The organism is Pseudoalteromonas obscura (assembly GCF_030135505.1).
Classification (GTDB): Bacteria; Pseudomonadota; Gammaproteobacteria; order Enterobacterales; family Alteromonadaceae; genus Pseudoalteromonas; species Pseudoalteromonas obscura.
In genome coordinates this window covers 173,015-215,861 of sequence record NZ_JASJUT010000006.1, presented here as the reverse complement: position 1 = coordinate 215,861, position 42,847 = coordinate 173,015, and the positions used below count along the sequence as shown (strand labels likewise).

The 42,847-nt window shown below is 42.1% G+C and carries 37 protein-coding genes and 11 tRNA genes (1 of these 48 only partly in view); 30 read left to right on the top strand and 18 right to left on the bottom strand.

The annotated features are described in order from the left end of the window. Nucleotides 1-739 precede the first annotated feature (739 nt). Entirely contained in the window at nucleotides 740-994 is a 255-nt protein-coding gene (locus QNM18_RS15535) for a hypothetical protein (protein ID WP_284137728.1), read from the top strand. Between the two features lie 48 nt (nucleotides 995-1,042). After that, on the top strand, nucleotides 1,043-2,203 hold the full coding sequence (locus tag QNM18_RS15530) for an exo-beta-N-acetylmuramidase NamZ family protein (protein WP_417714818.1): 1,161 nt from the start codon (nucleotides 1,043-1,045) through the stop codon (nucleotides 2,201-2,203). Nucleotides 2,204-2,221: 18 nt separating this feature from the next. On the opposite strand, the gene QNM18_RS15525 is transcribed toward QNM18_RS15530, so the two are convergent. Next, nucleotides 2,222-3,070: a MurR/RpiR family transcriptional regulator gene (locus QNM18_RS15525; protein WP_023399599.1), complete on the bottom strand. Its 849-nt coding sequence runs from the start codon at nucleotides 3,068-3,070 to the stop codon at nucleotides 2,222-2,224. Nucleotides 3,071-3,366: 296 nt separating this feature from the next. Between QNM18_RS15525 and QNM18_RS15520 the strand changes: the two genes are divergently transcribed. Further along, complete coding sequence (locus QNM18_RS15520) at nucleotides 3,367-4,743, top strand: Na+/H+ antiporter NhaC family protein (RefSeq protein WP_284137727.1); 1,377 nt, start codon at nucleotides 3,367-3,369, stop codon at nucleotides 4,741-4,743. On the opposite strand, the gene QNM18_RS15515 is transcribed toward QNM18_RS15520, so the two are convergent. The 3 genes from QNM18_RS15515 to QNM18_RS15505 all read right to left on the bottom strand — a co-directional run bounded on the left by QNM18_RS15515 (nucleotide 4,740) and on the right by QNM18_RS15505 (nucleotide 6,652). Continuing rightward, entirely contained in the window at nucleotides 4,740-5,366 is a 627-nt protein-coding gene (locus QNM18_RS15515) for a hypothetical protein (RefSeq protein WP_211013535.1), read from the bottom strand. The two genes, QNM18_RS15520 and QNM18_RS15515, sit on opposite strands and share 4 nt — an antisense overlap. Beyond that, nucleotides 5,363-5,920, bottom strand: a complete 558-nt coding sequence (locus QNM18_RS15510) for a sigma-70 family RNA polymerase sigma factor (RefSeq protein ID WP_247687611.1) — start codon at nucleotides 5,918-5,920, stop codon at nucleotides 5,363-5,365. The genes QNM18_RS15515 and QNM18_RS15510 overlap by 4 nt, the downstream gene beginning before the upstream one ends. An 87-nt stretch (nucleotides 5,921-6,007) precedes the next feature. Beyond that, a complete protein-coding gene (locus QNM18_RS15505; protein ID WP_247687610.1) occupies nucleotides 6,008-6,652 on the bottom strand; it encodes an energy transducer TonB in 645 nt (214 codons plus the stop codon). Nucleotides 6,653-6,767: 115 nt separating this feature from the next. On the opposite strand from QNM18_RS15505, the gene QNM18_RS15500 reads away from it, so the two are divergent. Further along, entirely contained in the window at nucleotides 6,768-7,274 is a 507-nt protein-coding gene (locus QNM18_RS15500; RefSeq protein WP_284137726.1) for a DUF3087 domain-containing protein, read from the top strand. On the opposite strand, the gene QNM18_RS15495 is transcribed toward QNM18_RS15500, so the two are convergent. From QNM18_RS15495 to QNM18_RS15485, 3 genes are read right to left on the bottom strand one after another with little or no spacing between them, the layout of a single operon-like run. Next, nucleotides 7,271-8,797: a GGDEF domain-containing protein gene (locus tag QNM18_RS15495; protein ID WP_284137725.1), complete on the bottom strand. Its 1,527-nt coding sequence runs from the start codon at nucleotides 8,795-8,797 to the stop codon at nucleotides 7,271-7,273. The two genes, QNM18_RS15500 and QNM18_RS15495, sit on opposite strands and share 4 nt — an antisense overlap. Nucleotides 8,798-8,819: 22 nt before the next feature. Continuing rightward, complete coding sequence (locus tag QNM18_RS15490) at nucleotides 8,820-9,254, bottom strand: type 2 periplasmic-binding domain-containing protein (RefSeq protein ID WP_211013533.1); 435 nt, start codon at nucleotides 9,252-9,254, stop codon at nucleotides 8,820-8,822. Further along, complete coding sequence (locus QNM18_RS15485; RefSeq protein ID WP_211013532.1) at nucleotides 9,254-10,471, bottom strand: hypothetical protein; 1,218 nt, start codon at nucleotides 10,469-10,471, stop codon at nucleotides 9,254-9,256. Before QNM18_RS15485 ends, QNM18_RS15490 begins: the two co-directional genes overlap by 1 nt. Before the next feature lie 175 nt (nucleotides 10,472-10,646). Between QNM18_RS15485 and QNM18_RS15480 the strand changes: the two genes are divergently transcribed. The 6 genes from QNM18_RS15480 (at nucleotide 10,647) to csrA (ending at nucleotide 16,900) form a co-directional block, all read left to right on the top strand. Further along, nucleotides 10,647-11,273, top strand: a complete 627-nt coding sequence (locus tag QNM18_RS15480) for a GTP cyclohydrolase II (RefSeq protein WP_211013531.1) — start codon at nucleotides 10,647-10,649, stop codon at nucleotides 11,271-11,273. Between the two features lie 187 nt (nucleotides 11,274-11,460). Beyond that, nucleotides 11,461-12,273: a BPSS1780 family membrane protein gene (locus QNM18_RS15475; RefSeq protein WP_211013530.1), complete on the top strand. Its 813-nt coding sequence runs from the start codon at nucleotides 11,461-11,463 to the stop codon at nucleotides 12,271-12,273. Further along, the gene (locus tag QNM18_RS15470) at nucleotides 12,273-12,734 is read left to right on the top strand and encodes a regulatory protein RecX (protein WP_211013529.1); all 462 of its coding nucleotides are present in this window, start codon (nucleotides 12,273-12,275) and stop codon (nucleotides 12,732-12,734) included. The genes QNM18_RS15475 and QNM18_RS15470 overlap by 1 nt, the downstream gene beginning before the upstream one ends. 59 nt (nucleotides 12,735-12,793) lie before the next feature. Then, complete coding sequence (alaS, locus tag QNM18_RS15465) at nucleotides 12,794-15,397, top strand: alanine--tRNA ligase (protein ID WP_211013528.1); 2,604 nt, start codon at nucleotides 12,794-12,796, stop codon at nucleotides 15,395-15,397. 3 nt (nucleotides 15,398-15,400) lie between these two features. Further along, on the top strand, nucleotides 15,401-16,621 hold the full coding sequence (locus QNM18_RS15460) for an aspartate kinase (RefSeq protein WP_211013527.1): 1,221 nt from the start codon (nucleotides 15,401-15,403) through the stop codon (nucleotides 16,619-16,621). Nucleotides 16,622-16,711: 90 nt separating this feature from the next. Beyond that, a complete protein-coding gene (gene csrA, locus QNM18_RS15455; RefSeq protein ID WP_023399613.1) occupies nucleotides 16,712-16,900 on the top strand; it encodes a carbon storage regulator CsrA in 189 nt (62 codons plus the stop codon). Between the two features lie 49 nt (nucleotides 16,901-16,949). Here the strand turns inward: csrA and QNM18_RS15450 are convergent, their stop codons facing one another. Further along, nucleotides 16,950-17,420: a YcxB family protein gene (locus tag QNM18_RS15450; protein ID WP_417714820.1), complete on the bottom strand. Its 471-nt coding sequence runs from the start codon at nucleotides 17,418-17,420 to the stop codon at nucleotides 16,950-16,952. Between the two features lie 503 nt (nucleotides 17,421-17,923). Between QNM18_RS15450 and QNM18_RS15445 the strand changes: the two genes are divergently transcribed. The 4 genes from QNM18_RS15445 (at nucleotide 17,924) to QNM18_RS15430 (ending at nucleotide 21,474) form a co-directional block, all read left to right on the top strand. Beyond that, nucleotides 17,924-18,169, top strand: coding sequence for an OadG family protein (locus QNM18_RS15445; protein WP_211013525.1), 246 nt, complete (start codon nucleotides 17,924-17,926; stop codon nucleotides 18,167-18,169). Between the two features lie 10 nt (nucleotides 18,170-18,179). Further along, entirely contained in the window at nucleotides 18,180-19,967 is a 1,788-nt protein-coding gene (oadA, locus tag QNM18_RS15440) for a sodium-extruding oxaloacetate decarboxylase subunit alpha (RefSeq protein ID WP_211013524.1), read from the top strand. Between the two features lie 11 nt (nucleotides 19,968-19,978). Continuing rightward, a complete protein-coding gene (locus QNM18_RS15435; RefSeq protein WP_023399617.1) occupies nucleotides 19,979-21,109 on the top strand; it encodes a sodium ion-translocating decarboxylase subunit beta in 1,131 nt (376 codons plus the stop codon). A gap of 185 nt (nucleotides 21,110-21,294) precedes the next feature. Next, entirely contained in the window at nucleotides 21,295-21,474 is a 180-nt protein-coding gene (locus QNM18_RS15430) for a hypothetical protein (protein WP_211013523.1), read from the top strand. A gap of 53 nt (nucleotides 21,475-21,527) precedes the next feature. Here QNM18_RS15430 and QNM18_RS15425 read toward each other — a convergent pair whose 3' ends face one another. After that, complete coding sequence (locus QNM18_RS15425) at nucleotides 21,528-24,518, bottom strand: hybrid sensor histidine kinase/response regulator (RefSeq protein WP_284137724.1); 2,991 nt, start codon at nucleotides 24,516-24,518, stop codon at nucleotides 21,528-21,530. A gap of 253 nt (nucleotides 24,519-24,771) precedes the next feature. Here QNM18_RS15425 and QNM18_RS15420 point away from each other — a divergent pair. From QNM18_RS15420 to QNM18_RS15365, 12 genes are all read left to right on the top strand, one after another. After that, nucleotides 24,772-24,847 (top strand) — tRNA-Phe (locus QNM18_RS15420). A gap of 13 nt (nucleotides 24,848-24,860) precedes the next feature. Continuing rightward, a tRNA-Thr gene (locus tag QNM18_RS15415) sits at nucleotides 24,861-24,936 on the top strand. Between the two features lie 133 nt (nucleotides 24,937-25,069). Then, nucleotides 25,070-25,145: transfer RNA gene (locus QNM18_RS15410), tRNA-Phe, on the top strand. 108 nt (nucleotides 25,146-25,253) lie between these two features. Beyond that, nucleotides 25,254-25,329: transfer RNA gene (locus QNM18_RS15405), tRNA-Phe, on the top strand. A 12-nt stretch (nucleotides 25,330-25,341) separates the two neighbouring features. Next, nucleotides 25,342-25,417: transfer RNA gene (locus QNM18_RS15400), tRNA-Thr, on the top strand. A gap of 147 nt (nucleotides 25,418-25,564) precedes the next feature. Next, nucleotides 25,565-25,640, top strand: a tRNA-Phe gene (locus tag QNM18_RS15395). Nucleotides 25,641-25,652: 12 nt separating this feature from the next. Further along, nucleotides 25,653-25,728 (top strand) — tRNA-Thr (locus QNM18_RS15390). A gap of 262 nt (nucleotides 25,729-25,990) precedes the next feature. Next, nucleotides 25,991-26,066 (top strand) — tRNA-Phe (locus QNM18_RS15385). A gap of 13 nt (nucleotides 26,067-26,079) precedes the next feature. Then, a tRNA-Thr gene (locus QNM18_RS15380) sits at nucleotides 26,080-26,155 on the top strand. A 69-nt stretch (nucleotides 26,156-26,224) separates the two neighbouring features. Next, nucleotides 26,225-26,300 (top strand) — tRNA-Phe (locus QNM18_RS15375). A 12-nt stretch (nucleotides 26,301-26,312) separates the two neighbouring features. Then, nucleotides 26,313-26,388: transfer RNA gene (locus QNM18_RS15370), tRNA-Thr, on the top strand. 441 nt (nucleotides 26,389-26,829) lie between these two features. Next, nucleotides 26,830-27,270, top strand: coding sequence for a MarR family winged helix-turn-helix transcriptional regulator (locus tag QNM18_RS15365; protein ID WP_211012325.1), 441 nt, complete (start codon nucleotides 26,830-26,832; stop codon nucleotides 27,268-27,270). A gap of 141 nt (nucleotides 27,271-27,411) precedes the next feature. Here the strand turns inward: QNM18_RS15365 and QNM18_RS15360 are convergent, their stop codons facing one another. From QNM18_RS15360 to QNM18_RS15350, 3 genes are all read right to left on the bottom strand, one after another. Further along, nucleotides 27,412-27,780: a VOC family protein gene (locus QNM18_RS15360; RefSeq protein ID WP_284137723.1), complete on the bottom strand. Its 369-nt coding sequence runs from the start codon at nucleotides 27,778-27,780 to the stop codon at nucleotides 27,412-27,414. A gap of 39 nt (nucleotides 27,781-27,819) precedes the next feature. Beyond that, the gene (locus tag QNM18_RS15355) at nucleotides 27,820-28,137 is read right to left on the bottom strand and encodes a DUF1330 domain-containing protein (protein ID WP_284137722.1); all 318 of its coding nucleotides are present in this window, start codon (nucleotides 28,135-28,137) and stop codon (nucleotides 27,820-27,822) included. Between the two features lie 144 nt (nucleotides 28,138-28,281). Continuing rightward, the gene (locus QNM18_RS15350; protein ID WP_211012328.1) at nucleotides 28,282-29,148 is read right to left on the bottom strand and encodes an MBL fold metallo-hydrolase; all 867 of its coding nucleotides are present in this window, start codon (nucleotides 29,146-29,148) and stop codon (nucleotides 28,282-28,284) included. Between the two features lie 405 nt (nucleotides 29,149-29,553). Between QNM18_RS15350 and QNM18_RS15345 the strand changes: the two genes are divergently transcribed. Next, on the top strand, nucleotides 29,554-29,817 hold the full coding sequence (locus QNM18_RS15345) for a DUF1289 domain-containing protein (protein ID WP_211012502.1): 264 nt from the start codon (nucleotides 29,554-29,556) through the stop codon (nucleotides 29,815-29,817). Here QNM18_RS15345 and QNM18_RS15340 read toward each other — a convergent pair. Next, nucleotides 29,801-30,481, bottom strand: a complete 681-nt coding sequence (locus tag QNM18_RS15340) for a type 2 periplasmic-binding domain-containing protein (RefSeq protein ID WP_284137721.1) — start codon at nucleotides 30,479-30,481, stop codon at nucleotides 29,801-29,803. The genes QNM18_RS15345 and QNM18_RS15340 overlap by 17 nt on opposite strands. A 158-nt stretch (nucleotides 30,482-30,639) precedes the next feature. Here QNM18_RS15340 and QNM18_RS15335 point away from each other — a divergent pair, with 158 nt between their 5' ends. The 3 genes from QNM18_RS15335 to QNM18_RS15325 are packed head-to-tail and all read left to right on the top strand — an operon-like array spanning nucleotide 30,640 to nucleotide 35,722. Continuing rightward, entirely contained in the window at nucleotides 30,640-30,843 is a 204-nt protein-coding gene (locus QNM18_RS15335; protein WP_023398497.1) for a DUF3283 family protein, read from the top strand. Nucleotides 30,844-30,845: 2 nt separating this feature from the next. Beyond that, nucleotides 30,846-31,271: a GNAT family N-acetyltransferase gene (locus QNM18_RS15330; protein ID WP_284137720.1), complete on the top strand. Its 426-nt coding sequence runs from the start codon at nucleotides 30,846-30,848 to the stop codon at nucleotides 31,269-31,271. Continuing rightward, a complete protein-coding gene (locus tag QNM18_RS15325; RefSeq protein WP_284137719.1) occupies nucleotides 31,268-35,722 on the top strand; it encodes an EAL domain-containing protein in 4,455 nt (1,484 codons plus the stop codon). Before QNM18_RS15330 ends, QNM18_RS15325 begins: the two co-directional genes overlap by 4 nt. Here the strand turns inward: QNM18_RS15325 and QNM18_RS15320 are convergent. The 5 genes from QNM18_RS15320 to QNM18_RS15300 form a co-directional block, all read right to left on the bottom strand. Further along, nucleotides 35,719-36,666 carry an ion transporter gene (locus QNM18_RS15320; protein WP_211012332.1) on the bottom strand — a complete coding sequence of 316 codons (948 nt, stop codon included), beginning with the start codon at nucleotides 36,664-36,666 and terminating at the stop codon, nucleotides 35,719-35,721. The two genes, QNM18_RS15325 and QNM18_RS15320, sit on opposite strands and share 4 nt — an antisense overlap. A 12-nt stretch (nucleotides 36,667-36,678) precedes the next feature. Continuing rightward, nucleotides 36,679-39,357 carry a bifunctional acetate--CoA ligase family protein/GNAT family N-acetyltransferase gene (locus tag QNM18_RS15315; RefSeq protein WP_284137718.1) on the bottom strand — a complete coding sequence of 893 codons (2,679 nt, stop codon included), beginning with the start codon at nucleotides 39,355-39,357 and terminating at the stop codon, nucleotides 36,679-36,681. Between the two features lie 157 nt (nucleotides 39,358-39,514). Beyond that, nucleotides 39,515-41,356, bottom strand: coding sequence for a methyl-accepting chemotaxis protein (locus tag QNM18_RS15310; RefSeq protein ID WP_284137717.1), 1,842 nt, complete (start codon nucleotides 41,354-41,356; stop codon nucleotides 39,515-39,517). A 503-nt stretch (nucleotides 41,357-41,859) separates the two neighbouring features. Beyond that, the gene (locus QNM18_RS15305) at nucleotides 41,860-42,381 is read right to left on the bottom strand and encodes an NUDIX hydrolase (protein WP_211012335.1); all 522 of its coding nucleotides are present in this window, start codon (nucleotides 42,379-42,381) and stop codon (nucleotides 41,860-41,862) included. A gap of 70 nt (nucleotides 42,382-42,451) precedes the next feature. Next, nucleotides 42,452-42,847: the final stretch of an aldo/keto reductase gene (locus QNM18_RS15300; RefSeq protein ID WP_211012336.1), read on the bottom strand. It continues 657 nt past the right edge of the window; 396 of the gene's 1,053 nt are visible here — the last part of the coding sequence; its start codon lies off the right edge, out of view; it ends in the stop codon at nucleotides 42,452-42,454.

Here is a 42,847-nt window from a genome sequence, read left to right as displayed (position 1 = left end):
TAAAACCGCAAAGGTCACGGGCGAATACCAGGCGGTCGGAGGTTCACTCTCCACAAAGCACGTCCCGCGTCCGCCATCTCCTTTGAGATGATTACTTCACTCAAGTATCAAAACATGAGATGAACAACCGACGGAAGCCGGTTTTTTTATGCCAGAAATTTAGCTTTTTTAACGACAAGCATTAGATAAAACCGCAAAGGTCACGGGCGAATACCAGGCGGTCGGAGGTTCACTCTCCACAAAGCACGTCCCGCGTCCGCCATCTCCTTTGAGATGATTACTTCACTCAAGTATCAAAACATGAGATTAACAACCGACGGAAGCCGGTTTTTTTATGCCAGAAATTTAGCTTTTTTAACGACAAGCATTAGATAAAACCGCAAAGGTCACGGGCGAAAACCAGACGGTCGGAGGTTCACTCTCCACAAAGCACGTCCCGCGTCTGCCATCTCCTTTGAGATGATTACTTCACTCAAGTATCAAAACATGAGATGAACAACCGACGAAAGTCGGTTTTTTTATGCCAGAAATTTAGCTTTTTGCTTAAATAGAAAACACTCTGCAAATCGCACTCTGAATTTGGCTAAGGGAGCGTGGGATACACTTTTCCTTAGTATTTGCCTCCCCCTTCAGCGAGCACAGCCTGTAATTGATACGCAATGTCGTTTTTGTCCAATTTTATCTTTACTTGATGCCTTACTCTTTGGTCCAAGTTTGAATCTATACTAAGGAACATTTAATGAAAGTGGCATATTCGGGGGAGCAGTTAGCGCAGATATATCGAGATATCAGGCTTAAGCATGAAGAAAGCACGATGTTTGTAGATTGCGGCTTTAAACAAGCAACTTCACATCAAGATGAGATATTGGCTGCATTGAAACTTAAGACCTTATCTTTGCAGCAGCTACATAGTGTGAAGCCATTCTTTTTATTAGAAAATATTCAAATTGAAGATCACGTAAAGATTAAAAAAAGGTTCTTTTTTGGGTTTTGATCAGGCATATTTCCCCAAGCAGTTAATCAACCAAGAGGGGCTCTGTTTATGCATTCTTTCTACCTCAAATTGTGTGTTTTGATATTAATGGTGTTGCATACAAAAATAGCTATTGCCATAGAGGTAGGTGCACAACAGCCCGAAAAGTACTTACCTTATCTAGAAAATAAGCGTGTCGGGTTAGTAGTAAATCAGTCATCTCGTGTGGCTGATATGCATTTAGTGGACTTTCTACTTGCGAACAACGTTAAGGTCGTGCGGATTTTTTCGCCTGAGCATGGGTTTCGGGGGGATCAGGATGCAGGCGCGCATATTGACAACAGCATTGATGTAAAAACAGGTCTGCCAATTGTTTCACTATACGGCAAGCAGAAGCGTCCATCTAAGGAATCTTTACATGATCTGGATGTATTGATATTCGACATTCAGGACGTCGGTGTTCGTTTTTACACTTATATTAGTACTATGCATTATATGATGCAGGCGGCTAAAGACAATCGTAAAAAGTTCATTGTATTGGATAGGCCAAACCCAAATATTCGTTTTGTTGGAGGGCCTGTACTGAACAAAAAATTCAGTTCATTTGTGGGAATGCATCCAATTCCAATTTTACACGGTATGACAGTCGGTGAGCTGGCTCAAATGATAGCGGGAGAAGAATGGTTGTCTGGACTGAACAAGCTTGATTTGACAGTGGTGGCTGTGAAAAACTATCAGGCCTCGGATGAATATATTTTGCCAATTGCACCCAGTCCAAACCTTCCAAATCAACAGTCTATTTATCTATATCCATCTTTATGCTTGTTTGAAGCAACCGCAGTGTCAATTGGAAGAGGCACTGATTTTCCATTTCAAGTCTATGGTCATGATCAAGTGAAGCTTGGTGACTTTGGATTTTCTCCACGATCTATTGTTGGTGCAGCACGGTTTCCCAAGTTAGAGGGCAAAAATGTATGGGGGAAGGACTTGAGGCAAAGCAGCTTAATTGGTTTTGACTTAACATGGTTTATTGAAGCATCTAGTGCATTTAAACAACACAACAAACAATTTATCACATCACCTAAGTTTTTAGATAAATTGGCAGGTACTGATATCATTAGATTAGCGATAGAGCAGGGGTTGAAAGCTCATCAAATAGAAGCCATTTGGCTGCAAGAAGTCAGTGAGTTTAAAAAGCGCAGAGTGCCTTATCTACTTTACTCTCGATAAGGCATTCTGGCGGCAAGCTTAGATATTTAACATATCACTCATGTATTCATTGGAGCGATCAGCTCGGCGTTGCCAATGTAGATTTGACTGAGCAAGAGCAATGAAAAGCACATCAATTAAATAACCTAACGATGCACGTGTCAGTACCGCTGAATGTTTCACGGCTTCTGTTTCTTGTATACAGTACAGGCAGTTATCTGCGTAATTAGCCAACTCACTGTGGCCATAACGTGTTAGTGCAAGGATTTGACACTCGTTAACTTTGGCTTGCTGTGCAAGCTTTACCATACTTTTCACGACGCCTGAGTTACTCAAACAAATCAGTAGATCATCTTTACCCATTGTTGCTACATAGCTTGCTGCACTTAACTCATCGACATGAGTAACAGCACACACGCCTAGCTTTTGCAGCTTTAGAGTTAAGTCTTGTGCCATGGTATGTGTTGAACCAATTGCACATACCATCACTTTTTTTGCACCTTTTATCGCTTGAACTGCTTGCTCAAACAATTCTGGGTTATTTAGCTTACTGGTTGCAACTAAGGTTGCTTGCTGGTTTGCAATTAGCTTTTCTGAAATGTGTGCAATAGAGTCGTTTTGATCTATTTCATTAGAGAGCGGGGTATTTTCTTGTGTTTGTTCATTTAATGCGTCGACAACTGCCAGTTTAAAAGCGGGAAACCCTTTATACCCTAATTTTTGGGCAAATTTAACAACGCTTGACTGGCTAACGCCTGCTGATTTTGCAAGCTCTATTGAAGATAGACCTCTAATTTTTGAACCTGACTTTAAAGTAAAGTCCGCTAATTTAGCTTCACTTTGCGACAGTGAAGGCTTCAAGGCCTTTATTTTTACAAAAGTAGACATGAGGATCACCTGGTAACTAAAACTAACTTAAACTGTCCATATTATAGGTTCAATTGGAACGTTGCGATAGATTGTTTCGGAATATTATTGCGTTTTTTGATTTATGCGGTTCTAGATGAGGTATTTTTGTTGCAATTGTGAATTTAGATACCCGAAAAACCTAGTTTTTTTGCTTTAGCGTTTAAGTTACCATGGTTATAAATTGCGCGTATACAAAGATGCTTTTGAGTAAATTAATGCCCTTTAGCGACTGTAATCAGTGCTTTTCATCTAAATCAAAATAAAAAAGGAAAGCTATGTCTTGGTATTCAATCTTGCCCCCCCTTATCGCCATTGCGGTTGTTTTTTGGCGTAAAGAAGTCATTTTAGCCTTAATTTTAGCCATTGTCTCATCGGAATTTTTGCTTGTGGTAAGTGGTGACGGGCAGTCTATTTTTGTTACATTCACTAATAGTATTGAACGAATCGTTGGGGTTGCAACGTCACCAGGAAATAGCCGTATCTTAATTTTTAGCATTGTTATTGGCGCGTTACTTGCTTTTATTCGTGAATCTGGCGGGGTGTCAGCGACGGTACAAAAATTAATGCAGGTTGGCGTCGCGCGAAATAAGAAACAAGTCGGCCTACTGACAATGTTTACCGGTACAGCGGTATTTATTGAATCAAATATGAGTGTGCTGACTTCAGGAATAGTTTCTCGTGGGTTATTTGACAAGTTTAAAATGAGTCGAGCTCGCCTCGCATACATTATCGACAGTACCAGTGCACCAGTATGTATTTTAATATTGCTCAATGGTTGGGGCGCCTATGTATTGGGCTTGTTAAGCAACTATGAACTTGCTCAATCCCCAGTCAGTATTTTGTGGGGTAGTGTGGCATTTAACTTTTACGCCATAATTACATTGCTGATTGTTTTATACACCATTGTTTTTGATAAAGTTCATGGTCCAATGAAAGAAGCTGAAGAAGAGCTCAAGCGCGAGGAAGTAGAGCTTGATGCTGGACCTATTGCGACCAAGGCGCGGTTTATGCTTGTACCGCTTGTTACACTAATTGCCAGTATGATCGGGTTCATGTACTGGACTGGAGATGGTGTATTGGCGAACGGGAGTGGCTCTAAATCGGTATTGTATGCAACGATGTTGGCTTGTTCAGTTGCTTACCTGCTCATGCTCAAAGAAAAACAGTTCACACACCATCAACTCGTTGACATCGGTTTTAAGGGAATGGGCGAACTATTGCCTTTGGTCAGTATAGTATTGCTATCTTTGACACTTGGAGCCAGCCTGAAAGAGCTGGGTACAGGCGTATTTGTTGCGCAATTGGTTGGTGATTATTTGCCTATTTACTTTATTGTTCCTGTGCTGTTTTTGACTGGTGCTGTTATGTCATTTACAACAGGAACATCTTGGGGAACATTTGCGATTTTGATCCCTATTGGCGTGCCTTTGATCCAAACATTGGGCCTTCCTCCTTCACTGGTGGTAGGCGCCATCTTAAGTGGTGGGATATTTGGCGATCACTGCTCGCCCATTTCGGATACCAGTGCAGTATCCGCTCTGGCATCTGGGTGTGACTTATTGACCCATGTTAAAACTCAGCTCCCTTACGCTCTTGCAGGCGGCGCATTAGCACTAGTGAGCTTTTTTGTCGCCAGTGTTGTTTTACTTTAAGGGCACGCATACAAAGCTTGGCCAGACGGTGGGGTGGTAATACTAACTAGCTGCCCCGACTGGTTTTTACCCAAAGCCAATAATAGCCCTTGATCCGAAGCAACCGATAGGTCATCGGGTACGCCTAATTCATCGAGCAAACTTTTACGTACTTCGATCAGAGTTTGATTTTGGCAATCGGCAATAAACCATACATCTCGCTCAGAATGCACCAATTTGCCGTAAAACTGACTAACTTCGTTGAGTTTTGCTTGCGATCCTGCAAGGGAGTCATCCAGTTGTGCTTTTTGTTGTGCGATTGTGGTTTGATACTGGCCTTCAACAATATTATGTGTCTCAACAACATCATATTGTGATGAAAATGAATTGGGTTCTAATTGCGCTAGGAAAGTTTCAAAATCGCTTAATATGCTTTGCAGAGACAGGCTGCCTACCAGAGCTAAAACACAACAGGAGCTTGCCCATAGACTCGTTCTAAGCCAAAACTGTCGAGTATGTTTGCGGTTTTCTAAGCGACTTAACCGTTTTAATTTACGAATTTGTTTAGACGACATTTTGTTCTGTCGCTTGGCAATTGAATAGGCTTGTTGGAGCTCGTTGAGTTGGGGTTGTGAGTCTTTCATTTCGGCTCTCCTAAAGTATCTTTCAATTGCTGTTTTGCATATCTTAATCGAGTCTTTACAGTCTCAGGGTTCGCAGTGGTGATTTCTGCGATTTGATTTAGCGAAAAGCCTTCTAATTGCAAACAAATGGCTTCTTTTTGTGCGTTTGGTAAGTTTTTAATCGCACTGTAAAGTTGCTCACAACACGCTGCATTAAAATTACTATCTTCGACCTCACAGCTAAGTGCAGTCTCATTGTCGTCACACATAAATTTATTTTGCCGGCGAAATTCATCTACTAGTGCATTGCGTGCAACCCTAAATATATATGCCTTTGGCGTATTGTTGCTCTGATAGTACTGCCTTTTCTCAACGATTGAGAGCCATGTTTTTTGGCATACATCTTCGGCCGTTTCCGGGTCACTTTGTGTACATAGGTAGTGATAAAGATCTGGATTGAAATTATCAATCGCCTGCTCTATGTAACGGTTTTCTCCACTGCGTTTAAATTCATGCAAGGGATCATGTGCTTCGGTTTTATCTTGGATGAACCAGTTTTTTATCGCAAGTAGCATAGTCTCTCCGTGCTTAATTTAACTCTATATACACAGGTGTGCTGATCGCCGCCCAAAATGAAATCGAGCGGCTTGCGTTATTTTCGCTTACTTGTTTAAGTTAAACTCTAACACAACTGACTGACCGTATTGAATAGTTGGTTTGCCAGCGACCATTTTGGGGCGATATTTCCATCGTTTTAGCGCTTTTAATGCAGCACGGTTGAATACTCGTTTTGGCTCAGCATTAACCACTTTCGCATCAATAACTTGCCCTGTTGGCGAAATGTTAAATGCCAATTGTACCCAGCCTTCAACGCCGTCCCGAGCTGCCGGGGCAGGGTATGTTGGGTCAATGCGCACAATCGGGGCCGCCGCAGCGTCGCTGACCTGCAAAGTGCTCTGCATTTGTATAGGGGCAGACTTTACACCTGAGGTGATATTGATATCTAGTGTTACACCCTCGGTAACTGAAGGTGTAACGGTTGGTTTAGGTGGCGCCTTTGGGGTAGCTTTTGGCGGAGGCGGCAAAACATTGCGTATTTCTACAGGTGTGTCTTCAATGTCTTGTGAAATAAATACATCAATGACCGGAGCTGGCTCTGCAACGAACACGCGATCTTGGCTAATCAATTTTTGCATAAAAGCAAATAACGCAAATGTAATTAAGATGGCGCTAATAAATGATAAAACAAGTTTATTTAGTGTGCGGTATGGAGTGTGTGTTTTTACATCTGTCATTGTTAAAGTCATATTTTTCCCCTCTTTTGCTAAGTAAAACGCGCTAGGTCAAAAAAAGGGGTGATTTATTTTAGTTTTTTTATTTTTAGTCATTAAAATGTGGTTTAACTATAGGTGAGGAGACACGATGCAGTTACAAAAAATAGATAAAGCAAGATATAGAAAGCACCTAAATTGGGTGATTGGAGCCTGCATTTTGGTTTTAACCACAGGAAGTTTAGGAATAGCGCAACTTCTTATTCATGTATTCCCAGACTCTGATGGAAGTCATTTCCATTGGAATCTGACTGGAGTAATACTTACCTGCATTGCAATTTTTGCCATACTTAAACGTATAAGACACCATCCATTTATGGTGGAAGTAGTCTATGTATGGGAGCTCAAACAAGCACTCAATCAAGTCACCAGAAAAATGCCAAAACTGAAAAAGGCAGCACAGCAAGGGGATGTGAATGCCATGCTTGCTATGCAATTTAGCTACACAGGTTCTCGTCAATTATGGACATTAGATGATAACACGATAACCATGGAAGAGCTGTCGATATGGCAAGCTGAATTAGACAACCTTGCAAAAAAGCACAATGTCACTTTGGACATTCAGCAATACAGTGAACAAGTACTACGTCACTTTTAAGCTGAATAATAGGTGTAGTGATTCTTCGACGTTTTTTTAATTGAGTACATAGCGACATCAGCGCACTCAACTAAGCTTTTTAGATTGTCCGCATGGGTTGGATAGTGGGCAATACCAATACTCACACCAACCCGTAGCTCTATTTGGTGTCCATTTCTTTCGTAGTGAGTCGGTATATTTACAGCCTCTAGTAGCTGCTGAGCAATATTATTGATTTTATGTTTATTGAATTCTTTAATTGCGATGACAAACTCATCACCACCCCAGCGGCATACCAAATCATTACTAGAGATTATGTGAGATATATTTTTAGCAATGTTTTTAAGTACTTCGTCTCCGGCGTTATGCCCATAGATATCGTTTATTGGCTTAAACTCGTCAAGGTCTAACAGTAATAGGCTAAAGGGTATGTCTGAATCAATCCAGCCAAGTAAAGTAAGTTCGGCTCCATATCGGTTATATAAGCTAGTTAAACTGTCTCTTTGAGCGCGATGGCTAAGTTGATTGAGCATGGTTTTCCGTGAAGTGATGTCGGCAAGGAACACTTGAAAGTACCACTGACCGTCACTTTCGGTGTTAAGTATGATCATACTTAACCATACGGAAGATAATGTTAGAGGGCTGGTGAACTCAAACTCGGACTGCATCACCTGTTTTTGCTTTATGCTATTTTCAGTGAAAGTGTAGAGAATATCAGGAGTTTTGCAGTACTGCCCCAAGTTGTCAGGAAAGCGCTCTTGGCAGTCTACCCCCATTCCTGCCAATAAGTCTTTGGCAGCATCATTGACTAGAGACACTTCTCCGTGTTCACGTACCAATAATGTGGGGGAGGAGCTGCGCTCAAACATGAGGCGGAAGCGTTTTTCAAGATGCTCTATTTCTAGGCGTAAACTTCGCTCTTGCTCAAACAGCATTTCCGTATTGCTCAACATTGCGTTGATCCCTTTACCTATTTTTCCGATTTCCGTATGTTCATGTGCTGTATCTATTTCAATACGATGTGCACTGCCAGGTATGATATTCGTAAGTTGTTGGCTTAAATGTCCCAAAGGTCTTGAAATGAGTATATAGGACAGCCCTGCAAAAATGATCAACATTGGCACGATCACGACGAGTAACGTTTGCACGGAAGAGAATGCAATATCGCGAGCGTTTTGCCGTATATACTGGGTGTTGGGTACTACGTGAATGAAGCCGATGTTTTCTTGTAGGATAAATGGGTTAGGTAGATTAAAAGTGCGAGCCTCTCGCTCAGAAAATAAGATGCTTTTTGCTAAAATCGTGTGTTGATTTGTCAAAGCAGCTGATTGAATAATATCATTGCTCACTAACCCATTTACGACTTCATTGGCTAAGTCTTTATCCTCTAAGTACGCTGCAATGGATGCTGTTGATGAGATGGTCTGGCTGATTTGCATGATAGTTTCATCTGAGTGCTCTAGCTCAGTGTCAAATATATAGTTGTAATAGATGTGAGCATATACAGCAGAGAATAAGCAGGTTGAAAAGCTCAATATCAACATCAACCGAATTATCAAACTTTGTTTACTTAGCAAAACGGTACACTACTTTTAATTCATCAGTGACAGCACTTGCTGGAATATAAGCAATTGCACTCGGGGTTGTTACCACCTTATCAATTATAGCGGCAATTGAAGGATATGCTTGTGGTGGTGACGCTTTACCGCTGAATTTAACCCGAGACCAATAGGCGTTAATTTGTGCAATGTTGCGACCGGTCAAGGCAAGGAAAAAAGCGCTTCTCAATGCATGTTCTTTTTTATAGTCCAAGGTCACAGCAATATGGCCGTTTGGAAATGCCAAATACTTACCCATATACATATCAATAAGCTGGCGCTTTTCGATGTACTCAATTGGGTTGTGTTTGTTGACCACAATGACAATGTCCTCTTGTACATTGCCCCGCGCATCAAAGGTGAGCATCATGAGTACAAGTAAAGTCAGTAGCGGGCGGAGCATTAAAACACCCAATTTAGGCTAATGCCTAATGTATTGAACGAATTGTCGAAATTACCGCTTTCTATATCTCTATGTAAATAAAAGGCAGATGGTAAACTGTCCACTGCGGTATGCTCTAGTTGAACTTTTACCGCGAGAGAGTCATTTAATTCGGTTCTTAATGTCACGGATAAGGTGTTTTGGTCAACCAAATAAAAGTTAGTGTGGCGAATAATCGTGTTATAAAGTAAATCGAGTGGTCCAGAGGAAATTAACGGGCGTTGTGGTGTTGTATTGTTAGATTTTACTTGTGCGAAAGTCGTCATTAGTGTGTGGTTATTGTAATAAAAGCCGACACTAGCATATCCGGCCGTCAAGGCTTTTAAGACTTGCGAGTTGGAATCGATATAAGAAAGTTCACTTTGTGCAAACCACTGACTATTGTCATACCGGATCCCAAGGGCGGAATAATTAAATCGCTTGCCTATAATATTGAGTGACTCAAGTAAAGCGGGTCTTTGTGGCCAAATCTCATTGGGAATTTGTGCGAGCGCAGCTCTGAGCTGTTTTTGTTGTTCATTTTCATTACCAGATTGCGTCGCTGTGTAGTTAGCTCTAAGCGTCCAATCATATGATTGCCATTCCAATACCAGCCCAAATAATGATTTTAATTCTACGTCCCAGAAAAAATTATCGTCGCTCACAATAGGCGCTGTTGATCTACCAACAAAGAACTTACTGCTAAACAAGCCCTCAGAGAATGAGTAAGTATATTTAATATCTGCACCATCTAAATTCTGATGCGGGACAATCGCATAAAATTCAGTGGGGGGATGATCATACGTGTACGTGTAACCTATGTCCCTATGTTCCGTCATCATAAACAAATCAAGACCGGTTCTGCCAAATCGAATCTGCCAATTGGCATTGGGTGTATAACGCAAAAATGCCATTTGAATAATATTGTCGAGGTTTTGTTCTTGATTGTCTTTAAAGAGCACTTGACCAACAAGCTGGGTGCTACTATTTGCTTGCCATTCTATTTGCCCACCCGCGGAAGAGTTCGTAAATCCGAATTCATTTTCATAAGTGGCGCTAGGTTGTGAGATATGCTGTCTGATCCCAGCTGTTTTTGAATCAGTGATTGTTAAACCGACCGTTGCAAAACCGTCTAACTTAAGTTGCTCGGCCGCAGCTTGGAAAGGTATAAATATAAAAAGCAGGAAAAACAGCCTCATCGGCGACTCAATATTTTGACAAGCAATTTATCTTGGTGATTAAAGACTAGCGCTAATGTACACATTTACCAGTTTTGTGTATTTTTACTTGTAAAATGGCAAGATTGTCACCATATAAACAGATATATCATTAATTGTGATATTATCACATTTTTAAATTAGGTATTTTCAAGTCGTGGCTGAAGTTAGAGCGAGAGTTGAGCTGAATGTAGGGCAGCGTAGTCATATTCCTGCAGAGATTGTATCTTTTGAAGGATTGAAAGATGGTGAAGAGCATGTAGCTTTAGTTTTCAACAATGCCGACACCCAACAAGAGATCCCGTTGATTAGAATGCACTCTGAGTGTTTGACTGGTGATGTTTTTCATTCATCTAGGTGTGATTGCGGTGAACAGCTCAACGAATGTATCGAAGAGATGCATCAAAGTGGTGGTGTGTTACTTTACCTTCGTCAGGAAGGCAGAGGTATAGGCTTATACAACAAAATTGATGCTTATGTATTGCAATCACAAGGCATGAATACATACGAAGCAAATAATCACTTGGGTTTTGATGACGACTTGCGAGATTTTTCAGATGCGGTATTAATGCTTAAGGCACTGGGGCTGGATCATGTGAAGCTTATGACCAACAATCCTCGTAAATTAAATGCTTTGCGCAATGCCGGTATTGAAGTTGAAAGTGTAGTAGGAACTCAAGCACACGTTAAAGCAGGTGACTCGGGGAATCGAAACTACCTAGAAACGAAAGTTAAACACGGCTCTCATATGCTCGATATGGATGAAATCAAAAAGCCGAAATAGCTGGGCTGGTGTTGATTTGCTTTATTACAAAACCTATTGTGGTAAGGCAAATCACGTGTCAATTACCAATTTATTTCCGTATTTAGCTATTTTGTTGCATTTAGTGCCGTTAAGCGTCATAAACCTCCTTTCAAGTACTCTTTTGAAGCAGTATAATTAAACCGTTTTATAACTAAGTTAGTCATTTATGTCTGCAGAAATTCGAACATTTAAAGCGAGTTTTGGGGTGAGTTGGTTAAAAGCCGGATGGACGGTGTTTAAAGCTCAACCTTTAACTTTTATGATGATGTACATCTTTATCGTGATAGTAGGGCTATTTCCTTTCATCCTGCCAAATACGATAATTCAGATGGCATGCGCGCTTGCGGGACCATTTTTAACCGTTGGCTTCTATAACGCGGCGCTCAATTCGCAAGCGGGTAAATCAATTATGCTTGCTGACATTCTAAAACCATTTTCCGCGAAAGGGCGTCGACTCAATTTATTCCGCCTTGGTTTGTATCAGCTTGGGGTTGCTTTGATACTGGGGGTGATAATGAGTTTGCTATTTGAGCCAGTTACCAGTGCCATACAAAATCATTCTCCAGAGCAAGATATGGAATCAGTTATCGCGCAAATCGCCGCAGCTATTAGCTTCTCTGATATTGCAATATTTGTGGTGCTACAGTCATTGGCAATGATGGCCTTTGCCTATGCACTACCTCTGGTATATTTCAAAGAGCAAGCAAACATCTTGAATGCGATGAAGCAATCTTTAAAGGTGTTTTATTATAATATGGCGCCATTGTCCGTGTTTGGTGGTATTGTAGCGCTGCTAATGATTGCTTCTGCTCCTCTATCTCTTGTACCACTCATGTTCATCATGCCAATTGTATATATTGGTTTTTTCGTGTCGTTTCAGGCGATTTTTGCGGCGCAAAGCTCACTAGAGGACAATACACCTGACCAAGGTGACAAACATCAAGATAACATTGGGCAATCGGGTCGGTTTGACGCTTAATGGATGAGAAAGAACAGAAAAAACTTAAAAACTACGCAGTTTGGTTGTTATCTAGGCAAGAGTATTCGCGTAAGCTACTGGGTCAAAAATTAAGGCAAAAAGGCGCAAGTGACGAGTATGCCGAGTCGCTGATCGAGTGGTTATGTGACATTGGTTATTTGGATGACGCTAGACACTGTGAAAGTTATTTAAACCGTCAACTAGCCAAGGGGTTGGGAGAGAAACGGGTAATGATGGACGCCACCAATAAAGGCGTTGCGCGTGCGCAGTTAATGCAACTCATCGAAGAAAGAGAAATAGATTGGTTTGCCGTTGCTCAGAAAACATATGAGAAAAAATACGGTTATTCAACGAAACAATTAGATTATCAAGAAAGGTCAAAGCGCGTTAGATATATGATGTATCGAGGCTTTAGCTATGACCAAATAGATTTTGCTATACAATCGCAAAGTGAAAGTTGAAATCGAACACTTCCTTTGTGGTTATCAGCATACAGCAGCAATAAAGGGTAAATAATCACATGCAGCACATGACTACCGCACAGATTAGGCAGAGCTTTTTAGATTTCTTTGCCAAACAACACCACCAAGTGGTGCCATCAAGTTCTTTAGTACCAGGTAATGATGCAACACTTCTGTTTACAAATGCAGGTATGGTGCAGTTTAAGGATGTATTCTTAGGTGCTGAAAAGCGTCCGTATAACCGCGCTACAAGTTCACAGCGCTGTGTACGTGCTGGTGGTAAACACAATGACCTAGAAAATGTTGGTTATACAGCAAGGCACCATACATTCTTTGAAATGCTTGGTAACTTCAGCTTTGGCGACTATTTTAAGCAAGATGCAATTAAGTTCGCTTGGGCGTTTTTGACTGATGTGATTCAGTTACCAAAAGAAAAGCTGCTGGTGACCGTTTATCATACCGACGAAGAAGCTTATGACATTTGGGCCAATCAAGTTGGCGTACCAGCTGATCGCATCATTCGTATCGATACATCAGATAACTTTTGGTCAATGGGTGACACGGGTCCATGTGGACCATGTTCGGAAATCTTTTTTGACCATGGCGAGCACATTTGGGGTGGTCCTCCTGGCAGCCCAGAAGAAGATGGTGACCGCTTCATCGAAATTTGGAACCTAGTATTTATGCAATACAACCGTCATGCTGACGGTACTATGGAGCCATTACCAAACCAGTCAGTTGACACAGGTATGGGTCTTGAGCGTATTTCTGCGATTATGCAAGGTGTGCACTCAAACTATGAAATCGATTTATTCCAAGCGCTAATCAAAGCGACTGCAGAAGTAACAGGCGCTCAAGATTTAGAAGATAAATCTTTACGCGTTGTTGCGGATCATATTCGTTCATGTGCATTTTTAATTGCCGATGGTGTTATGCCTTCAAATGAAGGCCGAGGTTATGTGCTACGCCGTATTATTCGTCGTGCCGTTAGACATGGTAACAAACTCGGAGCGCAAGGGGCATTCTTCCATAAATTGGTTGGTGCACTGGCGGCGCAAATGGGTGAGGCATACCCAGAGCTAATCAAGCAACAGGCAATCATCGAAAAAGTATTGCGTATTGAAGAAGAGCAGTTTGGGAAAACACTAGATCGTGGCTTAGCTATTTTGGAAGAAAACTTAGCGGGTCTTGAAGGTGATGTTATTCCTGGTGATCTTGTGTTCAAGCTATACGATACGTACGGCTTCCCAGCCGATTTAACAGCAGATGTTGCACGTGAACGTTTTATGACCATTGATGAGCGTGGGTTTAAAGCGGCGATGGAAGCACAGCGTAAGCAGGCACAACAGGCAGGTAAGTTTGGTGCTGATTATAATGAACAGCTGAAATCTGAAAAAGTCACAGACTTTAAAGGGTATGACTCTGTTCAATATAGCGGCACAGTCGTTGAGCTATTTGCTGAAGGTGAAAGTGTTTCGGAGCTAGCTGATCAACAAAAAGGTATTGTCGTACTTGACCGCACACCATTTTATGCAGAGTCAGGTGGTCAGGTTGGTGATACAGGTGTTTTGAAAGTGTCTGGTGGTGAATTTGTTGTAACAGATACACAAAAACTGGGTAATGCGTTTGCGCACCACGGTTATGTAACAGGCCGCCTTGGTATTAACGACAAAGTTGATGCTCAAATAGATGCAGAGCGTCGCGAACGCATCAAGAAAAACCACACCGCAACGCATATCTTGCACGAAGCACTGCGTCAAATTTTAGGTGATCACGTAGCGCAAAAAGGCTCGCTTGTCATGGCTGATAAATTGCGTTTTGACTTCTCACATTTTGAAGGTGTCACCAAAGAGCAGCTTCGTGAAATTGAAACTGCGGTAAACGATGAAATTCGCGCGAACTTCTCGTTGAATACTCAGTTAATGGATATCGAAGATGCAAAAGCCAAAGGTGCAATGGCCCTATTTGGCGAAAAATATGACGATGAAGTGCGTGTTGTATCTATCGGCGACTATTCAATTGAATTGTGTGGTGGTACACACGTAGAGCGCGCTGGTGATATTGGCTTCCTAAAAATCGTGTCAGAAGGTGGTATCGCAGCTGGTGTGCGTCGAATCGAGGCCGTCACGGGCGAAGATGCTGTGAATTATGTTGCAGAGCAAGAGAAAGCGCTTGCAGATATTGCTGCGTTAGTGAAAGGCGATAGCGCAAGTGCACTTGAAAAAGTAGCGGCGTTAATCGAAAAAGCTAAAGGTCTTGAAAAACAAGTAAGCCAGTTAAATGATAAGCTTGCAAGTGCAGCGGGGGCGTCGCTAATCGAGTCTGCAGTAGATGTCAATGGCATAAAACTGCTTGTTGCCAACGTAGCCGGAACCGAGTCAAAAGCACTGCGTGGCATGGTTGATGATCTTAAGAATAAGATGGGCTCAGGGGTTATTGCCTTGGGTGTTGCTAATGGCGACAAAGTCAGCTTAATTGCAGGTGTGACGAAAGATTTAACCGGTCAGGTCAAAGCCGGAGAGCTGGTTAATCATATGGCTGCTCAAGTTGGTGGCAAGGGCGGTGGCCGCCCTGATATGGCACAAGCTGGTGGCTCTCAACCTGAAAACTTGGAAGCGGCACTGGCTAGCGTTCCTGTATGGTTGAATGAGAAAACTCAATAACTTGTGGCATTAATTGTAAAAAAGTTTGGTGGCACCTCAGTTGGCTCTATAGAGCGAATTGAGGCCGTTGCCGAACTGATTATCAGAGCTAAACAACAGGGACATCAAGTCGTTGTTGTGGTATCGGCTATGTCAGGTGAGACCAATCGATTATTGTCTCTTGCAAAGCAGATTGATGAGCGACCGAGTGCGCGAGAGTTAGACGTATTGTTAACGACAGGAGAGCAGGTATCGATTGCCTTGCTCGCAATGGCAATCGTCAAGCGAGGGCATTCTGCAGTGAGCTTATTAGCAGATCAAATCGGCATTAAAACAGACAATGTTTTTGGAAAAGCGCGAATACAAGGCATTGATGTCAGTCGCCTACAGCAAGAGCTGGAGCACAACCGCATTGCAATTGTCGCAGGGTTTCAAGGACGTGATACTGAAGGCAATATCACGACTTTAGGTCGTGGTGGTACCGATACTTCCGCAGTTGAAATTGCCGCTGCAATTTCAGCAGATGAATGCCAAATCTATACAGATGTTGATGGTGTTTATACCACAGATCCAAGGGTTGAGCCTCGAGCACGGCGCATGGAACAAATTACCTTTGAGGAAATGCTGGAGTTAGCTAGCTTGGGCGCAAAGGTATTGCAAATAAGATCTGTCGAAGCCGCAGGTAGGTATAACTTGCCATTGCGAGTTTTATCAACTTTTAAGCCTGATTCTGGCACATTAATTAGCTACGAGGAACCAAAAGTGACAAGTAGAACTGTATCTGGCATCGCATATCAAAAAGATGAAGCTTTGTTGATTGTTCGTCAAGTTCCTGAAAACCCAAGCTCTTTAGCTAGAGTTCTGTGTCTATTGGCTGAGTTTGATATTGAAGTGGACATGATAAGTCAAATTAATCATCAAGTTGGCAAAATAGACTATGCTTTAACTGTACACAGCAATGAGTATGCACAAGCGTTAGATGTGTTAAATAGCAATTTAGTCGCATTGGGTGCTTCGTGTGTAGAGGGCAATGCAGAAGTTGCAAAAATCTCTGCTGTGGGTGTAGGGATGAAGTCTCACTCTGGCATCGCAGGCATATTCTTTGATGCGTTGGCTAACGAAAATATTCATACGCTTTTAGTATCGACCTCAGAGATAAAAATCTCAGTTTTGGTAGAAGAGCGCTATTTAGAGCTGGCAGTAAGGGCACTTCATAGTGCATTTAGCTTAGAAAGTCGTGATTAAGCAATAATTTTGCTTACTTTTACATGAACTTTTAATTAAAATGAACTTGACGCGGAATCTTTTAAATTTTGGAATAACAGGAGCAAGAGAATGCTAATTCTAACTCGCCGTGTAGGCGAAACCCTGATGATTGGTGATGAAGTGACAGTAACGGTACTTGGTGTAAAAGGAAATCAGGTTCGTATCGGCGTAAACGCACCAAAAGACGTTTCGGTACACCGTGAAGAAATCTACATGAGAATTCAAGCGGAAAAATCTAATCCGACAGGTAATATGTAACTATATACAACATGTTACTATTGTTCGAGAAATGGCCACTTATACGTGGCTATTTTTTTGTCTGCTGCAAAATAAATGCATAAGTTTCATTATTCAGTGCCTGCCTAGATATGTATTGGCGATATTTGCCATGCTCCAATAAAATGCCTTTTTTCGTCTCTATGACGTTATCTATTTCCTGCCATTGGAGTTGAAAAGCTCGATAAGGGTTATGTGCGTTGATCCCCTGTTCATCAATTTTCAATACTACTTTTGAGCCGCTGGCTCGACTCAACATTTGTCTAGCGACCCACCAAGGGCGTCGATAATAAAACGAAACCCCTTCTATTACTGCAAGTACAAACAAAAAGTTTCCTAAATAGGCTTGCTCAAGCAGATAGTGAGATAAAGAGCCCAATACCAGTAAAAAGCCAATCAGGCCGTATTTGGGCTTGTGATGTTGGCTAAATGACACAGATTCATCAAAGCATTCCTGAAAGTATTGCTTATCTAGCGTGAATTCACTTTGAAACACGAGTATTCCTCAAGTTGGCTAATCCTCAATTATACGATGTTCAGTCCTGCGTTTGAATCTCAAAATTCAACGCATGTGCCGCTGTAATAAAACATAATTAAATTGCCCCTATATCCGTACCTAAGTCACTGTTTATGGTAACTCATACCGAATTTAAGAGTATTTACTCCTGTTGCGAAATTTGAATTTTACATATAGGTAAGACCAATTATTTCACGGTTAATAATAGCGCAGCGATGTCGTGGTTAAGTAATAGCTTATCGTTATTTAGTCTATATATCTTGAGTATTTTTCATATTTATTTGGCAAAGTTGGGGATGTTTTACCATCATTGTTCAATAAGTGTGTGAAATAAATACAAAAAACGTTATTGGTAATACCAATTTACAATGCGCTTTACATGAAGAGCTTGTTTGATATGATGGTTGAATAAATATTTACAAAAGTTGCCTATCTATTTCCTTAAATGGGTAGGTGTAAACAAATAAATAACAACTAAGGGGGCGGAGATGGAAATCAGCGAATTGCTAGCGCAGGCTGCCAATCTTATGTTAACAGGCATGGTTGGTGTGTTTTTATTTTTATCTATTCTGATCTTTGCAGTAAAGGCTTTATCAAAGTTTGCTGCAACAGGGCAAGAGTTGGAGCAACCTAACGTCAAAAAACCTTCAGCAAAGCCTACGTCAACAGGTGTGCCAGCAGCACATATCGCCGCGATCAGCGCTGCGGTTTCTCAATTTAGACAAAACAACTAAGGGGTATCTCATGTCAAAACTAAAACTCACAGAATTAGTCCTTAGAGATGCTCATCAATCTTTATTAGCAACGCGTATGCGTCTTGAAGACATGTTACCTATCGCAGAAGAGCTTGATAAGGTTGGCTATTGGTCAGTGGAGTCGTGGGGTGGTGCGACTTTTGATGCGTGTATTCGTTATCTTGGAGAAGATCCCTGGTATCGGATCCGCGCACTTAAAGAGGCAATGCCAAACACGCAACAGCAGATGTTGTTACGTGGTCAGAATCTGCTGGGATACCGCCACTATGCAGACGACGTAGTTGAAAAGTTTGTCACGCGAGCACATCAAAATGGTGTTGATGTGTTTAGAATTTTTGACGCAATGAATGATGTTCGTAACCTTGAAACAGCCATCCGAGCTGCCATTAAAGTTGGGGCGCATGCACAAGGCACTATTTCTTATACGGTTAGCCCAGTGCATAACCTTGAGAGCTGGCTGAAACAGGCAAAGCAATTAGAAGAAATGGGCTGTCACTCAATTTGTATTAAAGATATGGCTGGGTTACTCAACCCATACGATGCTGAAACTTTAATTTCCGAGTTGAAACGCACCGTATCGGTACCAATTGCTATGCAGTGTCATGCGACAACGGGGTTAAGTACAGCAACGTATCAAAAAGCCATTGATGCAGGTATTGATATGTTAGATACCGCTATTTCATCAATGAGCATGACATACGGTCATAGTGCGACGGAGACACTTGTTTCAATTGTGGAAGGCACGAAACGAGATACAGGGTTAGATTTAGGTCAACTTGAGTCGATAGCCTCTTATTTTCGAGACGTACGTAAAAAGTATGCTGCCTTTGAAGGCAGTTTAAAAGGCGTAGATGGCCGCATCCTGTCAGCACAAGTACCAGGTGGTATGTTGACCAATATGGAAAACCAGCTCAAAGAGCAGGGTGCCGCAGATAAATTGGATGAGGTATTGAGTGAAATACCTCATGTACGTAAAGATCTTGGATTCATTCCTTTGGTTACACCAACGTCTCAAATAGTTGGAACGCAAGCTGTGCTTAATGTGTTAACCGGAGAGCGTTATAAAACCATTACCAAAGAAACATCGGGTGTCTTAAAAGGAGAGTATGGTGAGACGCCAGCTCCCGTTGACGAAGAATTACGCGCACGTGTGCTTGATGGCCAAGAGCCAATTACGTGTAGGCCAGCAGATCTTATCGAGCCAGAAATGGACAGCTTAGAGTCTGACTTGTTATCGAAGGCTAAAGAAGATGGGATCGAACTTGCAGAGTCTGTGGTTGATGACGTATTGACTTATGCCTTGTTTCCTCAAATCGGCTTAAAATTCTTAAAAAATAGATATAACCCTGAGGCATTTGAGCCGAATCCAAGCTTAGTGGTCAATACCAGCACCGAAAATGTGGCAAAACAGGCTGCACCTGTTCGCTCAAAACAAGAGAATGAGCGCTATAGCGTCAGAGTAGATGGCAAAGTGTATGATGTGGAAGTATCCGCTGGTGGACAGCTTCAGGAAGTTGCTGTTAAAGACAGTGAGTTAATGCCCCAGTCTGCTTCAGTAAGTTCAGGTGAAACCTTAAACGCCCCTTTGGCAGGTAATATTTTTAAGGTGCACGCAAAGCCTGGTGATGACGTGGTGCAAGGTGATGTGGTTCTGATTATGGAAGCGATGAAAATGGAAACAGAAGTTCGTGCCACATCTAATGGCAAGATTGCTGACATTTTGGTTTCAGAAGGTGACTCGGTCTCAGCTGGTGACGCCATTATCGAGATGGCATAGGAGTTTTTGAGATGGAAGGGTTATTGAATTTGTGGCAAGCAACGGGTGTTGCTAACTTGTCTTTTCCCGCGCTGTCTATGATAGCGGTGGGCTGTGGTTTGCTGTATTTGGCTATTGCCAAGAAGTTTGAACCACTACTACTTGTGCCGATTGGATTTGGCGCTATTTTAACTAATATCCCGGTTGCGGCCTTATCTGAACCCGGCGGATTACTTTACTATGTGTACTATATCGGTATAGACAGTGGGATTTTTCCTCTACTCATTTTTATGGGGGTTGGAGCGTTAACGGATTTTAGTGCACTGATCGCTAATCCTCGCATGTTGTTGCTTGGCGCAGCTGCGCAGTTTGGTATTTTTGCCACCTTATTTGGCGCAATTTTACTGAACTTTATTCCAGGGTTTGAGTTCACTTTACAAGATGCTTCAGCCATCGCGATAATTGGTGGAGCCGATGGTCCAACGGCTATATTTTTGGCCTCCAAGCTGTCGCCTGAATTGCTTGGAGCGATAGCTGTAGCTGCATACTCCTATATGGCTTTGGTGCCAATTATTCAGCCTCCGATTATGAGATGGCTTACCTCTGATGAAGAACGTAGTATTGCTATGCCACAATTAAGGGCCGTTTCGAAAAGAGAGAAAATTCTTTTCCCTTTGATGGTATTGGCATTAACACTACTGTTTTTACCTGCTGCAGCGCCATTAGTGGGGATGTTCTGTTTAGGAAACTTAATGCGTGAATCAGGTGTAGTGGATAGGCTTAGTAACACGGCACAGAATGAGCTTATCAATATAACCACGATTTTCCTTGGTTTGGCTGTAGGCTCAAAATTGGCAGCAGATCAATTCTTAACAGTTGAGACGCTGGGGATCTTAGTGTTGGGTGCGCTGGCATTTAGTATCGGCACTGCATCTGGTGTATACATGGCCAAAATCATGAATCGTGTTTCTTCAAACCCTATCAATCCGTTAGTGGGTGCAGCAGGAGTGTCGGCGGTCCCTATGGCGGCGCGAGTAGTGAACAAAGTTGGCCTCGAGTCAAACCCACATAACTTTCTTCTGATGCATGCTATGGGACCTAATGTAGCAGGAGTGCTTGGCAGTGCAGTTGCTGCAGGGATATTACTTGCGCTGGTGAATTAACAACACTCTCCAACCTTTAGTGGGGCATCCGCCCCACATTTTTCTTTGTTGTTACATCCAGGGCCAATTCTGAAAACTCAATCTTACCTCCACCGTAATCCCACGAAACGGTTTGACTTAACTCTGGTTCAATTTGCAGTGTCCGTGGTATAACTTAGTGAGTTGACAGAAAATTAGGGATTATCGTGTATATAATTGTGATATTGGTATGTTTAGTGGTTGCTTTGGCTGTTTTGATCCCGTTACTTGAAAAGTATCAGGGAAAAATGGGACTGGATAAAGCACAGAAGTATGGTAAGTATATAATTCCTTTAGCGATGTTGGGTGTAGTTGTAAATATTATCCACTCGATGTCACAAGGCTAAATGACACAAAGATAGGCAAAGCCACAATGTGACTTTGCCCGCACTTTTTGTCGTTAGTTTGCAGCTTGTAAGTACTTTTGAATAAACTCAGTTGCCTTCATATAAGACTCTTCTAACTCATCTCGCAATTGGATCAGTTGATCGCTGCTCATTTCCTCTTCTTTACATTTGGCTTCAAATTTCTCTGCAAGTATTGCTACTTGTTCGGCACCAATAGTGCGAGAAATAGACTTAAGCTGGTGACATGCTTCAATGATTTCACTTTGGCTAGATGAAATGACGGCGCCGTTAATATCACGAGCTAATTCACTGCTTTGCTCTAAATACATCCTAAAGAAGCGCAGTCGTTTTGCGCTGTCGTCATTGACGTATTTGTTTAGCTGCTCCATATTAATTGGTGACTCATCCACAGCTTCGTTGTCTGTCTCGACCTCTGAAATAGCCGGAGGTTGATCTTCGACTGTCATTTTCGGATCGCCATTTTCTTGAGTAAAGCTGTGCATATCCACGTTCATGACAGGCTCTTGAGGCGTCACAATACCATCATCTTGGAAATCTGGGGTTGCAGTAATTTCCACTGTATCTTCATCGTCAGACGCGATAGCAGGCTGATTTGCTTGTGTGGCTTTATCAGCAGGTTGCACTGGCGCAGGCTGAGGTGATTGCTCAGAGCGATTTCCAGAAGCGTTTTGCCACTTTTCTAAAGTTGCTTCAAGGACGTTTAACTCAACAGGCTTGGTGATATAGTCGTTCATTCCTGATGCCAAGCAGCGATCACGCTCACCTTTAAGTGCATTGGCTGTAATTGCTATTATATAAGGCTGTGCATTTATATCAGGAGATTGCTCAGCAATATCTCTGATTTTGGTAACCATATCGTAGCCCGACATTTTCGGCATATGCAAGTCAGTTAATACCACAGCGTAATGGCCTTGTTGCCACATCTTCAAGCCTTCTTCGCCGTTTTCTGCTACTTCAACACCATACCCTAATAAGTGCAACTGATCGGTTAGAACTTGCTGGTTTAAGACATTGTCTTCAACTAATAGTACCAACTTGTTTTCAGCTTTAGCGTCTTCCGTATTCAAGTAGCTGTTCATGGTGCGTGATGGTTTTAGTTGTTTAGGTTGATGTAAGCCTACGGCAACTAGAACTGCGGTCATGAAACTTGTTTTACACAGTGGTGCGGCATTGAGATAAAATATGTGGCCGTGATTCAAAGCAGATTCATCCATGGTGCTCAATACAATCACTTGCTGGTTATTGTGTTCGATTGAATACAATAGGTCTCTCAATTGCTGATTGACTTTTTCCATGCCATCGAGCCCATCGAGTACCCACACCACATCCTGTTCATATTGGTGTTCATCAATTTCACTTGGGTCGACAACGATCGCAGAATTTGCGCCCATAAACGACAAGTATCGCGCTAATATTGCGCGGCGATTAGGATTGTGTGTAAAGGTCACCACTTTTCTGCCTGCCAATACACCCTTATTAGCATATTCGACTTTGCCGCTGATGCTAAATGGTAGTTCTACGATAAACTCACTACCCATACCAATGTCGGAATTCACGTTGATTGACCCCAACATCAGTTCCACCAAGCTCTTACAGATAGATAAGCCAAGGCCGGTGCCGCCGTACTCTCTGGTAATTGAGCCTTCAGCTTGAATGAAGGGGTTAAATATTTCCCTCAATTGTGCTTGTGTCATACCTTTACCGTTATCGGTAACTTTAAAGCGCAGTGTGTAGTGCTCAGAGGTATTTTGTGCTACTTCAACAGAGATTTTGACAAAGCCCTGTCTACTTTCATCTGTTGTCGTGAATTTGATTGCGTTGCTACATAAGTTGTACAACACCTGGCGTACGCGCACCGCATCACCCACTAAGTTACTTGGTATATCTGGCGCAATGGCAAGCTGGAGGTCTAATTTACGCTTTTTGGCTACCGAAGAGAGTACACGAGCAACTTCTTCTATTGTCTCTGATACTGAAAACGCACTACTATCTATTTGCAATTTACCAGCTTCAATTTTTGAAAAGTCCAAAATATCATCCAGTATCCCAAGCAAAGAGAAGGCTGAATCACGTATAATAGTGGTAAGGCGATGCTGGGCGCCATCTAGCTCTGTCTGGCGCAACAAGTCAATCGTACCAATTACGCCATTCATCGGAGTACGTATTTCATGGCTCATGGTAGCTAAAAAAGTTGTTTTTGCTTCAGAGGCACGCTCTGCATTCAGGGTTGCTTTTTCAAGTGCTAAGGTACGAGCTTGCACTTCTGTTTCTAAACTGGTTTGCAGCTGCCTCAACTCGTTTTGAGAAGCTTTGTTGCCTTTAATAATATCGCGGATCTGATTGATTAATGCGTTTATTCCTATGGCTGTGCCAGATAAGCCAAAACTGAGTTGCTCTGTAACATGTACATCGTAATCTTTTTTACTTATGAGGTGTTCGAGTTCAGAATTTAGCAATTTCAATTCTTTAGCAAGTTTGCCGACGATTTGTTTCTTCAAAAACAGTGCAAAGCCAATCGTTAGTATCAATGCTACGACAATTAAGACGTAACTAAGCGGATTAGATGTTGGGACCTCAACTTTTGGTTCGCTATACACCAATACTAGCTCACCGACTGGAATGTCGTCTAAAGTAAGAGGTTGATGTACGATAACCTGCCCATCAATGGTGAGTTTAGTGCGTTGCTTAATTGGTGCAACAGGGGTGTCGTTAGATTGGAAAACTAAACTTGGTTTTCCCATTCCGCTGTCAGCATATAGATAAGCATCAATATTAGGATTACCTGCTTTGACCGATGTAAGCATTTGTTTGGCGTAGTTGTAGCCAAGCTTCATCATAGTGTTGCTTAGTGGTGCAGCTAGGTCTTGTGCTTGTAGAGCAAGATCTGGTTGGCTGTGTACTACTGTATTTGTTTGCTTCGGCCAAAGATAGGCCCCGAATGAAGCAATACTAGTAATTATTAAGGTGATAAAAACAAACAGGGGCACGAAACCTTTGATCTGTGCTTGTGAAGATTTTTCCATTGAAATAGTCCGAACAAGTAACTTTCAAATCGAGCGTTATAATAACTTCACATCCTAACACCTATAATGGATGATTTCTCTACGTTTTTACTTCTTTATTATTGCGATGTGATTATTCTAACATTGGATTTAAGTATAAAAATCAGCCTTTAGTAGCCCATTTTTGTTGATTTTGCATGAATTGTGCGCAAACAAATTATATTGCAAAAAAATAGTTGACTTGAAAGGGTAAAACCCGTTTAATACGCCGCACGCCCAGATAGCTCAGTCGGTAGAGCAGAGGATTGAAAATCCTCGTGTCGGTGGTTCGATTCCGCCTCTGGGCACCATTTTTAAAGGTGCGCCGACTTAGCTCAGTTGGTAGAGCAACTGACTTGTAATCAGTAGGTCATCCGTTCGACTCGGATAGTCGGCACCATTTAGTAAAAGTGGAAGTTTATTGAATCAAAGAGTTCAATAGACAAACTTGTGTCAAGATAGCTCATACGTTAGAGCTGTTAGGCGTTGTATTGAAGATCCTTAGTGAGTTTTAATACACACGAAACTTATTTGCCCAGATAGCTCAGTCGGTAGAGCAGAGGATTGAAAATCCTCGTGTCGGTGGTTCGATTCCGCCTCTGGGCACCATCTTTTGAAGATGTAAAACAAAGAATTTAAAAAAATCAGCTAGTTAAAAAGCTTTTTTGAATTGTATTGAAAATACTAAATGATTTTTAATACAAAAATAGTTTATTTGCCCAGATAGCTCAGTCGGTAGAGCAGAGGATTGAAAATCCTCGTGTCGGTGGTTCGATTCCGCCTCTGGGCACCATTGTTTTAGTGTGCCGACTTAGCTCAGTTGGTAGAGCAACTGACTTGTAATCAGTAGGTCATCCGTTCGACTCGGATAGTCGGCACCATTCATACAATATGAAGAGAAAAAACGCTTCTAAATAGTACTTATTATAGTGCTTTACGTTTTTTGTAAGCGTTTTAGCCAGGTAGCTCCTTCAACAGAGCCGTTTGGAACTGTGTTGAAAATTTTCAATACACAAGAAGATTTATTTGCCCAGATAGCTCAGTCGGTAGAGCAGAGGATTGAAAATCCTCGTGTCGGTGGTTCGATTCCGCCTCTGGGCACCATTATTTTAGTGTGCCGACTTAGCTCAGTTGGTAGAGCAACTGACTTGTAATCAGTAGGTCATCCGTTCGACTCGGATAGTCGGCACCATTTCTTCATATTGACATTGCAGATAGTTTACATTAGTAAGCCATCTGGAACTGTATTGAAAATCCTTATTGAGTTTCAATACACAAGAAGATTTAATTTTCCAGATAGCTCATTCGGTAGAGCAATTTGGAATTGTATTGAAAGCCCTTAGCGAGCTTAAATACACAAGAATATTTAATTTTCCAGATAGTTCATTCGGTAGAGCCATTTGGAATTGTATTGAAAATCCTTAGTGAGTTTCAATAAACAAGAAGATTTATTTGCCCAGATAGCTCAGTCGGTAGAGCAGAGGATTGAAAATCCTCGTGTCGGTGGTTCGATTCCGCCTCTGGGCACCATTTTTAAAGGTGCGCCGACTTAGCTCAGTTGGTAGAGCAACTGACTTGTAATCAGTAGGTCATCCGTTCGACTCGGATAGTCGGCACCATTTCTTCATAGTAGTATTGCAGATGGTTTGCATTAGTAAGCCGTTTGGAATCGTATTGAAAATCTATTTGCCCAGATAGCTCAGTCGGTAGAGCAGAGGATTGAAAATCCTCGTGTCGGTGGTTCGATTCCGCCTCTGGGCACCATTCTTTTTGAGTGCCGACTTAGCTCAGTTGGTAGAGCAACTGACTTGTAATCAGTAGGTCATCCGTTCGACTCGGATAGTCGGCACCATCTTCTTTACCACATCAATTTAACTCATTTTAAAGATAATTCTGCCGTAATATATCTTGCTGCAAGATGGTTTTTAACCCTCAGATAAGTAAGCTCTTTAGGCTGTAAATGGTCGTTTTCCTAAATGGATACAGCTCTGCTATTCGGTTAAAAATCAAGGTGTCGTTGATTAAAGTTAGATTATCCTTTTTTATGGTAACGATCGAAAAATATAATCAAATTAAATAAATAGTACATCTCTATGCCATTTGTTAGGATGAACTGCAGCGGACAGAACTCACCTTCTAGGGGCGTCTGTTAGTAAAACATTCACTCATTTGTTGTACAAAACTGCTATGTATATTCACCATGTGAAAGGTGCTTAATGGACAATCTTAGAGCGGACCTAATATCATGAAATTTCAGTTTAGAATTGAAAGCCAATAGTTAAAAGTAAAGTCTATGTCGATAAAGCCAGAAGAATATGTAGTTGATGCATGGATAGCATTACTGCGAGCGAAAGAACATTCCCTCAATTTTGTAGAAAAGTCTTTTAAGGAAAACGGTTTACCACCATTTTTTTGGTACGATGTCTTGTGGGAGTTGGATAAAGCAGGTGAAAAAGGGCTCAGACCCTTTGAGATTGAGCAAGGGATGTTGTTGCCTCAATATGGCCTATCTCGGCTTTTGGCTAGAATGGAAAAAGCTGATTATGTTGAAAGAGTGCCATCACCAAATGATGGTCGTGGTCATCAGGTTATTATCACAAAGCTAGGTAAAGAGGTTCGTCAAGATATGTGGAAAGTGTATGCCAAAGGCATTCAGTCTACAATCGGTGAAAACTTTAATGAAGATGAGTGCAGAACAATCCAAACGCTCTTAACTCGGCTTTATCGCCGATAAGGTCCATTGTGTGTCACTGTTGTTTGAGTTAGCTAATTTGACGTATTATAAAGAAAATTCGCATGCTCAATTACAAGTAATCAATGACACAACAGAGGGTATATTGTTGCGCCATTTAAGCTAGTTTAGCGTCACTCTATGCTATACCACACAGGAAAAGTTAAGTTTGTTGCCATCTAGGTCACGGAAGTACGCGCCATAGAAGTGCTCTCCTCTGGGCCCTGGGGATCCTTCATCGGTTGCCCCTAACTCTAACGCTTTTGTATGCAACATATCTACTTGCTGAGGGGTTTCAACCGCGAGTGCGATCATGACGCCGTTTCCAATAGTTGCGCTTTTACCGTCAAAGGGTTTGGTTATGGACAGCTTTGGTTGTTGTGGATCTATTGACCAAGAAATAAAGGTCTCAAACTCCATAAACCTTGTCGCGCCAATCTTCTCCAGTAATTCATCATAAAACTTGGCGCCTTTTTGCAAGTCGTTTGTGCCGAGTGTTACATATCCAATCATGTCTTTAACCTCAATTTAGAATTTATCATTTGTAACCAATTAGTTGTTTGAAAAACCAATAGTAAAATTTGGTTTGAGAATTGCGGTGCGCATTTCAATGATCTCTTGATATTCAGTGCAATGCCAAAAGTCTTCGAGATGTTGGCGGGTGGGAAATTGGATCATGCTCAGTCCAGTTTCTGTGGGCCAGTTACCCTCGAAAGTAGAGATGCTAGAAGCGTTTACTCCCGCAATGATCAGCTCGCCTCCAAACTTTTTTAAAATCACATCTGCTACTCGAGCATATGTGCCAAACCCTTTCATGTTTTCTGACTGACTAAAACTGAACAGTAGGTAAGCTGATTTATTATTTAACATCGGAGTGTCCTCATTTTTAGAAAATGTGCCGTTCTCAGAGGTCAACCTGAAAAACGAGTACCACTGAAGGTGATGCCATTCAGAGCTAAGTGAACAAGCATCATTGACAAATAGAGCAAGGCCAATTTCGTGCTGATATATGCTCTATCCACCATGGAAAATTGAATACACCATTCGCTCGACATGTTGTGGAAGGTCACTGTAGTTTCCCAGATCTCTGTATTTTGGAAGCTTCACTTGCTTTGGCAGGGATTTAGCTAAGCTCATAGTTGCGTCAGCACTTTTTTTCATCGCCTCTTGTAAGGCTGGCTCAACTGCATTAAATAGGTCGTTGTAAAAATCAGCAGCTATTTGCAGGTGTTTGGGATCCAAGTTTTTTGAATGTGCTGTAATTGCGTATTTAGGACCAAAGGAAACCAATGCGTTAAGCAGCTTTCGGCTGCCCAAATAATTAGTATCTGCGATGAATGCTCCTTGGGTAATTGCACCAACTTCATACAAGTCAGCCGAATAAACAACCTGCTCATTTGGTAAGTGTACTGCGATCATGCCTACGCCATCAGCGGCCCCAAAGTGTAATAGGTTGATGGTTGTTTTCCCTACCACCAGCTTGGTGTTATCGCCAACATAATGGTGCACTGTTTTGGGGGCTTGCCCTGTTACATCTAAGCGAAAAATTGAGTTCGCAGCCTGATGTGCGTAAATTTCAGCATTGGGAAAGACTTCAGTACCGCCAACGTGATCATAATGCTCGTGTGACAGTACTATTTTTGTTACTGGCAATGAAGTTAACTTTGAGATAGTCGACTTGAGCAAGGTCGCACGCTGCGTATTTGCAGGATCTGTAATTAGTACTCCCTTATCGCCTATTACAATTAGCGACTGGTAATGGAGCAGAAAAGCTGAATAAACGTTTTCTGATAACTTTTGAACGTTCGCTTGCTGTGCAGATATCTGCGAACCATAAGACAAAGTAAACAGAACAAACGCAATTTGAGCTATGTATTTCATGATAAACCCTCGGAAAATTGCATCTAAACCAGCTATATTGCGCAAGTAGATGCAAGTGCATGTAAGTCTGGAATGTACATGCAAGTGCATCTACTTGCAAGTGGAAATGAAAATAGATAAGCATCAGGTGTCGCTTAAACTCAAGTTAAGTGTCGGTAAATATATGTTTTAGAGCAAAAAAATCGGAGACGGCATGGAGCTAAATTCTTTTTTTAAAATGGTGCTGAGGCTTACTCTGAGTCCGGTATGGCTTGTTTTACATAGCAAGAAATCTTTTAAAGTGCTTCTGAACGCAGCCTTAGGTGGTTTACGAAAATTCAACTAGTATTTTATTAAGTGTTCGAGTTAGGTAGTATCAGATCATTGTGGGCGTTAAATGCACAGGATTGATCTTTGACCCTTAGTATGGAACAAATTGAGATATTCACGATCCCTAGTCCGTGTAAGGGGATCTGTGAAGTTAATAATCGCGGTTACTGTAAAGGGTGCTTTCGCAGCCGGGAAGAGCGTTTTTGCTGGAACCAGATGACAGAGCATCAAAAAAGAATGGTTGTGGATTTATGCCAGCGGCGCAAAAAGCGTATTATGGCAAAGAAGCAAGCTCAGCAGCCTGATAATGCGACTGAGTCACAGGATAAGCAAGACGATTTATTTAAATTCGATATTTAGCCTTGAGCACTGCAATAACCCCCTTTTTCTCTAGTTTTTCTAATGTACTTTTTAATTTGGGGATCAGCGCTTTGTGTTTTTGATGAAGGTAGTGGAAGCTATCTATGGTCATAAGGTCATCAATTTTAAGCGTATCAATATCCATATATGGCAAGTGTTCTCTTAGATGAAAGTCAACAATGAGTGCGCCTTGTACTTTTTTTTGCATCAGTAAGTTGAGCTGAGCCGCACTGCTTTTTACTTCAATGAGTTCGCCTTTATAGCTTTGTTCCATCATATATTGATAAACAACTAAGTAGCCACTTTGTACCACCATAGATTCGATCTGATTAAATGAGCAAGTTGTGCAATGGCTTATTAGCTGTAGGTTGAAGGAGTAAAGGGGAAAGTCGACGTAAAGTAAGTTGGCATAGCTATCAGTTACACCAGCGATCCGGCCAAGTTGTCCATCCAGCTCACCTTCGTTGGCAGCAATCAACGCACTTTGTCTGTCAAAATCAATTAATTCAAGTTTATGGCCTATGTCTTTATATGCCAAACTCAATAGCTCTATAACGTAGCGAGCTTGCGGGGTATCTGCAGGACGATTGAAGTAAAGTGTTTGTGCGTGAGACAAAGAGCATTGCGATAATAAAAGTATCCATAATATTTTGATATTTCCCACATATTTCCCCTAAAATGCAGTTTTCATTGAGCGTCTTGCTTCGGTCTAAAAGGTTGAATTGATTACCCTGCAATAATTAACTTTGTAATTCAAGACTGCCGCTGTCTAGTACATATATGATACACTGTTTTTATAGTTTTCAATAATTGTACAGTACGATGTCATATAACCTGTGTAACCTCTCCCGAGCCGAAAAGTATCAAGTTCAACTGGAATATGAAGCGTCTTTTTGGGCGTATCAGATTAAACGCGGCAAAAATACGCGAGAAGCAATTTATGATGCTATCAATAGTCGCCCTTTATCGGAACGTGACACACTAAAGGCGAAATTTGAGCAATACTTGGGACTTATGTTAGTTTAGTTATGCAGTTGAGTTGTTATCGTTTGCCTGAAATCCAAACACCATTGGTTAATAAGTTTTATCAGGCTAACAGAGTACGAGGAAGGGCAACCAAACAAGATACGGTATGGGTTACTAAATCATCAGAGTTGATTGCAGCTTGTAGAGTTCAAAATGTTGAACAATATGCTTTTTTGTCAACCGTTTTTGTTGCTACAGCATATCGAGGACAAGGGGTTGCGAAGCGGTTGCTGCTCTGTGCCATTGAGTCGCAAGAATGTGTTTACACATTTGCTTATCGCACTATTGCACCTTTGTACTCACAACTCAATTTTGTTGAAATTGATCAACTGACTTTACCTACAGTCTTGCGGGAAAAGTTTGTGAATTACACGAATCAAGGCAGAGAAATTATCGCAATGTGTTTTCAAAGGACTGTTCACACATGAAGTATATCGTCACTTTTTTGATATTCATTTTTAGCGCGGTATGCAACGCGCAAGTATCTCGTATCTCCCCGGCTGAAGGTTTGTCACAAAGCTATGTTAATACGCTGCTCTTTGATAAAAAAGGCTATTTATGGCTATCTACTGAAGGGGGCTTGAATCGCTATGATGGTTATCAGGTGCTTGAGGTCATGGGCCCAAATAAAGCCCTTGATAAAATGCAAATTGACCGGATTTATCAAGACCCAACAGGAAAAATATGGATAGCCTCGGGCCGAGCTGGATTGTTTAGCTATCACCCGGAAAAAGACCATTATAGACAGTATATAAAAGCGCCTGCGTCCGAACTTGACTACATCCAAAATAGTGTTTTTCAAATGCTTGAGAAAGGCCCCAATGAATTATGGCTGGGGCGCACTAAGAATGTATCAGTATTGAACAAAGAAACGGGAGAGATCACCGAAGTTATTCCTATTCCAGGTATGACAGAGCGTAGTCTTGTGCGCGGGTTGTTGCAGTTTGAAGATATTTTGTATATTGCAACGACCGAACGATTATTTGCCTACCATATTCCAAGTGCTAGGCTTAAGCCGTTAACACATATCGATGACCCAGAGCACCCATTTCAGCTCAACACCAAATCACTGTTATTGCTTGATGACTCAACCTTGCTTGTCGGCGCTGTTCTTGGTTTATACGAACTGGATATCGGTGAACTACAAAGAGACTTTGAGGCAACCCCAGCATATAAAACTGTGCTAGAAGAATTTAATATTTGGCACATGTTAAAGCAGCAAGCATACCTATTGCTTGGTACAGACAAAGGGTTAATGCGCTTTGACCCACAAACAGGCCTTATTGAACCGGATAAACGCCTGACACAAAGTCGATTTTCGATTTCAGATAGCAGCATTATTCATTTAAATGAAGATCAAAACGGTGGAATTTGGGCCGCTACGCGCACTGACGGCGCATTTTATATACCACCAGATAATCATATTTTTGATAACGTACAAAATGATTCGATTTATGGCGAGCTTTCTCATGGTGCTGTGTGGGGAATAGTTGAGTTTCAAGGATATATTTGGGCTGCGACAAGAGATGGTTTAACGCGATATGACCCACAAACACGTGAAGCAACGCCACTCCTTCAAGGTTATATGGGCGAGAGCTTTTTACCCGAATTCTCTATATTTGAACTATTCCCATACCAAGATAAATTGTGGCTTATCAGTAATCGTGGCCTGTTTGTTTTTGATCCCAAAACAGAGATTGTTGCTCGTCCTAGTGCACAAAACCCAGAGTCAACGGAAGTCTTGGCAGGGTTTGTTAAAGGTGCTGTGTTAGTTGAGCCCGGGTTACTTTATTTTGTAGACGGAAACTCAGGCTTTTACTTGTTCAATATGAACAACGGTATTTTGGAGCCTTTGGGGTCAAGCTTTGCTCAGTTTGATCCTTTCTTAAGCTATGGTTTTTTCGAACCCCTTTCAAGCCATCCATCTGAGCCCGTCTTTTATAGTGAGGGCCGCTTATTTAGGTACAATCATACACGGCAAAAGCTGACTCAGATTTATCAAGTACCAAAAGCGCATAAACAGTCGGCTGTAGACTTGCTCAGTTATACCATCGATAAAAATAATGTGCTTTGGCTATCGTTTGCTACGCATGGGTTGGTTCGATTGACTGCTGATGGGTATAAACCACTGCCACTGCCTGCTGATTCACTTTCGGTAACCAATTTCATCCTATATGAAATGCAGCAGGATAAAGCCGGTATGATCTGGATGTCTTCTCATCAAGGGATATGGCGTTTAGACCCCGATAATTTTCACCTTCAAGGGTTTACCATAAATGATGGTTTGATGAGCAATGAATTTAATAGTGGCTCATCGGCAAAATTGGCGAATGGTCATATTGCATATGGCTCCTTGCAAGGGATCACGATATTCGACCCTGAAGTTAATCGTCCTAATCGGCCTCTTTTGACACGTGTAAATATTACCAATGTCGATTTAATGTCCCGAGATCTCAAGCCCGCAGGATTAAAATCGTTTTCTTCTATTGATTTGAACCACGATGATATTGGGTTGGAGGTGTCATTTTCAGCAATGGCTTTTACAGCGCAAGAACGCATTGTTTATGAATACCAACTTTCAGGCGAACAAAGAATCTTAAGTCGCAATAGTAATCGTGTTGTATTCCCAAAGCTAAACCCCGGCTCATACCGTCTCAAAGTATGGGCTAAAGATCCCCTAACAGGTGATTATACTCAGCCAGCGGAGCTTAATATTCGCGTTAAATATCCAATTTGGCGCTCACCAGTGGCGCTTGCCTGTTATCTAATATTAGCCAGTGGCCTATTTGCTCTTTGGGTGCATAGGAAAAATAGAGTCGCGCAACTATTAATGGAAGCCCATAAAGAGACCAGAAATAGTGAAACACGTCTTAAAATGGCGTTGGAAGGCAGTAACTCAGGTGTGTGGGATTGGCAATCTGGGTCAAATTTGGTCTACCAGCCAAGGTTAGTAAATGAACTTGGATACAAAAATGACTACATTAATCTAGATGACTATTTGGAGCTTATTCACCCACAAGATCGCGCGCTTTTTCGAATCGAGTGGCTAGAATTTGTCTCGACCGCAAAGGGGTATATTGATTGCACATACCGCCTAAGAAATCGCGTAGGACAATGGCGCTGGTACAAAGACTACGGCAAAGTTATGGCGTGGCGAGAGGCGGTACCTATGCGTGTAGCTGGTACATACACAAACTTAACTCGTGAACGTGTATTTGAAGAGCGAGCAGCACTCTTTGGCGAGGCTTTTGAGCAAACCCGTGACTGGGTTATGATTTTCGATAAGCGTTTTCGTATATTGGCATGTAACAAAGCGCTTCAGGATGCGTTCTCCGTTGAAGCCAACCCATTATCCAGTACCAGTGTGAGTCTAGGTTTAGAGCGTCATGTTAGGATGCATTATCTGCGCACCATGAGTAAGTTGTCTGAAGAGGAATATCATAGCGCTGAAGAGGTTTTGCGTTTGCCGAGCGGTGAGGTTAGGCATGTGCTGGTAAAGATCACCTCAACATTGGGGCAAAACTATATTATTGTCCTCACCGACATCAGCAAGCAAAAACGCACAGAGAAAGAGCTTTACCAATTAGCCAATTACGATGCACTGACTAAACTGCCCAACAAAGTGTTGTTTATGGACAGAGTGCAACATGGGATAGAGCAAATTGGAGGAACGGAACACTCATTAGCAATATTGGCAATAAAATTTGGTAAGTTGCAACGTTTGGCTGATACATTTGGTGAGGATTTTGTATTAGCTATTATTCAACAGGCCGCGACAACACTGCAATGTTGCTTTAGAGAAGTTGACAGTTTAGCAATTGGCCAAGAAAAAGACTTTTATATCTTGATGGAACACTTGGACTCAGTTGATGCTGTGACTCAGTACGTACATTGCTTGATGGCTCGGTTTGAAGAGGGAATACGAGTGCATGAACAGCAAGTAGAGATAGATGTATTTGTCGGAATTGCATTATTTCCCAATGACGCATCAGATGCTTTTGAGCTCAATCAGGCAGCAGAAATTGCGTTAAGCCATGCTAAAAAGAGTCCGAATAGCCACTTTCAATATTATCACCAAGATATCAATCAACAAGCAAAGCGGCATATTGAAATCGAACGATGTTTAAACGCAATCCATAAAGATGAATTGCTGTGCAATTATTATCAGCCGATACTCAATGCGACTCGAGGTCATATCGAAGGTTTTGAAGTGTTGTTGCACTGGCCTGACGATAACAGAGTGAGTGCACAAGAATTCTCGGCAGCTGCTGAGAAAACAGGATTGGGTATAGATTTGATATTGCAGACGATAGAACGCGCTTTGATAGAACTAAAAGTGTGGCATTTAACTTGGCCAGATCTTTACATATCAGTCAACTTATCGGCGCAGGCTTTGCATTATGAAGGTTTGGTTCACCATGTGCAGCATGCGCTTGAGAAAACCAATTTGCCTGCGAGTTGTTTGGTGTTCGAAATCTCCGAATCGGTAATGATGGAAAATGTCGCCGACTCCATAGAGCGTATGCACTTGCTCAAAACACTTGGTTGCCGTTTATACATGGACGATTTTGGTACAGGGTACTCATCTTTGATGTATCTTACCCAATTTCCGGTAAGTACCTTGAAGATTGATGGTGGATTTATCGTCGATATTGGTAAAAACAAGGACCACGAAAGCATTATTCACTCCACTTTGTCTCTTGCGCACAGCTTGGGTAAATACTGTGTTGCGCAAGATGTAGAAAACATAGAGCAATTAAAGTTTCTGCGCATGCTAGGCTGCGAACGTTTTCAAGGGTTTTTATTTAGCCCACCTTTACCTGGCGATATGATCGCGCATTTGATGGAGAATACTTGGCAAGAAATGTTTGATAGCTAGAGCTTTTCTCCACAATGTCTGCAATAAAGGCTGTGGGAGCGTTCAGAGGTCATCAATTTAATCGCTTGGTGAGCCTCTGTTGCGCTGAGGCCCAATTCCACTCTTAGGGCTTCGAGGTGCTCAGCTTCTGTATCATCGAGCTTTCCGTCGACCAAGGCGTGTAATACGGCTTCATGAAATGCGTCCCGGCGCTTGCGTAGCTGGTCTGCAAAACTAGATGCGAGCAGCCCGGTTGGGATCGCAACCATGCCCATACTGAGCAAGGTTATCACTCCGCCAAAAAATCGTCCAAGTGGCGTAATGGGCACGACATCCCCATAACCAACGGTGGTCAACGTTGCCATAGCCCACCACATGGCAGCAGGAATTGATCCAAATTTGTCAGGTTGGACATCATGCTCGATTAAGTAAATACCGCACGACGCGACGATTAACACCAAAGACATAATAAAAAATGCTGCCATGAGTGAGCTGGCTTCTTCCTTAAATGCAGCTAAAAGTAATTGCATGGCACGTGAGTAGCGGGTGAGTTTAAAAATGCGCATTAATCGTACAACACGTAAGAATCGCAAATCGAAAGTGAAAAATACCATGAGCAAAGTTGGTAAGATGGCGACTAAGTCAATGACGGCCAAAGGAGAGCGAATATAGCGCAAGCGAATTATAAAGTGGCTTTTTGTGTCATCTTTGAAGTTGAGTTTATCAACACAGCACCACAGTCGAAGCAAATACTCAACACAAAAAATACCCACGGAAATGACCTCAATATAAAAAAACGTGAGGTAATACTGCGCGGCGAGTTCAGGCACTGATTCAAGAACGATAGCGACCACATTAAAAATAATGAGTGCGATTAAAAATATATCTAAGCTGTGGGCTATTTTCCGATATTTTCCACTGCCTTCTAGTATTGCCGCCGTTTTTTGTCTCAGTGTTAAACTCATGTCTTGCAATCACTAACTGTTATTTTGAAGTGGTAAAGTCATAATAGCTGCACCTTCTTCAAAGTCTCTTTTTACATTGAAGCCAAGGTGTTTGGCCAAATTGATCATGCCGGTATTTTCAAATAGCGTGATCCCTTCAATATTTTCTACGCCCTTTTCTCTACAGTAATCTATCGCCGCATTCATCAACAATTTACCTAAACCAAGGCCTTGTGAATCAGAGCGTACTATTACAGAAAACTCAGCTTGAATATTATCTGGATCCATTAAAACCCGAGAAACCCCTAAAGTACGAAAGGCGCTTTTGTAGCGTTCACTAATGATAAAGGCCATTTCACGGTCGTAGTCTATTTGCGTCATTTTCGCGAGTTGGTCGTGGGTAAATTGTGGCAATTGGCCAAAAAAACGATTATACCTGTCCTCTTTAGTGAGCGATTGGTCAAACTCTTGGTGATTGCGCTCATCCTCTGGTTTAATTGGTCTAAGAATCACTTCTTGGCCATTTTTTAGGGTTAATACTCGTTCTAGTTCTTTGGGGTATGGCTTAATTGCTAAACGCTTACGGTGTGCTTTGGGCTGGTATGGCGAGAGCCCTATCTGGGCATCCAGCACTAGAAATTGACCTGAGCTTGCTAAAATAGGGTTGAGCTCTAGGCTTTGAATATCAGGTTGTTCAACAATCATTTGTGACACCCTAGTGAGAAGGGCACATAAGCGATACTTGTCGACTTTGTCAGGCAGTGTGCGCTCTTTTAACACACCTTTGTCATGGGCAGCTGCGATTAAATATTTTGCTAGATTCATGTTTAAGGGCGGGAGCGCTACGGCAGCTTGAGAGAAGTTTAACCCTGTTCCCGCTTCGCCTAGTAAGATAACTGGCCCTACATCAGGTTCGGTTTTTATTGCAATACGCAGTTCTTGAGTGCCAGCTCTGGATGCCATTTTTTGTAGAGAAAACCCTTCAATCTCAGCGTCTGGGTAGGTTTTTTTGATCCGCAGTAGCATTGAAAATGCGGTTTGCTCGACTTCATTGCCATCATTCAAATTGAGCACGACGCCGCCCACTTCAGATTTAGAAGGGATCGCAGCGCTGATCAGTTTTAATGCGACAGGGAACCCTATCTCTTCAGCTTGCTCTTTTGCTTCGCTGGGCGTAAGTGCAACTTCGGTATGAATACAATCAATGCCATAGCAAGAGAGGATCTGGCTAGCCGAGTGGGTGGATAGATATTGATGGTTGGCGCGCAAATAACCATTGATTTGCTGTTTGGCCCCTTTGCTATTGATAAGTTCATCTTGAATGATAGATTCAGGTGTTTGGGTCAAATGCTTTTGGTTTCTGCGATACGTAATTAGATGCATAAATGCACTGACTGCGCCTTCAGGAGTGCGATAGGTTGGTATGTTACTCAGTACACAGATATCTCTCGCTGAACGGGCGGCTTCTTCGCCCATAAAATTCGTCATAACAAAGGGCCTTGCCATTTTGGGAATTTTTTCAAGTGTTTGAGCAATGATTTTGGCATAGGCCGAGCTTGGCGCAAGTGCAGACGGTGTATGAATAATCAACAAGTTTTTGACCTCATCAGCCTTTAAAAGTACTTCTAATGCACGTTGATACCGTTTAGGTGACGAGTCGCCAAAAATGTCGACAGGATTATCCGTTTGCGAGGATTGAGGCACGATCTCATTGAGAGCACTGACTGTTTTTTCACTGAGTTTAGTAAGCTTTCCTGAGCGCATTAACAGGGTATCAACGGCCATGATCCCCGGTCCACCGCCATTTGTTAATATAGTCAGTTGTTCCACTTTAAGCAGTTTTGGGTGCAATGCGAGCGTCTGAGTGGCCGCAAATAGCTCTCTTAAATCATTTACTCTTAGCATGCCCGCACGTTGAAACATTGCATCGTACACCGCATCGTCGGAAGTTTTCCCGCCAGTATGGTGGTAGGCGGCGCGTGCGCCGGCGATTGTGCGGCCAGTTTTGATGGCGATGACGGGTTTGTTAAAAGCGGCTGCTCGCGCGGCGGATATAAACCTGCGCACGTCTTTGATATTGTCTATGTACAGTAAGACCGCAGATGTTTTGCTGTCTCTTGCCAAGTAATCGAGCAGCTCATCGAAATCGATATCTAGACAGTCGCCTACAGAAATAAAGTGAGAAAAGCCAATGTGTTTAGTTTGCGCCCAATCTAAAATCGTTGAGCACACAGCAGCTGATTGAGATACAAAAGCGAGCTTTCCAGGTGTGGCGACCGTATGCGAAAAGCTTGCATTGAGTCCGATGTGCGGCAGGATCAACCCTAGGCTGTTACTTCCCAAAAGAGTCACCTCAGATTGCTGTGCAGTACTGTGCAAAGTGTGCTTTTCAGTGTTACTTAAACCGGCAGCAACGATAATGGCATGTTTACAGCCTCTGGAACCCAGCGCTTGAATTAGTTGGCATAAAGTGTTTTTGTTAGTACAAATAATGGCCAAGTCAGGTATGCAAGGGAGGCACTCTATATCCTGATAGGCGAGCACGCCATGTACCGCAGTGTACTTTGGTGTGACTGGCATAATAGGACCTTTAAAGCCGCCTTGGAGTAGGTTTTTCATTACGACATTACCAGCACGATTGGGGTTGTTGGAAGCACCAATAACAGCCACTGATTTAGGGTTAAAAAACTGGCCTATACGTCTAACACTCATGCGTACTCCTTTGATTTACCAATACCAAATTATGTGCTGGATCATGACTGTAACATGTTTGTATGAGATTTCGAGCAGATAAGTGTTTTACTTTGATCTCAAAAGCGCTTTTGCGAAAAATAAAAGCGCTTTTGAGGGTTAGAGGTGAGTAGCTTGATTAGACTTTAAATCTGGATACATCTTCTTGCATCTTATGTGCGTCATATTCCAGCGCTTCGCAATTTTTACAGTTTTGGCAAGAGTCGACGTAAAGCTGCTCTGCTGACACTGAAATGTTTGCGGCAGCATTTTCAACGCCTTGAACTGTCGCCATTTGCTCTTCAGTCGCACCAGCTATTTGAATGACCATGTCGCGTATTTTATCCATGGCTTGTTTATTATCGTCCATGCTTTGCTGTGCTTCTGTAATGCCTTCATACATTTGTTCGCTTAGTTCTAAGCTGGTTTGCATGGCTTGCTCAGAGTCATGTACTAGGCTTTGCAGACCATGGATCATGCGTTCAATTTCTACTGTTGAATTTTGGGTGCGTTTGGCCAGTGTGCGAACCTCATCAGCGACCACCGCAAACCCACGTCCACTTTCACCGGCGCGGGCTGCTTCAATAGCGGCATTTAATGCCAATAAGTTTGTTTGCTCAGTGATCCCACGAATAACCGATGTGACACTCTCAATCTCGCTGCTCGCTGAAGAAAGTTGATGCATCAGTTTACTGTTTTCATTGATATGTCCGGTTAGCTCAGACATGTTATGATGGGCTCTGTGCATAATATCTGAGCCTCGGGCCATGTTTTCATCTGCTTCATTGACGTTGTTTTGCACAGCCACACTATTTTCGGCGATAAGTGACACCGCTTGTACCAGTTCACTGACGGCAACTTTAACGGCGTGTGTATTGTTTTTTTGCTCTTCAATAGCTTGTTGGGAGCGTTTTGTCACTTCGACGGATTGGTGTGCACCATGTTCGACGGTCTCACCAGTGTGTTTGATTTCTCTTACTATATCAGCGGTTGTATCTATGAACTGATTGACCGATCCTGCAAACTCCGTCACCTCATCGCGACCAGTCAAATTGATATGATGGGTTAAATCCCCTTCGCCATGACTAATGGTTGCCATATTGGCATTGGCCGCTTTTAATCTTTTGACGATATGCGACCCCTTCCAAAGCAAAAGTCCTGCAATTATTGCTGTGAGTATTCCTGCTAGCATCATGCCTTGGTGTTGCGCAGAAATAAGCTCATTGCTGATCCCCATCTCTATGTCACCAGAGAGTTTATTCATGGTGCCTTCTACCTTGTGAATGCTTGAACGCAACTCACCACGTAAGCCTGAACTGGCATCGAGGCCGCGCTCTACCAGCGCTACAGTCAGCGCTCGCGCAGTATTTTCAAACAGCGTCAGGTCATTTTGCCCAGCGCTAAATTGATCATTAAAGTAAACCTTCATGACTGCTAACTGCTGAGTGACTTCGTTTTTGGTAGACATATTGAGGTTTGTTTGGAAGTCATTTTCAAGTAGCACTAATCGCAATGCTTTACTCATCGCGGTAATATCGCCAATATTGGTCAGGGATTCGTGCAAGGCAACTTCGGCGTGATTAAATTCACCGCGCAGCCCTTGGCTCGGTGAGAGACCTATCTTTTTATCTAGCGCGACTAAGTTTCGTAGGTTTGACTCGTAGCTACTCAGATCTCTTTCAGCCACTACCAAAGCCTGTTGTAAATGACTGGGGAGCTGACGACTCAATATGGTCATGTTGTTGCGCATTAGCTTGATCCGAGCATCAAACTTGTCGACGTACTTTTGCTGTTTTCTAAGTAAAAAATCTTTCTCATGGCGTCTTAGCATCAAAAGGTCGTTGCTGATCTCTTTGCTAGTGGCCAACTTTTGCCCCAAATTGGCGATGTGAGTCGTTTCATACCAAAGCACGCCCACCATACAAAACAGTGCAATCATGACAAGAGAAGAAAGTAAAATGAAAGTGTGACGAATGGTCATAGTCTACTCCTTAGCTTTGATATTCCTATCATCAAAACTTAGAACAGAATTATAAAATTACCAATACGCAGTGAAATTTATTGAAATTATTTGTCCAACCACTTATTCATAGCTGTGTAACAGCTAGTTATTTTACATTTTTATTACATTAATTCCCAAGTGAAATCCATGTAAATTCATTTTTAGATTTAGCTTGTGGTATATGCTAATCACGTTCGTTATGAGCGCTCGGTAGCACTGTAAATTGCAGGCTTTAGAGTGCTTCCTTGAAGGTGTGTGGTCGGGAGCTAATTTTATTAAAGGTCCTTATTGTTCGATTGTTTACACAGTGATGGTGCCTATGGGAATTAAAGGGGGCGAATAGATATTCCACCATCCAACTTCTTTTTCAAAGTAGGCCTTACAATAGCTTCTGGCAAATAAAGCGTTTTTAAATACACTGAACATTTTTCCAATTGAGAGCGATTTCCCCTGAATATTCTGCCAACAGGGGAAGCATTTCATTAGTCAATGTTCAGGCCCATAATTTCTTTTGCAACAGTTTCTAATATCGCCAGCTCTCTATATATCGACTGTCCTTTTTTGTTGCTATTAGCCAGTGTTTCACGATTGTGCGAAATTGCATCTTTAATCGGCAACCAAACTGGTCGCATACCATTTGCTTGCTCGTAGGATTCCATCTGAGGTTCAGTGAAAGAGCCACAAATATCAACGACAAAGCAGTGTGAAATAATATGCACATTATCGAAATCTGGTTTGTACCAGCTTTGATACTCTTCATATATACCAAATGGTGAAATGTGCGTTATTGACTCTGCACCGGTCTCTTCTAGTAATTCTCGGCTTAACGCGACTTCAATCTCTTCACCCTCATCAACACCACCGCCAGGTAGTGTGTAATCATCATATCGCGCTGTATAAAGAAGCAAAATTTCTTCTCCCCTGGTTACAATTGCGCGCACGGCATGTCTAATAAAGTGGCTGCCAGGCAGGGGCACGATAGGCTTGCTATTGAGTTGTTTCATAAATACGTCGTTATTTGAGAATGCAAATTTGGTGAGTTTACCATATTTGCATTCTAATCTGTGGGTCAGCTTAAAATGGAACTGGGTAAGTTTTTAAAATGGTGTCTATTTCTGCCAACGCTTCAGGAGGAAGCGGTTTGTCAAAAGCACTGATGTTTTCTTTCAGTTGTGCCATTGAGGTAGCCCCGATGATGGTTGAAGTAACGCCATCTACCTGATCACACCAGGCTAAAGCAAGCTGTGCTGTACTGAGGTGGTGTTCATGTGCAACTTCTTGATATGCAGCGGTCGCCTGTTGTGAGTATTGGGTATCTCTAAACAGCCCGTTGCGCTGCATTAAGGTCCAACGACTGCCTTCAGGCCTTGCACCACCTAAGTATTTACCTGATAGCAATCCACCAGCAAGTGGAGACCAAGGCAAATAGGCGATGTCCTCATTGACGCAGTTTTCTAATAAGTAAGGCCA

Coding starts and splice junctions, on each gene's coding strand:
- QNM18_RS15535 (WP_284137728.1), top strand. CDS start 740: ATGAAAGTGGCATATTCGGGGGAGCAGTTAGCGCAGATATATCGAGAT.
- QNM18_RS15530 (WP_417714818.1), top strand. CDS start 1,043: ATGCATTCTTTCTACCTCAAATTGTGTGTTTTGATATTAATGGTGTTG.
- QNM18_RS15525 (WP_023399599.1), bottom strand. CDS start 3,070: ATGTCTACTTTTGTAAAAATAAAGGCCTTGAAGCCTTCACTGTCGCAA.
- QNM18_RS15520 (WP_284137727.1), top strand. CDS start 3,367: ATGTCTTGGTATTCAATCTTGCCCCCCCTTATCGCCATTGCGGTTGTT.
- QNM18_RS15515 (WP_211013535.1), bottom strand. CDS start 5,366: ATGAAAGACTCACAACCCCAACTCAACGAGCTCCAACAAGCCTATTCA.
- QNM18_RS15510 (WP_247687611.1), bottom strand. CDS start 5,920: ATGCTACTTGCGATAAAAAACTGGTTCATCCAAGATAAAACCGAAGCA.
- QNM18_RS15505 (WP_247687610.1), bottom strand. CDS start 6,652: ATGACTTTAACAATGACAGATGTAAAAACACACACTCCATACCGCACA.
- QNM18_RS15500 (WP_284137726.1), top strand. CDS start 6,768: ATGCAGTTACAAAAAATAGATAAAGCAAGATATAGAAAGCACCTAAAT.
- QNM18_RS15495 (WP_284137725.1), bottom strand. CDS start 8,797: ATGTTGATATTGAGCTTTTCAACCTGCTTATTCTCTGCTGTATATGCT.
- QNM18_RS15490 (WP_211013533.1), bottom strand. CDS start 9,254: ATGCTCCGCCCGCTACTGACTTTACTTGTACTCATGATGCTCACCTTT.
- QNM18_RS15485 (WP_211013532.1), bottom strand. CDS start 10,471: ATGAGGCTGTTTTTCCTGCTTTTTATATTTATACCTTTCCAAGCTGCG.
- QNM18_RS15475 (WP_211013530.1), top strand. CDS start 11,461: ATGTCTGCAGAAATTCGAACATTTAAAGCGAGTTTTGGGGTGAGTTGG.
- QNM18_RS15470 (WP_211013529.1), top strand. CDS start 12,273: ATGGATGAGAAAGAACAGAAAAAACTTAAAAACTACGCAGTTTGGTTG.
- alaS (WP_211013528.1), top strand. CDS start 12,794: ATGCAGCACATGACTACCGCACAGATTAGGCAGAGCTTTTTAGATTTC.
- csrA (WP_023399613.1), top strand. CDS start 16,712: ATGCTAATTCTAACTCGCCGTGTAGGCGAAACCCTGATGATTGGTGAT.
- QNM18_RS15445 (WP_211013525.1), top strand. CDS start 17,924: ATGGAAATCAGCGAATTGCTAGCGCAGGCTGCCAATCTTATGTTAACA.
- oadA (WP_211013524.1), top strand. CDS start 18,180: ATGTCAAAACTAAAACTCACAGAATTAGTCCTTAGAGATGCTCATCAA.
- QNM18_RS15435 (WP_023399617.1), top strand. CDS start 19,979: ATGGAAGGGTTATTGAATTTGTGGCAAGCAACGGGTGTTGCTAACTTG.
- QNM18_RS15425 (WP_284137724.1), bottom strand. CDS start 24,518: ATGGAAAAATCTTCACAAGCACAGATCAAAGGTTTCGTGCCCCTGTTT.
- QNM18_RS15365 (WP_211012325.1), top strand. CDS start 26,830: ATGTCGATAAAGCCAGAAGAATATGTAGTTGATGCATGGATAGCATTA.
- QNM18_RS15360 (WP_284137723.1), bottom strand. CDS start 27,780: ATGATTGGATATGTAACACTCGGCACAAACGACTTGCAAAAAGGCGCC.
- QNM18_RS15355 (WP_284137722.1), bottom strand. CDS start 28,137: ATGTTAAATAATAAATCAGCTTACCTACTGTTCAGTTTTAGTCAGTCA.
- QNM18_RS15350 (WP_211012328.1), bottom strand. CDS start 29,148: ATGAAATACATAGCTCAAATTGCGTTTGTTCTGTTTACTTTGTCTTAT.
- QNM18_RS15345 (WP_211012502.1), top strand. CDS start 29,554: ATGGAACAAATTGAGATATTCACGATCCCTAGTCCGTGTAAGGGGATC.
- QNM18_RS15335 (WP_023398497.1), top strand. CDS start 30,640: ATGTCATATAACCTGTGTAACCTCTCCCGAGCCGAAAAGTATCAAGTT.
- QNM18_RS15330 (WP_284137720.1), top strand. CDS start 30,846: ATGCAGTTGAGTTGTTATCGTTTGCCTGAAATCCAAACACCATTGGTT.
- QNM18_RS15325 (WP_284137719.1), top strand. CDS start 31,268: ATGAAGTATATCGTCACTTTTTTGATATTCATTTTTAGCGCGGTATGC.
- QNM18_RS15320 (WP_211012332.1), bottom strand. CDS start 36,666: ATGAGTTTAACACTGAGACAAAAAACGGCGGCAATACTAGAAGGCAGT.
- QNM18_RS15315 (WP_284137718.1), bottom strand. CDS start 39,357: ATGAGTGTTAGACGTATAGGCCAGTTTTTTAACCCTAAATCAGTGGCT.
- QNM18_RS15310 (WP_284137717.1), bottom strand. CDS start 41,356: ATGACCATTCGTCACACTTTCATTTTACTTTCTTCTCTTGTCATGATT.
- QNM18_RS15305 (WP_211012335.1), bottom strand. CDS start 42,381: ATGAAACAACTCAATAGCAAGCCTATCGTGCCCCTGCCTGGCAGCCAC.